A 56072-nucleotide genomic window follows, 5' to 3' on the forward strand; every position below is an offset into this window, starting at 1 on the left:
ACGTTCGTTGCGCACACTGCTTCCCCTGGGCACGATGGCGTCCATGACCTCAGCCGCGCCCTCCCCCGCCTCCGTACTGGATCTCGCACCCGTCCTCCCCGTCGTCGTGCTCGACGACGCCGCCGACGCCGTGCCGCTGGCGCGGGCGCTGGTCGCCGGGGGGCTGCCCGCGATCGAGGTCACGCTGCGTACGCCGGCCGCGCTGGACGGCATCCGGGCCATCGCCGAGGAGGTGCCGGAGGCGGTGGTGGGCGCCGGGACGGTGATCACGCCGGAGCAGGTGAGCCGGTGCGTGGGGGCGGGGGCGCGGTTCCTGGTCTCCCCCGGCTGGACCGAGTCGCTGCTCGCCGCGATGCGGGAGTCCGGGGTGCCGTTCCTGCCGGGGGTGTCGACCACCTCGGAGGTGGTGGCGCTGCTGGAGCGCGGGGTGCGCGAGATGAAGTTCTTCCCGGCCCAGGCGGCGGGCGGTACGGCCTATCTGAGGTCCCTCGCCGGGCCGTTGCCCGACGCCCGCTTCTGCCCCACGGGCGGGATCGCGGAGGCGAGCGCGCCGGAGTATCTGGCGCTTCCCAACGTGGGCTGCGTGGGCGGCAGTTGGATGGTCCCGGGGGACGCGGTGGCCGCCGGGGACTGGGCCCGGATCGAGGAGCTGGCGCGGGGTGCGGCCGGGCTCAGGGACGCAGGTGGGACGTGTCGTTGAACAGCCGTACGCTCGCGTTGCCGTCGGCGTAGTACGCCACCGCCGACAGCGAGGCGGCCGACAGCTCCATCCGGAACAGGGACTCCGGCGGGGCGCCCAGGGCGAGCCGCAGCAGGGTCTTGATCGGCGTGACGTGGGTGACCAGCAGGACCGTACGGCCCGCGTACTCGGCGACCAGTCGGGCGCGGGCCTCCTCGATGCGCTCGGCGGTCTCCGCGAAGCTCTCGCCGCCGCCGGTGGGACGCGCCTCCGGGTCGCCGAGCCAGGCGGTCAGGTCGTCGGGGTGGCGCTGGCGGGCCTCCCCGAAGGTCAGCCCCTCCCACGCGCCGAAGTCCGTCTCGCGCAGCCCGTCGTCCACGCGCACGTCGAGCCCGAGCCGGTCGGCGACGATCGCGGCGGTCTCCCGCGTACGGGCCAGCGGCGAGGCGACGACCGCCTGTACGGTTCCCCGCCGCGCCAGTGCCCCGGCCACCAGCCGTGCCTGCTCCCGCCCCACCTCGGACAGCGCGGGATCACTCCCCCCGCTCCCGGAGAACCGCTTCTGCGGAGTCAGCGGCGTCTCCCCGTGCCTGAGCAGCACGAAGGTCGCGGGCGCCCCGAGATCGGGGGCCGCGCTCCAGCCGGGCGCGGAGGTGGTGGCGGAGGCGACGGTACGGGCGGCGCGGGTGTCGGGCCGAGCCGCGTCGTCCGGCTCCGAAGCGGGCACGGCCCGCCCCTGAGCCAGTGCCGCCCGCGCGGCCGCCGCTCCGGCGCGGGCGTCCCCGGGGGGACCCTCGGGGTCAAGGGCCGGCGCCGGGGTCCGGGGTGTCCACGTCTCGCCCTTCGCGCCGGCGTCCATCGCCTCGTTGGCCAGGCGGTCGGCGTGCTTGTTCTGCTCGCGCGGAATCCACTGGTAGGTGACCCGGCCGGGCGGGAAGACGGCGCGGGCCTCGGTGGCCAGGGGCTTCATGTCGGGGTGCTTGATCTTCCAGCGGCCCGACATCTGCTCGACGACCAGCTTGGAGTCCATCCGGACGGCGACCCGCGCCTCGGGGTCGAGGGCGTGGGCGGCGCGCAGGCCGGCGAGGAGACCCCGGTACTCGGCGACGTTGTTGGTGGCGACGCCGATGAACTCGGCGGCCTCGGCCAGGGTCTCCCCCGTCGCCGCGTCGCTCACGGCGGCCCCGTACCCGGCCGGGCCGGGGTTGCCCCGCGACCCGCCGTCGGCCTCGACGACGAACTCCCGCACGACCAGCGCTCCTTACCGCCCGACCACCGACCCGACTACAGACCCGACTCCGACGTGCGCACCAGGATGCGGTGGCAGTTCTCGCAGCGGACCACGGCGTTCCGCGCGGCCGCGCGGATCTCGCTCAGCTCGGTGATCGCCAGCTCCTGGCGGCAGCCCTGGCAGGTACGGGCGTACAGCTTGGCCGCGCCGACCCCGCCGCCCTGGACGCGCAGACGGTCGTACAGCTTGAGCAGGTCGGCCGGGACCGAGGCGGAGACGACCTCGCGCTCCTTGGTCACCGCGGCGGCCTCGTCGTCCAGCTCGCGGAAGGCGGCGTCGCGGCGGCCGGTGGCGTCGTCGGACTTGGCCTGCACGGAGGCGACGCGCTCGGTCAGCTCGGCGACCCGCGCCTGGGCGGCCTCGCGGCGCTCCATGACCTCGAGGACGATGTCCTCCAGGTCGCCCTGGCGCTTGGCGAGGGAGGCGATCTCGTGCTGGAGACCGGTGAGGTCCTTGGGCGAGGTGACCGCGCCGGAGTCCAGGCGCTGCTGGTCACGGGTGGCGCGACGGCGCACCTGCTCCACGTCCTGCTCGGCCTTGGTCTGCTCGCGGGCGCAGTCGCTCTCCTCGGTCTGCGCTGCCACCAGCAGGTCGCGGAGCTGGACGAGGTCCTTGCCCAGCGCCTCGATCTCGGCGTGCTCGGGGAGCGACTTCCGCTTGTGCGCGAGCTGCTGGAGGCGGACGTCGAGGGCCTGGACGTCGAGGAGTCGGATCTGGTCGGCGGGCTCGGCGTTCAGTTGGGGGCTCCCATGGGGCTAGTGGTGACGGGGGACGCCGCGTGGGCGGTCCAGGGGTCGGTGACCGTCGTGGACACGTGGACCCGGAGGCCCCAGCCGTGACGGTCGGAGATCTGGTCGAGTTCGGCCGCGGCCAGCTCGCACCAGGGCCACTCGGTGGCCCAGTGGGCGGCGTCGATGAGCGCGAGGGGGCGCTCCCCGACGGACGCGGCGAATTCGGAGGCCGGGTGGTGGCGCAGGTCGGCGGTGAGGAAGGCGTCCACACCGGCCGCGCGGACCCGGTCGAAGAGGCTGTCGCCGGAGCCGCCGCTGACGGCGACCCGGCGGACGACGGCGTCGGGGTCGCCGGCCACCCGGATGCCCTGCGCGGTGGCGGGCAGCCGCTGGGCGGCGCGCTCGGCCAGCTCGCGCACGGTCAGCGGGTGGTCCAGCTCGCAGATCCGGCCCAGGCCCCGGCGCCCGGCCGGGTCGTCGGGGTCGGGTACGAGGGGGCCGGTGACGCGGAGGTCCAGCGCGCCGGCCAGGGCGTCGGAGACTCCGGGATCGGCCTTGTCGGCGTTGGTGTGCGCGACGTGCAGGGCGACGTCGTTCTTGATCAGGGTGTGCACGACGCGGCCCTTGGGGGTGCCGGCCGCCACCGTGGTCGTCCCGCGCAGATAGAGCGGGTGGTGGGTGACGAGGAGGTCCGCGCCGAGCCGTACGGCCTCGTCGACGACCTCTTGCACCGGGTCCACGGCGAACAGGACGCGGGTGACCTCCTGGCCGGGGTCGCCCGTGACCGTGCCGACCGCGTCCCAGGACTCGGCCCGCTCGGCGGGCCACAGGGTCTCCAGGGCGGCGATGACTTCAGACAGACGGGGCACGAGGAAAGGCTACCTGTCCGTCCAGGGGGGCCGTACCGCGTACGGCGGCCCCGGGCCGGTACGCCCACACCCGCCCTTTCCTCAGAGGAATCGCTTCTGCGCCACCCGTATGTGTGAAGTGGTCCGGACCCGGCCCCCGCCCGTGCGTGCGAAAACTAGCTTCGTCGCCGGAGGTGACCGAACCATGACGGCCTGTGCGATCGAATCCCCGTCGACCGGCGCGGAACACGAGGCGCCCACGACGCGGTACGCCATCACGGCGGACGGCGCGTACGCCGCCCGGCTCGCGCTGGACGGGGAGAGCTGGTTCCCGGAGCGCTGGACGCTGGACGGACCGGAGCCGTACGCGGTGCCGCTGCCCGGCGGGCAGCCGGAGGAGCCGGGCACCGAGGTGCACCCGATGGGCGACGGGCGGGTGCTGATCCACCGGCTGGTGGAGCGGCGGCACGTCTTCTCGCTGCTGTATCCGACCGGGCCCGGCACCGGTGAGCTGGCGGTGGGCGCGGTGGAGTGCGATGCCGACACCTACGTCACGCTGCTGCCGCCCGCGCCGGGGGGCGAGCGGGCGTACGCGCTGGCGGTGTGCGAGACGTCCACGGCGGTGTGGCGGGTGGCGGGGGGTGCCGCCGGGCCGGAGCGGGTGGCCGAGGTGCCGGGGCGGTGCTCGGGCGGGGTCTGGCTGGAGACGGGCGGGCGGATGCTGGCGCTCGACCGGGAGCTGGGGGGCCGGACCAAGACGGTCGTGGTGGACCTGGGGCGGGACGGGGAGGTGTCCCCGCTGCTGGAGATCACGCCCGACAGCGACGACCGGCTGCTGCTGGCCGACCCGGACAGCGGGCTGCTGGTGATCAGCTCGGACGCGGCCTCGCCGGGGCAGGAACGATTGGGCTGGGGCGTGCTGGGCAGCACCCTGCCGGTCCGCTTCCCCGGCGCGCTCCGGCTGCCGGACTGCACGGTGACGCCGTTCGCCATCCAGCCGGGGCAGGTCCTCACCCCGGAGAACTGCGCGGTCGCCCTCCGGGTGGACGGCCCCCTCGGCACCTGGGTCGGCACCTGGCACCCGACCGACCCCCGCGTCCGCCACCTCCCGGCCCCCCAGGGCTGGCTGGCCGGCTCCGGCCTCTGGACCCCGGAGGGCGTCCTCCGCCTCCCGTACTCGACCCCCCAGACCCCGTGCGGAGTAGCCGAACCGACCCCACCACCCCCCGCGGACCCCCCGAACCCGGAACCCCCGACCCCCCGCCCGATGCCCCTGGGCGAGGCTCCTCTCGCCAAGGCGGCCGCGGAGTAACGGACCCCGGCCCGGCCGCCTGGACCCCGGTGCCAGCGGGTTGGTTAGACTCTCCCGGCTGCAAGACGATCATGTTGACGGGGTGAATGCTTCCGATGACCGAAGCCAGCACGACGCAGCCGATGTCCGCGTCCGCGGATTCCGGGGTCCATGTGCCCGAATCCGTCTCCGCCGAGGCGGACGGGCACGGGCGGCACCGGGGACCGGTCGCCGACCGGGACGGGGACGGCGCCCCCAGCGGGCGCCATCGCCGTCCGGGCGACGGGACCGCCGGGACGGCTGTCTGACGGATACAGCGAGGGGCGGGGTACGGGCCATACGGCTCGTACCCCGCCCCTTCGTCATGTCCGGCCGTGACATTTGTACTGCCGGAGCCCGTACGTACGCCTCTGCCCCGGGCGGCGCCCCGCTTCTACCGTCGTAGGCATGACACAGACGCGGGGCGGCGAACCGGCCGGATGCGGACAGAGGCGTTCATTTCCTACGCTGTACCGTCGCCCCGTCCAGCGGGGGGACGGTACAGCGGTGACGAGCACGGGGAACGCGGGGAACACGCACATGTCATGGTGGGCACAGGCCCGGCGCCGGCTGCGCGCGGCGACCGCGGCGCGGCGCCAGTGGAAGACGGACATGGCCCGCGCCAAGGACCTCCAGCGGGCCTCGGGCAGGAAGTGCGGTGGGCGGGACGAGCACGCGGGTCCCCCGCCGACCGGGTTCGCCCTGCTGCCCTGGCTGCTGCTGGGCCTGGGCTCGTTCTCCAACCTGCTCCAGGGCAAGGCCGAGAGCCCGTGGATCGGCGGCCTGGGCCTGTTCGTCTTCAACTCCCTCTACGTCTACGTCACTTTCCGCGCCTTCGACCGCGAGAAGCGCGAGTCCCTCGCGACCCGGCTGGCCCTGCTGACCATGGGCCTGGTGACGACGGGGCTCGCGGTCGGCTACGGCGGCAACTGGCTGCTGTTCTTCCCGCTGCTCGGCCTCGCCACCGGCGCCACCGTGCGCGGCCGGCACCTGGGCCGGATCGGCCTGCTGCTCGCGGCGTACGGCGCGGTCCTCGCCGGTCTGCGCGAGGGCTGGCGGGAGGCGCCGAACATCGGGTACGCGACCTTCCTGTCCTGCATGGTCACGGCGGCGATCCTGGGCCTGTCGGAGGCGGTACGGGAACTGCGGGCCGCGCGGGAGGAACTGGCGCGGCGGGCGGTGGAGAAGGAACGGCTGCGCTTCTCCCGCGATCTGCACGACCTGCTGGGCCACACCCTGTCGGTGATCGTGGTGAAGTCGGAGGCCGCGCGGCGGCTGGCCGGCCGGGACCTGGACGCGGCGCTGGCGCAGATCGGGGACATCGAGTCGGTGGGACGGCAGGCGCTGACCGAGATCCGGGAGGCGGTGACCGGCTACCGCGAGGGCAGTCTGTCCACCGAGCTGACCCGCGCCCGCTCGGCGCTGGCGGCGGCGAGCGTGGAGCCGGTGGTCCGGCAGTCGGGGGCACCGCTGGCCCCGCAGACCGAGGCGCTGCTCGGCTGGGTGGTGCGCGAGGCGGTGACCAACGTGGTCCGGCACAGCCACGCCACCCGCTGCGAGATCATGGTGGAGAGCGCCGGGGAACGCGTCCGCCTCACCGTCACCGACAACGGCACCCCGACCGCGTCCCCCGCCCCCGACGGCACCGGCCTGAGGGGCCTCACCGAACGCCTCTCCACAGCCGGTGGCTCCCTGACCGCGGGCCCGTCCCCGGCAGGCGGCTTCACGGTGACGGCGGAACTCCCGACAACCCCACCGGACCCGGCCACGGAGGACCCGATCCCGGTCGTCCTGGAGTCCTGACGGACTTACGACGCCGAGGTCGCACCCCGGCCCGCAAGGCACCGGCAAGGCCGACGAAGCATCCGGCACCGCACCCGCACGCCGGGCAACCCGCCCCGACCCCCGCCCGCCTCTGCGCGCCACCCGGCCAAGCCGACAAGGCTCCCGCCGCTCCCGTCGGCCCGCGCACCGGGCAAGCCCCCTCGACCTCCGACGGCAGCTCTACGGACCGCCCGCCTCAACGTGCCCACCCGGCCAAGCCAACGAGGCCCCCCGGCCTCCCACGGCATCGCCCCAGACCCGCCCGCGCCGAGCAACGCCCCCACCCCCACCGGCTCCCGCCGGCCCAGCCCGCGCCAGCAGCGACAAGGCTTCCGCACCCCCGCCAAGCCCCCGGCCAGGGCGCCGCACCCCCCGCTAACCCACCCGCCAAGCCCCCGGCCAGGGCACCGCACCCTCCGCCGACCCACCCGCCAAGCCCCCGGCAGGGCACCGCACCCCCCTGACCGCCGGACGGCCCCCCGCTACCCTGGCGCCGTGAACAAGATCCGGCTTCTGCTGGCCGAGGACCAGGGCATGATGCGGGGCGCGCTGGCGCTGCTGCTGGGGATGGAGGAGGACATCGAGGTGGTCGCGCAGGTGGCCGCCGGGGACGCGATCGTGGCGGCAGCCGTGGAGCACCGGCCGGACGTCGCGCTGCTGGACATCGAGCTGCCGGGGATGAGCGGGCTGGACGCGGCCGCGCTGCTGCGGGAGCGGGTGCCCGGGTGCCGGGTGCTGATCCTGACGACGTTCGGGCGGCCCGGCTATCTGCGCCGGGCGATGGAGGCGGGAGCGGCCGGGTTCCTGGTCAAGGACGGCCCGGTGGAGGAGCTGGCCCAGGCGGTGCGCCGGGTGCTGGCCGGGGAGACGGTCGTCGACCCCGTACTGGCGGCGGCCGCGCTGAGCGCCGGGCCGAACCCGCTCACGACGAGGGAGTGCGAGGTGCTGACCGCCTCCGTGGACGGCGCGACGGTCGCCGACATCGCCGCCCGGCTGCACCTCTCGGAGTCCACCGTCCGCAACTACCTCTCCTCGGCGATCGGCAAGACCGGCACCCGCAACAGGGCGGAGGCCGTACGCGAGGCCCGGCAGCGCGGCTGGCTGTGACCCGGACCGAGGACAAGCACTGACACCCGCTCAGAAACCCATGTCTCGGTCAAGGATTCATTAGCGTCCCGAAGCAACGGAATAGTTTCCCGTGCATACGAGGTTCACCCTGCACGTATTCACGCGGGAGGACCCATTTCCATGACCCACACCACCCCCGACCACACCACCCGGAAAGCGGGCGGGGCCGTAGTCCCGGTGCTCGCCTTCGCGGGCATCGTGGTCGCGGTGATGCAGACCCTGCTCGTGCCGGTCATCAAGGACCTGCCGCAACTGCTCGGCACCGCGCCGAGCAACGCGACCTGGGTCCTCACCTCCACCCTGCTCTCGGGCGCCGTCGCCACCCCGATCATGGGCCGCCTCGGCGACCTGTACGGCAAGCGCCGGATGCTGATCCTCAGCCTGTCCGTGATGGTGATCGGCGCGCTGGTCAGCGCGGTCACCAGCCAGCTGCTCCTGATGATCGTGGGCCGCACCCTCCAGGGCTTCGCGATGGGCGCGATCCCGCTGGGCATCGGCCTGATGCGCGACATGCTCCCGCGTGAGCGGCTCGCCTCCGCGATGGCGCTGATGAGCTCCTCGATCGGCGTCGGCGGCGGTCTGGCACTGCCCGCCGCCGCCCTGGTCGCCCAGCACACCGACTGGCACGCCCTGTTCTACGGCGCCGCCGGCCTGGGCGTGCTCGCCATCGGCCTGACCCTGCTGGTCGTCCCCGAGTCCCCGGCCCGCGCCAAGGGCTCCTTCGACTACCCGGGCGCCGCCGGTCTCTCCGCCGGTCTGGTGCTGCTCCTGCTGCCCATCACCAAGGGCAGCGACTGGGGCTGGTCCTCCGGCACCACGCTGGGCCTCTTCGGCGCCGCGCTCGCCGTCCTGCTGCTGTGGGGCGTGTACGAGCTGCGCATACCGGCCCCGCTGGTCGACCTGCGCACCACCGCCCGCCGCGAGGTGCTGCTCACCAACCTCGCCTCGATCATGGTCGGCGTCAGCTTCTACGTCGTCTCGCTGGTCCTTCCCCAGCTGCTCCAGCTCCCCACCGCCACCGGCTACGGCCTCGGTCAGTCGATGGTGGTCGCCGGTCTGTGCGTGGCCCCGCTGGGCCTGACCATGATGTTCACCGCCCCGGTCTACGCCCGCCTCTCGGCCCGCTACGGCCCCCGGACGACCCTGATCATCGGCCTGATGGTCATCGCCGTCGGCTACGCGGGCGGGCTCGGCCTGATGCACGCCGCCTGGCAGACGATCATCACCTCGATGGTCCTCGGCGCCGGTATCGGCCTGGCGTACTCCTCGCTGCCCGCGCTGATCGTGGGCGCGGTCCCGGCCTCCGAGACGGGTGCCGCCAACGGTCTCAACACCCTGATGCGCTCCATCGGCACCTCGGTCTCCAGCGCCGTAATCGGCATGGTGCTGGCCAACACCGCGCACGACCTGGGCGGCGGGGTCGCGGTGCCGACGATGCACGGCTTCCGGGTGTCCTTCCTGATCGCCACGGCCGCCGTGCTGGTGGGCCTGGCGCTCGCGGTGTTCCTGCCGCGCACCCCGCGTCCTGCCGCCCAGCACACCCAGCTGCGGGCCAGCAGCGAGGAGGACGCGGTGCTGGAGCGTGCCGAGGAGGTGCTGCGCGGCTTCCGGGGCCGGGTGCTGGACGCCTCCGGCGCTCCGGTGGCCCGTGCCAAGGTGACGCTGATCGACCGCCGGGGCCGCCAGGCCGGCTCCACGCTCTCCGGTCATGACGGCGGCTACGCGCTCGCGGTGCCGTCCGAGGGCCCGTACGTGCTGGCCGCCCGCGCCGCCGGGCACGGCCCGCTGGCCTCGGCCGCCACGCACGCCGGGGACGAGCGCCCGGTCGAACTGGACCTGCCGCTGCCGGGCGAGACGGTCACCGCGTAACCCGTACAAGTCCCCCGCCACCGCACCCCCCGTCGTTCTCCGGCGGGGGGTGCGGCAGCATGAGGCGCCGAGAAGGACGTACGACGAGAGGAACCCCCCATGCCCGCCGCTCCCAAGCCGGAGATCCTGGCCGCGTTCGAGGCCGCGAAGGGGTTCATGCCCGTGGACGAGGGGCTGGCGCTGTACGCGGCGGCGGTGGAGGCCGGGCGGCTCGGGCTGCCGCTGCTGGAGGTCGGCACCTACTGCGGGCGCTCCACCGTGCTGCTCGCGGACGCGGCCCGCGAGGCCGGGGTCACCGCGCTCACCGTCGACCACCACCGGGGCAGCGAGGAGCAGCAGCCGGGCTGGGAGTACCACGACCCGGAGACCGTCGACCCCGAGGTCGGCCTGATGGACACGCTCCCCACCTTCCGCCGCACCCTGCACCGGGCGGGTCTGGAGGACCATGTGATCGCGCTGGTCGGCCGCTCCCCGCAGGTCGCGAAGATCTGGAACTCCCCGGTGGCGCTGGTGTTCGTCGACGGCGGCCACACCGACGAGCACGCGAGTGCCGACTACGAGGGCTGGGCCCCGCATCTCGCGCCCGGCGGCCTGCTGGTCATCCACGACGTCTTCCCGGAGCCGGAGGACGAGTTCACCGGCCAGGCGCCCTACCGGGTGTACCTGCGGGCGCTGGCCTCTGGCGCCTTCACCGAGGTCTCCGCGACGGGCTCGCTGCGGGTGCTGAGGCGCACCGGGGACGGTATCTGACGTACCGTCACGGATGCGGGAGCCGGGCGGGGGGTGCCGTTAGGGTGGCTGCGTGTCGTACGAAGGCCCGGAAGACGAAGCCCCCCAGCCGCGCTCCCGGCGCGCGCTGACCATCACGTTCGCCGCGCTGGTGCCGGTCGCCCTGCTCGGCTGGCTCGGCTGGTCGGCGCTCGGCGACGAGCCGGACCGCCCGGCGGCCGCCGTGAGTCCCCCGGCGTCGGCGGCGCCGGGCGGCACGAGCAGTCCGTCGGCGAGCGCGGGTTCCCTCGCCGGGAAGGTCGTCGTCATCGACCCCGGCCACAACACGGGCAACTTCCGGCACTCGGCCGAGATCAACAAGCAGGTCGACGTCGGCAACGGCAAGAAGGAGTGCGACACCACCGGTACCGCCACCGACGCCGGTTATCCGGAGGCCAAGTTCACCCTCGACCTCGCCCACCGGCTGCGGACGCTGCTGGAGAAGCGGGGCGCCAGCGTGAAGCTGACCCACGACGGCGACCGCGAGTGGGGGCCGTGCGTGGACGAGCGGGCCCGGATCGGCAACACCGCCCACGCGGACGCGGCGATCTCGCTGCACGCGGACGGCTCGGCCGAGGGCAACCACGGCTTCCACGTGATCATGCCGGGCGCGGTGCACGCGGGCGGCGCGGACACCCGGCCCATCGTCGCTCCGTCCAGGAAGCTGGGCGCGCGGGTCGCGGCCGGCTACCGCCGTGCCACCGGTGAGCCCTTCTCCAACTACCTGGGCGACGGCACCGGGATGGTCACGCGCACGGATCTCGGCGGTCTCAATCTGTCAACGGTTCCGAAGGTGTTCATCGAGTGCGGGAACATGCGGGACACGTCCGACGTGGCCCTGCTGACCAGCGGTCCCTGGCGGCAGAAGGCCGCGCAGGGGATCTCTGCGGGAATCGTGAGTTTCCTGCACGAGTCGTGACCGCCGGGCGAAACCGTCCGCACAGCGGATCACGCGGACGGTACTGTCTACCGACGACGAGACGACCTACGAAGGACCTGATGAAGTGAATATCCGATCCCTCACCCGAGGCGACGGCGTGGTGATCGGAGCGGCGCTGTTGCTGCTCATCGCGTCGTTCTTCGACAACCTTTCGTACGACGACCTTCCCGGCGACGTCGACATGCCGAACCTCTGGGAGAGCGGCCCGGTCCTGCTCAGCGTCGTCCTGGCAGGTCTGATCGCCGCCGGGCTCGTCGTCGCCGCCCGCGCGCTGCCCCAGCCCCGCAAGGTCGCCGGTCTCGAACTCGGCGCGTTCGGCGTGGCGTTCGCGGTGTTCGCGGCGTGGAGCGCGCTGGGCAATGTGATCGACCCGGTCGGCAGCCTGGACAACATCACCGACGGCTCCAAGTCGCCGAGCGCGGGCACCGGTCTGATCCTGGCGCTGGTCGCCACGCTGATCCTGGCGGGCGCGGCCGTCGCCACCCCGCTCGTCCCGGCGCTCCAGGCCCCGCTGATCCCGGCGCCCAAGCCGGCCGCCCCGCAGCCCTACGGCGCCCAGCCGCCCCAGGGTTACGGCTACCCCGGTGCCCCGGCCGCGTCCTTCGGCGGCGGCCAGCCGCAGCAGGCCCAGGCGTTCGGCCAGGGCACCCCGCAGGCCGCTCCGGCGCCGCAGCAGCAGGCGCCCGCCGCCGACTTCTCGCCGTTCTGGTTCGCCGTGCCGGTGACCCGTCCGCTGTTCGCGGAGGACGGCTCGCCCAGTCCGGTCGCCGAACTGGCGCCCGGTACCTGGTATCTGGCGGTCGAGCAGCGCGGCGGTGCGCTGGTCGCGCAGACCCAGGACGGCCGTCGCGGCGTCCTCCAGGACACCTCGGGCATCCAGCGCGGCTGAGCCCCGGCAACCGTCATCCGCGGCCCCCCGTCCCTTCCCGGGCGGGGGGCCGCAGGCGTGTCAGCCCTTGGAGAGGTCCGAGGAGGAGGGCACCTGGTCCTTGACCGGTGCGCCCGCGCTCGCCCCCGCGCTCTTCACCTGGTTGATGGTGTCCTCGAAGGCGCCCATCGCGTCCGTGTCGCCGCCTCGCAGCTTGGCCGGCAGGTTCTTCAGGCTCTCGATGCCCGCGGTGAGCGGGGCGAGCGCCTTGGTGAGGGTGGGGTCGCCCTGGGCGTTCTTCTGGGCGGCCTTGAGGCGGTTGTAGGCGAAGGCTCCGGCGAGACCGGCCTTGACGAGGGCCACCTTGCGGCCGTCGGCGCCCTTCTTGAAGGTGCCGGCCCGCCAGGGCTTCACGATCCACTGGTAGGTCGCCCCGGCCGCGAGGCCCGCGTTGGCGACGAACCTGCTCTTGGCGAACTTCTGGCGTTCGGCGGAGGTACTGGGGCTCGGGGAGGCCGCGGCGGGGGTCTTCTGGGTGCTGGTCCTGTCGTCCCTGCCACAGGCGGCGGTACCGGCCAGCAGGGCGCAGCACAGGATGAGCGCCACCCAGGTGCGGCGCAGCGGAACGGGCACGCGGTCCTCCGGACGTGATTCCCCGAGCGGGTGTCTCTGGTCCGAAGCCTTGCCCGGCCTCCGGGCCACCGCCAGCCGGGAGGACCGTACGGGTCGCGCCGGGCCCGGTATTACGGGCCTGTGGCCGGTTTCAGCGGGCGTCCGGCGGCAATTCGAACACCATGTCTCGATACCACTCAGGCACCAACCAGGCCGGCCGTGTCATCGCCGTCATAGCGGACGTGATGGCCTTCATCCTCGGCCTCTGGATCTTGATGTACCTGTTGGACGCGAACCGGGCCAACGCCCTGGTCGACTTCGTCCATGACGCCGCGGCGTTCCTGGCGGGCTGGTCGCACGACCTGTTCACCTTCGACGAGGCGTGGGCCCGGGTCGTCGCCGGCTACGGCCTGGCCGCCGTGGTCTACCTCTTCATCGGCCACTTCATCGCCGGCCGTCTGAGCCGCTGACCCGGCACCGGACGCTCGGCCCGAGGGGCCCCGCCTGCCGCTAGTCGCAGCAGTCGGGGTCCAGGCCGCGGGGCAGGAGTTCGCCGCCGAAGACGGCGCCGGTCGCGTCGTGGCCGCCGAGGGCGGCGACCGCGAGCAGCAGGGAGCCTGCGGTCCAGCTGGTCAGTTCCTGGGGCCAGACGGCGTCGTCGTCGAAGACGTAGCCGGTCCAGTAGAGGCCGGAGGCGTCGTCGCGCAGGTGCTGGATGGACTGGAGGATCTCCAGGGCGCGGTCGGACTCGCCCATCGCCCAGAGGGCCAGGGCGAGTTCGCAGGACTCGCCGCCGGTCACCCAGGGGTTGGGCACGACGCAGCGCACGCCCAGGCCGGGTACGACGAAGCGGTCCCAGTCGGCCTCGACACGCTCCTTGGCCTCGGCTCCGCTGACGGCTCCGCCGAGCACCGGGTAGTACCAGTCCATGGAGTACTGGTTCTTGTCGAGGAACCGCTCGGGGTGCCTGCGGATCGCGTGCCGCAGCGCGCCCACCGCCAACTCCCAGTCGGGCTGCGGTTCTTCACGCTGGTCGGCGATGGCGAGCGCACAGCGCAGGGCGTGGTGGACCGACGAGCTTCCGGTGAGCAGGGCGTCGGCGGTGGGAGTGCCGTCCTCCGCGCGCCGCCAGCCGATCTGGCCGCCGGGCTGCTGGAGCCGGAGCACCCATTCCACGGCCGCGTACACGGTGGGCCACATCCGGTCCAGGAACGTGTCGTCCCCGGTGGACAGGTAGTGGTGCCAGACGCCGACGGCTATGTAGGCGACGAAGTTGGACTCGCGGGCGCGGTCGGTGACGTCGTCGTGGGCACCGTCGGCGTAGGCGGCGTACCAGGAGCCGTCCTCGTTCTGGTGGTCGGCGAGCCAGCGGTAGGCGCGCTCGGCGGCCGCGTGCTCCCCGGCCGCGTCGAGGGCCATGGCGGCCTCGGTGTGGTCCCAGGGGTCGAGGTGGTGGCCGCGGAACCAGGGGATCGCGCCGTCGGCGCGCTGCACCGCGAGGATGCCCCGGACGGTGTCGGCGGCCTGCTCGGCGGTGAGGACCCCGGTCAGGACGAGGTGGTCGGTCCGGGGCGTGCTCACGGGGCGTCCGTCCCGGCCTCGTCGAGGCGGGGCAGGTGCGGCTTGGTGGCGTAGGCGACGAAGCTCTTGCCGATCAGGGGGTTGAGCGCCTGCTCGGCGACCCGCGTGGCCAGCGGCTTCTTCATGATGTCCCAGACCAGCAGCTTGTGGTACGCCCGCACCGGCAGCGCCTTGTCGTTGTCGACGCCGAAGGCGCACTTGAGCCACCAGTACGGCGAGTGCAGGGCGTGCGCGTGGTGGGTGCCGTACGGCTTGAGGCCGGCGCCGCGCATCTTGGCGAGGAGTTCCTCGGCGCGGTAGATGCGGATGTGGCCGCCCTCGACCTCGTGGTAGGCGTCGGAGAGCGTCCAGCAGACCTTCTCGGGCCCGTACCGGGGCACGGTGACGGCTATCCGGCCGCCGGGCTTGAGGACGCGGACCATCTCGGCGAGGACGCCCTTGTCGTCGGGGATGTGCTCCATCACCTCGGAGATGATGACGACGTCGAAGGACTCGTCGGGGAAGGGCAGCGCGAGCGCGTCGCCCTCCATCGCGGTGGCGGTGGCGCCCTCGGGGGCCTCGCCGGCCTCCTTCATCGCCGCGAACCACTTGGCGACCTCGCGGATCTCCTCCGCGTTCTGGTCCAGAGCCACCACCTGGGCGCCGCGCCGGTAGCACTCGAAGGCGTGCCGGCCGGCCCCGCAGCCGAGGTCCAGGACACGGTCGCCGGGGGCGAGCGGGAACCGGGAGAAGTCGACGGTCAGCACGTGGCCCTGCTTTCGGAGGAGCTTTCGGAAGGTGCGGCCGCGGCCGCCGCGGCGACGGGACGGCCGGGGACGGCTGCGGGAAGCGGGAGGCCGGCCCGCGCGCGGGCCCGGTCGATCTCCTCGCGGTAGCGGGCCACGGTGCCCTCGGCCGCGCGGGCCCAGGTGAAGCGGGCGAGCACCCGCTCGCGGCCGGCCGCGCCGAGCCGGGCGCGCAGTTCACGGTCGCCGAGCAGCCGGGTCAGGGCGGCGGCGAGCGCGCCCGCGTCACCGGGCGGTACGGCCAGACAGGTCTCGCCGTCGGTGCCGGCGACCTCGGGGATCGCGCCGCCGGTGGTGGCGACCAGCGGGGTGGCGGTGGCCATGGCCTCGGCGGCGGGCAGCGAGAACCCCTCGTACAGCGAGGGCACGCAGGCGACTTCGGCGGAGCGGATCAGATCGACCAGCTCGGCGTCGGAGATGCCCTTGACGAACTGGACGGCGTCCTCCAGGCCGTACCGCTCGACCGCCTGGGCGACCGGGCCCTCCTCGGGGCGCCTGCCGACGACGACGAGGTGGGCGTGCGGCTGTTCGGCGCGCACCTTGGCGAGCGCCTCGACCAGGAACACCAGGCCCTTGAGGGGCACGTCGGCGCTGGAGGTGGTGACGATCCGGCCCGGCACCTCGGGCACGGCCGGGTCCGGCGCGAACAGGGTGGTGTCGGCGCCGATGTGGACGACGTGCACCCGGTCCTGCCGTACGCCGAGGTGGTCGACGATCTCGGCGCGGGAGCTGCCGGAGACGGTGAGCACGGAGGGCAGCCGGCGGGCGACGCGCTTCTGCATGCGAGTGAAGGCGTACCAACGGCGCACCGACAGGCGGCGCTTGAGGTCTTCGGCGGCGTCGAGTTCGAGCTGCCGGTCGACGGTGATGGGGTGGTGGATGGTGGTGACCAGGGGGGCGCCGAGGTCGCCGAGCAGTCCGTAGCCGAGCGTCTGGTTGTCGTGGACGACGTCGAACTCGCCTCTGCGGGCGCGCAGTTGGCGTCCGGCGCGCAGGGAGAAGGTGAGCGGCTCGGGGAAGCCGCCGGTCCACATCGTCGCCACTTCCAGCGCGTCGACCCAGTCCCGGTACTCGCTCCGTCCCGGCGTGCGGAAGGGGTCGGGCTGGCGGTACAGGTCGAGGCTGGGCAGCTCGGTGAGGCTCAACCGGCCCGCGTAGGAACCGTGTTCATCGTGCTCGTCGAGCACGGGGTACGGCTGGGAGCCGATGACCTCCACCCGGTGGCCCAGGCGAGCGAGTTCACGGGAGAGGTGGCGGACGTAGACGCCCTGGCCGCCGCAGAACGGGTTGCCCTTGTAGGTGAGGAGCGCGATACGGAGCGGTCGCTCGCCGTCGGCGGCGATGCCCACAGGAGCCGCCGGACTGGCCTCAGCGGTCACTCTGGGCCCCCTTCTGCCTGCACGGTCCCGCGAGACTACGACGGGACGACAATCCGGAACAAGTTTCAGACTTGATCATCCAAGAGGCTCTGAATCTACCGGCAGGTAGGGGCGCTGTGAGCAGTGGATCAGGTGATTCACGCCACGACCGGCGGCTTTGCGGCCCCCGGTAAAGTGGCCGGGTCGTCATACACCCGTACGGGGGGAAGCCGGTGCGATTCCGGCGCTGACCCGCAACCGTCATCCGGCGCCCCTGGGCCCGGTGAGCCGGAACGCCCCGACGGGAGGTTGACCGGCCAACGTGCGGGGCGCTCGGCCCCGCACGGCACCGTCGAGGCATACGGGGCCGGGCCGCCGGGGTGGTCCCCGCGCGCGTCGGCCCTCGCAGGAGAGGCAGTCGCCGACCATGAACGTCCGCCGCAGTGCCGCGGCTCTCGCCGCCATAGGCGTGCTGGCAGCAGCCGCGCCCGCCACGGCCGCCCCGTCCCCGAAGGCGACGGTCCCGGCCGGGCTGTTCGGCAAGGGCGACCCCACCTACGACGGCGTCTGGCGCCAGTCCCTCGCCCTGCTCGCGCAGCACACCGCCGGTGAGAAGCCCGCGGACCAGGCGGTGACGTGGCTGACCGGCCAGCAGTGCGCCGACGGCGGCTTCGCCGCCTTCCGCGCCGACACCAGCAAGCCGTGCGGCGGCAAGGGCGCGCAGGCGGACACCAACAGCACGGCCGCCGCCGTCCAGTCGCTCGCCGCGCTCGGCGGGCACGACGACGTGACCGGCAAGGCCGTCACCTGGCTGAAGGCCCAGCAGAACAAGGACGGCGGCTGGGGCTACTCCCCCGGCGGCCCGAGCGACACCAACTCCACCTCCGTCGTGGTGGGCGCGCTGGCCGCCGCCGGTGAGAAGCCGGCCGAACTGCGGGGCAAGGGCAGGACCCCCGACGAGGCGCTGGCCTCGCTCGCGGTGCCCTGCGACCAGAAGGGCGGCGGCGCCCTCGCCTTCCAGCCGGACAAGAAGGGCAAGCTGGAGGCCAACGCGGACGCCACGGCCGCCGGTGTGCTCGGCGCCCTCGGCAAGGGCTTCGTGGTGGAGCCCGGCAAGGCCCGCGACAAGGCCCCCGCCTGCGCCTCCGACGGCAAGGCGACCCCGGCCCGCCTGGCCGACAACGCCTCCGCGTATCTCCTCGGCGCCGTCGCCGAGTCCGGCCACCTGATGTCCGCGATGCCCGGCGCCGAGAACCAGCCCGACTTCGGCAACACCGCCGACACCGTGGTGGCGCTGGCCGCCGACGGCTGGACCGAGCAGGCGAAGAAGCCGTACGCCTGGCTGGAGAAGAACGCCGCGAAGTGGGCTCAGCAGAGCGGCCCGGCCGCCTACGCCCAGCTGATCCTGAGCGCGCACGCGGTCGGCGCCGACCCGCACGACTTCGGCGGGACCGACCTGGTCAGCGCCCTGGACAAGCTGGGCCCGGCCCCGGCGAAGCAGGCCGCCGCACCGGAGAAGAAGACCACCGAGAAGTCCGGCAACAGCGTGTGGTGGATCATCGGCGTGGGTCTGGTCGCCGGTATCGGCATCGGCTTCCTGTTCAGCGGCCGGAAGAAGAACCGCCCGTGACCTCGGTCCGCCGTGCCGCGGCCCTGCTGGTCGCGTCCCTCCTCGTGCTGGCCGCCGGCGCGGAGGCGCACGCCGCCGGATACCGGTACTGGTCCTTCTGGGACCGCTCCGGCGACCGGTGGACGTACGCCACCCAGGGGCCGGCCTCCGAGCGTCCCGACGACGGCTCGGTGCGGGGCTTCCGGTTCGCGGTCAGCGCGGACTCCTCGGACGCGAACCGGCCGCGCGGCACGGCGGACTTCGGCTCGGTCTGCGCGAAGACACCCGCGAAGGCGGGCACCAAGCGGGTCGCGCTCGTCCTGGACTTCGGCACCGAGGCCGACGCACCCTCCGGGGAGACCCCGCCGCCCACGCGTACGGTCTGCGCCCGCGTCTCCCCCGACGCGAGCACCGCCGAGGCGCTGGCCGAGGCCGCGAAGCCGCTGCGCTACGACACCAACGCCCTGCTGTGCGCCATCGCCGGTTATCCGGCGCGGGGCTGCGGGGAGCAGGTGGCGGCCGACGAGAAGCCCGCCGGAAAGGCCGCCCCCAAGGACGACGGCCCCTCCCTCGGTCTCCCCCTCGGCATCGGTGTGGTCGCCGTGCTCGGCGGGGCGGCGTTCTGGCAGGCGCGGCGGCGCCGGAATGCCTGACACCGGCGTACGCGCCGCCCGTACCACCGTGCCCGTCCGCAGGCGGGCGCGCTTCGAACTGCACCCCGGCGCCTGGTGGTTGTGGTCGCTGGGGCTCGGCACGGCCGCCACCCGCACCACCAACCCGCTGCTGCTCGCCCTGCTGATGGCGGTGGCGGGCTATGTGGTGGCCGTCCACCGCTCCAGCGCGCCGTGGGCCCGCTCGTACACGGCGTTCGCCAAGCTGGCCGTCGCCGTGCTGCTGATCCGGCTGGCGTTCACGGCCGTCCTCGGCTCGCCGGTGCCGGGGACGCATGTGCTGTTCACGCTGCCCGAGATCCCGCTGCCCGCCTGGGCGCAGGGCATCCGGCTGGGCGGCCCGGTGTCGGCGGAGGCGCTGCTGTTCTCCGGCTACAACGGCCTGAAACTGGCGGCCCTGCTGGTCTGTGTCGGCGCCGCGAACGCCCTGGCCAGCCCGGCCAAGCTGCTCAAGTCGCTGCCGGGCGCGCTGTACGAGGCGGGGGTGGCGGTGGTGGTCGCGCTGACCTTCGCCCCGCATCTCATCGCCGACGTGCAGCGGCTGCGCGCCGCCCGCCGTCTCAGGGGGCGCCCGGACCGGGGGGTGCGGGGGCTGTTCCAGGTCGGACTGCCGGTGCTGGAGGGCGCGTTGGAGCGCTCGGTCGCGCTGGCCGCCGCGATGGACGCCCGCGGCTACGGCCGTACCGCCGAGGTGCCCGCGCCGGTGCGCCGGACGACCTCCGCGCTCACCCTGGGCGGGCTGCTCGGGGTGTGCGCGGGCACGTACGGGCTGCTCACCGCCGAGGGCGGGGTGTACGGCATGCCGGTGCTGGCCGCCGGGGCGCTGGCCGCGCTCGCCGGGCTGCGCCTGGGCGGCCGGCGTTCGGCGCGCACCCGGTACCGGCCGGCGCCCTGGGGGGTGCGGGCGTGGCTGGTGGCGGGGTCGGGCGGGGCCGTCGCCGCGCTGCTCGCGCTGGCCTCCGTGCGCGATTCGGGCGCGCTGCATCCCGGTGTCGTCCCGCTGGCCGCGCCCGCGCTGCCGCTGTGGCCGGCCGCCACCATCCTGCTGGGCCTGCTGCCCGTGCTCGTCGTACCCCAGGACCGCAAGGAGCCGTCGTGATCCGCTTCGAGGACGTCGCCGTCACCTACGACGGGGCGGCCGAACCGACCGTCCGGGGCGTGGACTTCGAGGTGCCCGAGGGTGAACTCGTGCTGCTCGTCGGCCCGTCGGGGGTGGGCAAGTCGACGATCCTGAACGCGGTCAGCGGACTGGTCCCGCACTTCACCGGGGGCACCCTGCGCGGCCGGGTCACGGTGGCGGGCCGGGACACCCGCACCCACAAGCCGCGCGAACTGGCCGACGTGGTCGGCACGGTGGGCCAGGACCCGCTCGCACACTTCGTGACGGACACCGTGGAGGACGAACTCGCCTACGGCATGGAGTCGTTGGGTCTTGCTCCGGAGGTGATGCGGCGCCGGGTGGAGGAGACGCTCGACCTGCTGGGCCTCGCCGATCTGCGGGACCGTTCCATCGGCACCCTGTCCGGCGGCCAGCGCCAGCGGGTCGCCATCGGCTCGGTGCTCACTCCGCACCCCCGCGTGCTGGTCCTGGACGAGCCGACCTCGGCGCTGGACCCGGCGGCGGCGGAGGAGGTCCTCGCGGTGCTGCAACGCCTGGTGCACGACCTGGGCACCACGGTCCTGATGGCGGAGCACCGGCTGGAGCGGGTCGTCCAGTACGCCGACCAGGTCGTGCTGCTGCCCGCGCCCGGCGCCGCGCCAGTGCTCGGTGCTCCTGCCGAGATGATGGCCGTCTCCCCGGTGATCCCGCCGGTGGTCGAGCTGGGCCGGCTGGCCGGCTGGAGCCCGCTGCCGCTGACCGTCCGGGACGCGCGACGGCAGGCGGGGGCGCTGCGGGAGAGCCTGGCCGGTCTCGAAAGAGAGGCCCATGATCTCCCCCGGACCACCGTCCCACCGCCCCGCCGCCGTTTCCGCCGCGCGCCCGCCCCCGCCGAGCCGCAGGTGGCCGAGGTCCGGGACCTCGCCGTACGCCGGGGCCGGGTCGACGCGCTGCGCGGTGTGGACCTCACCGTCGCCCCCGGCGAGACCGTCGCCCTCATGGGCCGCAACGGCGCCGGGAAGTCCACCCTGCTCGGCTCCCTGGTCGGGCTCGTCGCGCCCACCTCCGGCTCCGTCCAGGTCGGCGGCGCCGCCCCGCACCGTCTGAAGCCCGCCGAACTGGTCCGCCGGGTCGGCCTGGTGCCGCAGGAACCGCGCGATCTGCTGTACGCCGACACGGTGGGCGCCGAGTGCGTCGCCGCCGACCAGGACGCGGACGCCACCCCCGGCACGTGCCGGGCCCTGGTGTCGGAGCTGCTGCCGGGCATCACCGACGACACCCACCCCCGCGACCTCTCCGAGGGCCAGCGCCTCGCCCTCGCGCTCGCCGTCGTCCTGACCGCCCGCCCCCCGCTGCTCCTGCTGGACGAGCCGACTCGCGGCCTGGACTACGCGGCCAAGTCCCGCCTGGTCGCCGTGCTGCGCGGGCTGGCGGCCGAGGGGCATGCCCTGGTGCTGGCCACGCACGACGTGGAGCTGGCCGCCGAGATCGCGCACCGGGTGGTGCTGCTGGCGGACGGCGAGGTGATAGCCGACGGCGCCACGGCCGACATCGTGGTGTCCTCCCCCTCCTTCGCGCCCCAGGTCACCAAGATCCTGGCTCCGCAGCCCTGGCTGACGGTGTCCGAGGTACGGAGGGCGCTGGCATGAGCCGTACCGCTGTCCGGGCCGTCCGGCTCGGCCCCCGTTCCGTCGCCGCGCTCGTGCTGGTCGGCGCGGTGGGGGTGGCCGCGTTCGGGTGGCCGTTCCTCGCGCCGCCGGACTCGGGGGTCGGCGCGCACGCCGAGGACGCGCCCTGGCTGTTCGCGGGGCTGCTGGTGCTGCTGGTCGCGGTGGTGGCGGCGACCATCTCGGAGTCGGGGCTCGGCCCCAAGGCCGTCGCCATGCTGGGGGTGCTCGCGGCGACGGGCGCGGCCCTGCGGCCGATCGGCGCGGGGACGGCGGGCATCGAGCCGATGTTCTTCCTGCTGGTGCTCAGCGGGCGGGTGCTCGGGCCCGGCTTCGGCTTCGTGCTGGGCTCGGTGACGATGTTCGCGTCCGCGCTGCTGACCGGCGGGGTCGGGCCGTGGATGCCGTTCCAGATGCTGGCGATGGGCTGGTTCACCATGGGCGCGGGCCTGCTGCCGGGCGCCGCCCGCCTGCGCGGCAGGGGCGAGCTGGCGCTGCTCGCCTGCTACGGCTTCCTCGCGGCCTTCGCCTACGGCACGCTCATGAACCTGGCGGGGTGGCCGTTCATGGGCACCATGGCCTCGAACATCTCCTTCGACCCGCACGCCGCCGTCCCCGCCAACCTGGCCCGCTTCCTCGCCTACTGCCTGGCCACCTCCATGGGCTGGGACCTGGGCCGGGCCGTCTGCACGGTCGTCCTCACCCTGGCCCTCGGCCCGGCCGTGCTGCGCGCCCTGCGCCGGGCCACCCGCCGGGCCGCCTTCGAGACGCCGGTCACCTTCGACGCCCCCGGCGCGTGAGGCACCCCATATGACCGAGGTCACCTACGACCCCGGATAGTAGACCGTTACGTCCTTTATGCACCTTCTTGCAGCCCCTCTGACCTGCGCTTTGAGAGCCCGGTCACATGAGGGGGCATACCCGGCGGTCCGGCCACAACTAGTAAAAGGGGGGATTGCGGACGTTTCGGAAGCTTGCTTCTCTGGAGCCCGTCGCCTGGCGCCACGGTCCCCACGGATCGCGGCGCCGACGCAATGCGGCCATCACGCGGAGCGTGCTGGAACGCGAACGGCGACCCGTCGTCCCCAACGTAAGAGGTTCTCGTGTCGTTCTCCGCCATCCGCCGCATCGTCTCCCCCAAGAAGGCCGTCACCGTGGCCGCCCTGGCCGCCGGTGTCGCCGGTGTCGCCCTCGGCACCGCCCCCGCGCAGGCCGCGACCGCTCCGTCGCCGTCCTCGGCGCAGTCCGTCGCGCACAAGATGATCCCGAACTCCGCGCAGTACAACGCCTTCAGCAAGATCGTCGAGCACGAGAGCGGCTGGAACGTCTCCGCCCAGAACAGCTCCTCCGGCGCGTACGGCCTGGTGCAGGCCCTTCCGGCCTCCAAGATGTCCTCCGCCGGTTCCGACTGGAAGACCAACCCCGCCACCCAGATCAAGTGGGGTCTGGACTACATGAACTCCCGCTACGGCAGCCCCGTCCAGGCGTGGAACTTCTGGCAGGCCAACGGCTGGTACTGAGCCGGTCCCGCGCGGGCCGTCCGGCCCGCACCCCTTTCTTTCCCGCACCCTCGCCACCGCTCGGCGAGGGTGCGCGCGCATGTCCGCACCCCCGTGGTCCACTGGTCCGGCCCCGCCCGCCCGACCGGAGGACGCGATGCCGAGGACGATGCGGCTCCCGTGGGTCCTGCTCGTACTGACCGTGGTGAGCGGGCTGATCGACGCGGTCGGCTATCTGGGCCTCGGACGCGTCTTCACGGCCAACATGACGGGCAACGTGGTCGTGCTCGGCTTCGCCACCGTGGGCGCCCCCGGCTTCTCCGTACCCCTCACGGCCACCTCGCTCGGCTGCTTCCTCGTCGGCGCTGCGGCGGGCGGGCGGCTCACCTCCCGCGTCCGGCGCGCGACCCGGCCGACCCTCGTCGTGGAAGCCCTGCTGGTCGGCGCCTCGGCGGCCATCGCCCTCGCCTGGCCCGAGCGTCCCGGCACCCGCTACGCCCTGATCGCCCTCACCGCGCTGGCCATGGGCCTCCGCAACGCCACCGTCCGCGCCCTGGGCGTCCCCGACCTCACCACCACCGTCCTCACCATGACCCTGACCGGCCTGGCCGCCGAGTCCCGCCTCGGCAGCGGCACGGCGAACCGCTCCCCCCGCCGCACGGCCGCGGTCCTCTCCATGTTCGGAGGCGCCTGCCTGGGCGCCTGGCTGGTCCTCCACCACGGCCTCGGCATCCCCCTGCTGCTGGCCGCCGTGGCCTCAGCGGCGCTCGCGGTACTGACACCGGAGCGCGAGTGAACCGGGGGCCGGCTTTCTTACGTAGACCACCACCTGGGCGCCCCACACCCGCACCCGCCCGCACTCCTGGAAGTGCTCCCGCAGCGTGCGGCGCTTGACCGACTCCTCGGGGAACGGGTCGAGGGGCTGGCCGTCCGGGTCGGTCAGGGCGATCACGCGGGGCGTGGCCAGGAGGCGGGTGCGGATGGTGTCCGCCGGCAGTTCCGTGCCCTGGAGGGTGCGGGAGGCGGCCGGGGAGCGGGCCAGGGCCAGGTCGTTCAGTCGGGCGTACAGCGTGGGGTACGACATCAGCCACTCGCGGCGGCGGGCGGGGAGGAACAGCACGCCGTCGCCGGGGCGGGACAGCTTCCGTACGGTCTGGGCGACCGCCACCACGTCGTCCTTGCGGCTCTCCGGGGTGCGGACCGCCAGGGAGGCGGGGAGCAGGGCCAGGGCCAGCAGGCAGACCGCGGCCCTTCCCAGGTGAGCCGGTAAGCGGTCCAGGGCGAGTCCGGCAAGGAGGGCCAGGCCCGCGAGGGCGTACAGGACGTAGCGGTCGACGTAACAGGGCTTCAGCAGCGAGCCGGTGATCAGCAGGCCGGGCGGGACGATCAGCAGGGGCAGGGCGACGGCGGTCAGCGTGCGGTCGGACAAGGAAGGAACGCGGCTCAGCAGCAGGCCCAGGGCGGAGACGGCGAGGAACGCGAGCCACATGGCGAGGCTCGGGCGGCCCAGCCAGCCGAGCTGCCGGTCGGCCTGCCGGGCGCTGATCACCGCCAGCGGCGCCACCGCCACCAGCACCCCGGCAGCAGCCACCCCCCATCTGCGCCACGGCATCCTCAGCAGCCACAGCGTCATCGCGTGGGCGCACAGCACCAGCGCGGCGAACTCGTGCACCCAGCACGCGACCGCCAGCAGCACCCCGTACCCCGCCCACCAGCCGCGCCCGGCGGAGCCCAGCCCGCGCAGGAGGAGATAGGTCGCCCAGACGACACCGGCGGTGACGAGGGCGTACGAGCGTCCCTCCTGCGCGTACTGCTGGGTCGCCGGGAAGAGCGCGAACACCACGCCCGCGAGGACGCCGGTCCGGGGTCCGGCGAGCCGGGTGCCGAGCGCGCCGACCCCGGCGGCGGCGAGCGCGGTGGCCAGTACCGAGGGGAGGCGCAGGGCGACGAGTCCGCCGTCCCAGAGGGCGAAGACGCCGTGCAGGAGCAGGTAGTAGAGGCCGTGTACGGCGTCGATGTGGCCCAGCAGCGCGAGGAGTCGGCCGAGCGGGCGGTGGGCCGCCTGACAGGTGACGGACTCGTCGCGCCACATGCTGTCCTGGCGGGTCAGGCCCCAGAGCCCGAGGGCCGTGGCGAGCAGGGCGGGCACGAGCAGGGGTGCCGTGGTGCGCCGCTCCGGAGCGCGGGGCGGCGCGAGCGGGCGGTCGAGGTCGCGCGTCGGGGCGGTCACGCGCCTCAGCCGGAGCTGACCGACTGCGACTGTTCCTGCGGCTTGCGCGGCCCCGGCGGCCGTCCCACCCCGCCGGAGGCGACGGCGATCCCCCGGGGCCCGATCAGCACGTACGTGAGGGCGAAGCCACCGCCCACCACCAGCGCCCCGCCGACCGCGTCCAGCACCCAGTGGTTGGCGGTGGCCACGATCGCGGTGACGGTGCACAGCGGGTGCAGCAGCCCGAGCGCCTTCATCCACCAGCGCGGCGCGATGACCGCGATGACCACCCCGCACCACAGCGACCAGCCGAAGTGCAGCGAGGGCATCGCCGCGTACTGGTTGGTGATCGCGGTCATCGCGCCGTAGTCCGGGTTGGCGAGGTCCTGCGCGCCGTGCACGGTGTCGACGAAGCCGAGCCCCGGCATCAGGCGCGGCGGGGCCAGCGGGAACAGCCAGAAGCCGATCAGCGCGAGCAGCGTGGCGAAGCCGAGGGAGGTGCGGGCCCAGCGGTAGTCGACCGGGCGCCGCCAGTAGAGGACGGCGAGCACGGTCAGCGGGAGCACGAAGTGGAAGGACTCGTAGTAGAAGTCGAGGAACCCGCGCAGCCAGCCCACTTGGACGACCGCGTGGTTGACCGCGTGCTCGATGTCGATGTGCAGGAACCGCTCGGCGTCGAGCACCATGCGCCCGTGGTGCTCGGCGGTCTCCCGCCCGAGCGCGTTGCTGCCCCCGGTCGCCGCGAGCCGCACCTGCGCGTAGGCGGCGTAGGTGACGCGGATGAGGAGCAGCTCCAGCAGCAGGTTGGGCCGGGTCAGCGAGCGCCGCAGGAACGGCAGCAGCGGTACGCGGGCGAACCGGGCCGGGACCTGAGCGGCGTACGTGGTGGGCGCCGGGGCGTCGTGGTACGGGGAGCTGCGCGGGAGGAAGGGGACGGCGGTGGCGGCGGCCAGGGCGGCGAGGAGGGCGAGGTTGTCCCGCAGCGGGTACATCACCGGCGTGTTCGGCAGCATCATCGTCGCCGGGAGGGTGGTCACCAGGATCACCGCGACCGGCCAGACGGTACGGTCGGCGGCGCGCCTCCCGGCCCTGCCGACCACCGCGAACAGCACCCAGAGGAGCTGGTGCTGCCAGGTCGTCGGCGAGACGGCGACGGCCGCGCACCCGGTGACGGCGACGGCGAGCAGGAGCTGCCCGTCGCGGGCGTAGCCCACGGCCCGGCGCAGCGCGAGGACGGCGACGGCCGCGGCGAGCAGCAGGAAGAGGGCGATCTCCGGCGGGCCGCTGAGCCCGGCCCGGAGCAGGGCGCCGTGCAGCGACTGGTTGCCGAGCGCGTCGGCGCTGCCGCCGAGGCCGACGCCCGCCATGTGGTGCACCCAGTAGGTGAAGGAGTCGCCCGGCATCGCGGCCCAGGCGAGCAGGGTGCCCCCGGCGAAGGTGGCGGCGGTGCCGAGCGCGGCCCGGCGGCGGCCGGTGAACCAGAGCAGCGGGGCGAACAGCAGGACCGTCGGCTGGAGGGCGGCGGCCAGGCCGACCAGCACCCCCGAGGTGCGTTCGCCGCGCACGGTGAAGCAGCCCAGCAGGACGAGCAGGACCGGGATGACGCTGGTCTGGCCGAGCCAGAGGGTGTTGCGGACCGGCAGCGACACCATGAGCAGGCTGATGGCGACCGGGGCGGCCAGCAGGGCGGTACGGCGCCCGACGGGCCTCGGCAGCGCGCGGGCGACGACCAGGCCGAGGGCGACGACCAGCAGCAGGGTGCCGAAGGTCCAGCCCCAGCCGAGCGCCTGTTCGGCGGCGCGGGTGAGCGGCTTGAGGACCAGGCCGGCGAAGGGGGTGCCGGTGAATCTGGTGGAGTCGTAGAGGGAGCCGTTGACGTGCAGGACGCCCTCGGGGCCGACCCAGGTCTCCAGGTCGGTGAGGCGCCGGCCGCTCGGGGTGGTCAGGACGAGGGCCATCTGCCGGGCCGCGAGGATCGCGGCCACCGCCCACAGGGCGAGCCGGGCGGCGCGCAGCCGGGCTCTGGGGCCGGGTCCGGCCGTCGCCGAGGTGTCCGCCGACCGTCCGCCGTGCTCCACGTCCACCACGCCTCGTGGCCTCCCGCCCCATCGCGTCACCGGATGTCTGTCCCCCATTTGTCCGGATGACGATAGTCCGACGGGGGTGCGGTTTCCGCCCCGGAGCGCGATATGGATCACATTTCTGATGGGGATCATGCTCGGCGAACAGGGCAGATGTACCAGCGTAGACGCGGTTTCTTTGCAGAATGCAACGTTCCGCTCACAGGACGTAAGGGGCCGAAACTCTCCTATCGTCTTATTTCTGCCTGACGCACGTCATCGCCGTCGTCCGTCCGGCGTTGCCCGTGTCCCCGTCGAAAGGCAGGCGAGTTCCGTTTTGGCCGCCACCGCTGTCAGTCCGAGTCCGAAGTCTGTTCGGACCCCGAAGGCCCAGGCAGAGCCCACGGTCACCGACCCCGCGCTCGTCAAGCGTGCCGTCAAGGCGGCTGCGCTCGGCAACGCCATGGAGTGGTTCGACTTCGGCGTCTACAGCTACATCGCCGTGACGCTGGGCAAAGTCTTCTTCCCTTCCGGGAACGCGACTGCACAGCTCCTTTCGACGTTCGGCGCCTTCGCCGCGGCCTTCCTCGTCCGCCCCCTCGGCGGTATGGTCTTCGGCCCGCTGGGTGACCGGGTGGGACGCCAGAAGGTCCTCGCCGTCACGATGATCATGATGGCGGCGGGCACGTTCGCCATCGGCCTGATCCCGTCGTACGCCTCCATCGGCGTCGGCGCCCCGCTGCTGCTGCTGGCGGCCCGGCTGGTGCAGGGCTTCTCCACCGGCGGTGAGTACGCCGGTGCCTCGACCTTCATCGCCGAGTACGCGCCCGACAAGAAGCGCGGCTTCCTCGGCAGCTGGCTGGAGTTCGGCACGCTGGCCGGTTACATCGGCGGCGCGGGCCTGGTCACGCTGATGACGGCCCTGCTCTCCACTGACGACCTGCTCTCCTGGGGCTGGCGCATCCCGTTCCTGATCGCCGGTCCGATGGGCATCATCGGCCTGTACCTGCGGATGCGCCTGGAGGAGACCCCGGCGTTCGCCGCCGAGGTCGAGAAGGCCGAGAACAACCGGCCGAAGGTGCCGCTGCGCGAGATGCTCGCGGGCCAGTGGCAGTCGCTGCTGCTCTGTGTCGGCCTGGTGCTGGTCTTCAACGTCACCGACTACATGCTGCTGTCGTACATGCCGAGCTTCCTCACCAGTGAGCTGAAGTACGACGAGACGCACGGTCTGCTGGTCGTGCTCGCGGTGATGGCCCTGATGATGATCGTCCAGCCGTTCGCGGGCGCCCTGACCGACCGTGTCGGCCGCCGTCCGATGATCGCCGCGGGCTGCGCGGGCTTCCTGTTCCTGTCGATCCCGGCCGTGCTGCTGATCCGCCAGGGCAGCCTGGTCGCCGTCGCGCTCGGCATGGGCGCGCTGGGTCTGCTGCTGGTCTGCTTCACCGCCGCCATGCCGGCCGCGCTGCCGGCGCTGTTCCCGACCCGGGTGCGCTACGGCTCGCTGTCGATCGGCTTCAACGTCTCGGTGTCCCTGTTCGGCGGTACGACCCCGCTGGTGGTCACCGCGCTGATCGGGGCGACCGGCAACCTGATGATGCCCGCCTACTACATGATGGGTGCCGCCGTCATCGGTGGTTTCGCGGTGTGGCGGATGAGCGAGTCCGCCGGCCGTCCGCTGCCGGGCTCGCCGCCCGCGGTGGAGGCCAAGCAGTAGGGGGTGCCTTGTCGATCAGGCCGGCGTGATCGACAAGACACCCCCTAGGGGTCTTTCTCCGGGCGAGGTGGGCGCGGGAACCGTACGTACGGTTCCCGCGCCCACTTCTGTCTTTCCGGGATGCACCATGGACCCTGGCAGAGGCTTTGAACGGACACTCGGGAAAGGCAGCACACGCATGAGCGAGTCGCAGCGGTGGGACGACGTCGACCTCTACTTCACCAGCCGGCTCGCACCGGACGACGACGTCCTGCGGGCCGCGCTGCGCGACTCGGAGGCGGCCGGGCTGCCGTCCATCGCGGTGACCGCCCCACAGGGCAAGTTCCTCCAGCTCCTCGCGCAGATCCAGGGTGCCCGTACGGTGCTGGAGATCGGCACCCTCGGCGGGTACAGCACCATCTGGCTGGCCCGCGCGCTGCCCGAGGACGGCCGCGTGGTCACGCTGGAGCACAGCCCGGTCCACGCCGACGTGGCCGTCCGCAACATCGCCCGCGCGGGCCTCGACCGCGTCGTGGACGTACGGGTCGGCCCGGCGCTGGAGTCCCTCCCCCACCTCGCCGACGAGAACCCGGCCCCCTTCGACCTCGTCTTCATCGACGCCGACAAGGCGAACAACCCGCACTACGTCGAGTGGGCCCTGCGCCTCACCCGCACCGGCAGCCTGATCATCCTCGACAACGTCGTCCGCGACGGCCACGTCGCCGACCCCACCAGCACCGACCCCGCCATCACCGGCACCCGCACCGCCATCGACCTCATCGCCGACCACCCCCGCCTCACCGGCACCGCCCTCCAGACAGTAGGCGGCAAGGGCTACGACGGCTTCGCCCTGGCCCGCGTGGTGAGCTGACCCCAACTCCCGCGGCAGCCGGGGCCACCGGCCGGCCGACAGCACGCCGGGGTCGGGGCGCCGGGAAACACGGCCCGCACCCGACCCCGGCGGGGGTCCGCCCCGCCAGGGTGTCCGTGCATGCCCCCGCGAGCAGCCCGGCCCGCAGGGCCGACGGCGTGGCCGGGAACACCCCCCCTCATCGCTGAGCCGGCGGCAGCTACACCTCGTGGTAGAAGCCCACGTTCACGCTGCGCGGGGCCGTGCGGTCCTGGATGACGACCTCGCCGGAGGCTCCTCGGGGGAGGCGGACGGAGCCGCCGTAGGGGACGGTCTGGGCGTATTCGCCGACGGTGAGGCGGACCTCGGAGGAGGGGTCGGGCTGGGAGCCGTGGAGCCAGGAGAGCTGCCAGCCGCCGTCGGGGCCGCAGAGGAACTCCAGGTGGACGCGGGAGACGAAGAGCCAGTCCTCCGGGGTGACCAGCCGGCACACCGCGCCGTCCCGGCCCACCCGGAGCGCGGCGCCCGGTTCGCTGGGCGCCTCGGCCATCGTCATGCCGGCCGTGGCACCCGCTTCCTCGCTGGAGACGGCGGCCATGGTGAGTTCGAGCACGCGAGTTCCCCCTGAAGCCCCTGGGCACGGACCCCTGATCGCCGCACCGCCGCCGCATGATAGAACGCCCGGCTCACCCACGTCCGGCACAATGAGGGGCATGACTGAACGAAAGCCACCGGGTGTCCCGTTCGAGTCGTGGGTGGACCACCAGATCGACGCCGCCCAGCGCCGGGGCGAGTTCGACGCCCTGCCCGGCGCGGGCGAGCCCCTGCCCGCCGGTCTGGACAGCGCGTACGACGAACTCTGGTGGGTGAAGCGGAAGATGGCCCGTGAGGGCCTGGCCGTGCTGCCCCCGGCACTCGCCCTGCGCAAGGAGGCCGAGGACGCGCTCGCGGCGGCGTACGCGGCACCCTCGGAACGTGCCGTCCGGGAGATCGTCACCGCCGTCAACGTCAAGATCAAGGACATGATGTTCCGGCCCCCGCCGGGCCCCCCGCTGGGCAAGAAGCCGTACGACGTGGACGAGGTCGTGGCCGAGTGGCGGCGCCGCAGGGGCACCGGCGCCTGAAACCCGCTTGCCCGCGCCCCGCGCACCCCGCTGGGATGGCCCGCATGACGACGTGGACCTTCGCCCCGGAACCGTACGACTCCCCGGTGGCCGCGGCCCTGTGGCGGGCCTACTACACCGAGGTCAGCGACCGCTGGTACCTCCTGCACGAGGGACACCGCACCGACCCGGCCGAGCTGGAGCGCGAGATCACGGCCCGCACCGGCGCCGAACTCACCCCGCCGAAGGGCGAGTTGCTGGTGGCCCGGTACGCCGGTGAACCGGCTGGCTCGGCGGGCGTACGCCTCCTCACTCCGGACACCGCCGAACTCACCCGCGTCTTCCTCCACGAGCACAAGCGCGGCCGTGGCGGCGCCGCCCCGCTGGTCCGCGCCGCCGAGGAGGCCGCCCGCACGCTGGGCGCCCGCCGGATGATCCTGGACACCCGCACGGACCTGATCGAGGCCCGCACCCTTTACGCCAGGCTCGGCTACACCGAGACGGAACGGCACAACGAGGACCCGTACGCCGAGCACTGGTTCACCAAGGACCTCACCCCGGCTTCCGCAGCTGCGGCCGCTCCCGCTCGGAGCCGCACAGCTCGGCGGTGAGCTCCCGCACCAACTGCACCAGATCCGTGGGCCGTCCGGGCCCCCACCAGTCCCCCAGCAGGTCGGACAGCGAGTCCTCACGAGCCTTCGCCAGCCCCTCGGCGACCTCAGCCCCGGCCGGGGTGAGCGACAGCTCCAGCCCGTCGCGCGCGGCGAGCCGCCGTTCCTCCACCTGCCGGGCGGCGGCCAGCACCGTGCTGAGCGGCACGGGAGCGCGCTCGGCGAGCATGTACGGCTCCACGGTCCCGTACTTGCGCATCCGCAGCAGCATCCAGCTCGCGGCGGGCAGCAGGTCGTACCCGGCGCGGGCGGTGATCTCCTGGTAGATCTCCCGCCGCCCCTCGCGGGTGCCGAGCGTGGACAGCGCGCGGCACACCTCCTCGTAGGAGGAGCGGTGGACCGGGTTGGGCGGGATGGTCTCGGAGGCGTCCGGCGCGGTGACCGAGCCGCGCAGCCGGTCCTCCTTGAGGAACCAGGACAGCACGAAGCCGAGGAACGCGACCGGGGCGGCGTAGAGGAAGACATCGGTGATGGACGAGGAGAAGGCGTGCAGCGCGGCCGGCCGCAGAGGGGGCGGCAGCGCGCCGATGCCGCGCGGGTCGGCCTCCAGCGCGTCGGGCGAGACCCCGGCCGGCAGCCGGACGCCCCGGAAGGCTTCGGCGAGCTTGTCGCCGAGGCGGCTGGAGAAGACGGTGCCGAAGATGGCGACGCCGAAGGAGGCGCCGATGGAGCGGAAGAAGGTCGCGCCGGAGGTGGCGACGCCGAGGTCCTCGTAGGAGACCGCGTTCTGCACGATGAGGACGAGCACCTGGAGGACGAGACCGAGTCCGAGCCCGAAGACGAAGAAGTACAGGCTCATCTCCAGCGTGGAGCTGTGTTCGTCGAGCTGGTGCAGCAGGAGCAGGCCGAGCGCGGTGACGGCGGTGCCCGCGACCGGGAACACCTTCCAGCGGCCGGTACGGCTGACGATCTGACCGGAGACGGTCGAGGTCAGCAGCAGTCCGACCACCATCGGCAGCATGTGGACGCCGGACATGGTGGGCGATATGCCGTGCACGATCTGGAGGAAGGTCGGCAGGTAGGTCATCGCGCCGAACATCGCGAAGCCGACGATGAAGCTGATCACGGCGGCGAGGGAGAAGGTGCGGATGCCGAACAGCTTCAGCGGCAGCACCGGCTCGGCGGCCCGCCGCTCCACCGCGACGAACGCGACCGCGAGCAGCACGCCCAGCACGGCGAGCCCGATGATCCGGCCCGACGCCCACGGCCAGGTCGTCCCGCCGAGCGAGGCGACCAGCACCAGGCAGGTGGCGACGGAGGCGATCAGCAGGGTGCCGAGGTAGTCGATGGTGTGCCGGGAGGTGCGGCGCGGGATGTGCAGGGCGGCGGCGATGACGAGGAGCGCGACGATGCCGATGGGCAGGTTGACGTAGAACACCCAGCGCCAGCTCAGGTGCTCGGTGAACAGCCCGCCGAGCAGCGGCCCGAGCACGCTGGTGGCCCCGAACACGGCCCCGAAGAGGCCCTGGTACCGGCCGCGTTCGCGGGGCGGGACGATGTCGCCGACGATCGCCATCGACAGCACCATGAGCCCGCCGCCGCCGAGCCCCTGGAGCGCCCGGAACCCGATGAGCTGGGGCATGTTCTGCGCCATGCCGCACAGCGCGGACCCGATCAGGAAGATCACGATGGCGAGCTGGAACAGCCGCTTCCGCCCGTACTGGTCCCCGAGCTTCCCCCACAGCGGGGTCGCGGCCGTCGACGCCAGCAGATACGCCGTGACGACCCAGGACAGATGATCGAGCCCGCCCAGATCGCTCACGATGGTCGGCAGCGCCGTCGACACGATCGTCTGGTCCAGCGCGGCCAGCAGCAGCCCGAGCAACAGAGCCCCGATGGACACGAGCACGCTCTTGTCGACCCGCTCCCCCCGACGCACCCCTTCGGCGGCACCATGCGTATCCAGGGCCATGAAGACCTCCCGAGGCTCGAATGCCCGGCTTCCATGGTCGAGGGTGAGGACGATTACGGCCTGTCGGGGACGGTGACGGAGGGGGTGCCGGGGGCGCGGGACCGGGCTCGGGCGGGGCAGGCGGGCAGGGCTCGGATACGGCCGTACGGGGGACGGGAGCCGCGACGGGCTTCCCGGTGGGTTCAGTGCGTCCTGATCGACGTGCGGATGCCGGACGCGCGGACCGTGCCCTCGGAAGGAGAGCCTTCCGGCTCAGCCCACCGTGAGGCGCACACGCCCGTCGGCCAGCACCGCGACGGCTACCTCGGTCAGGTCTCGTACCGTCACGTCCGGCCCGTGCTGGGCGGCGCGGGGGCCGACGCCCACTACGCGCATACCGGCCGCGCGGCCCGCCGTGATGCCCGCGCCGGAGTCCTCGAAGACGACGCAGTCGGCGGGGTCGATGCCGAGTTCCGCCGCGCCCTTGAGGAAGCCCTCGGGGTCGGGCTTGCTGGCGCCGACCGACTCGGCTGTGACGCGGACCTCGGGCAGGGGGAGGCCGGCGGCGGCCATGCGGGCGGTGGAGAGGGCGACGTCGGCGGAGGTGACCAGGGCGTGCGGGGTGCCGGTGAGGGCGGCGAGGAAGGCGGTGGCGCCGGGGACCTCGATCACGCCGTCCATGTCGGCGGTCTCCGCGGCGAGCATGCGGGCGTTGTCCGCGAGGTTCTCCTCGACGGGGCGCTCCGGCAGCAGCAGCGCCATGGAGGCGTGTCCCTGCCTGCCGTGCACGACGCTCATCACCTCGTCGCCGTCGAGCCCCTGGGCGGCGGCCCAGCGCCGCCAGATGCGCTCGACCACGGCGTCGGAGTTGACGAGGGTGCCGTCCATGTCGAGCAGGAGGGCGCGGGCGGTGAGAACGGTGGCCATCGGCAGCTCCAGAGACGCGAGGGGCCCAACGGGCTTCCCAGTCGGGAACAAGGCGGCCCCGCCCGCCGGTCAGGGGAAACGAGCGGGAGCCACTTTGTTCCCCTACGGTACAAAACGCGGAGGGCTTCCCGCCACCACGCCTGGAGGGGGAGGGGGGCCGACCCCGACCGGCACCCCCGCTCCCCCGCTCCCCCCGCCGGCCAGGCGCTAGCCCGCGATCGCCTCGTACAGGCTCCACACGCCCAGGCCGATCATCAGCAGGGCCGCGATCTGGGTGATCAGCCGCAGCGGGACCCGCTTCATCAGGGCCTTGCCGCCGACGATGCCGAGGCCGGCGACCGCCCAGAGGCCGAGCACCGCGCCGAGGCCGACCGAGATCGGGTCGTCGTAGCGGGCGGCGAGGTTGGCGGTCATGATCTGGGTGAGGTCACCGAACTCGGCGACCAGGATGAGCATGAAGCCCGTACCGGCGACCCTCCAGAAGGACTGGTTGGCGGGCTTCTTGATCTCCTCCTCGCCCTCGTCCTTCTTCAGCAGCAGCACGGCCGCGCCGCCGAGGAAGAGCACACCGGTGATGGCGTGGACGATCTGCTGCGGAAGAAGGGTCAGGACGCTGCCCGCCGCGACGGCGAGCACCACATGCACCAGGAAGGCCGCGGCGACGCCGACGAAGACGTACGACGCGCGGTAACGGGCGCCGAGCACGAGACCGGCGAGCGCGGTCTTGTCCGGGAGTTCGGCGAGGAAGATGACGCCGAAGACGAGCGCCGTCACGGTAATGCTGATCAAGGTTCCTCAATCGGTCGGGGCCGCCCCGCCGAGAGTGCGCGTTCCACGCGTGAGACACCTCGGCACGGCAGCACACTGGGCACCCGCGCCGTGAGGCGCGGGCGTGCACTGCTTGCCGAAGGTCTCGCTGGCGGGTCCCACGGGATTCCGCCTCCGGGCGCCGGCTCAGGCTCGCTGAGCAGTATGTCGACGGTCCGGCGAAGAGCTACTCCCCTTCTGCACCGTCCATGGTACGGGACGTGAAAGTTCCGTCGTGAACCTTGTCGTGTCATGAACGCGTCACTAGCTTCTTACCGGGCGCTCACCCCACCGCAACGCCACCTGGCGAGCATTCCCCTGCCCGCGCGCCAACACTCCTACCCCACAAGGGAGTTCATATGTTCCGCATGTCCCGCTCGTCCCGGTTCTACGCGCGTCGACGCCTCGGTGTCGTCGCCGCGGCCACCGGTCTGCTCGCCTCCGCCGCCCTGTTCAACTCCCCCGCCGCCTCGGCCGCCCTGCCCACCCCGGTCAGCGGCGCCACCGCCCGGAGCTACCTCTCCCAGCTCACCGTGGCCACCGAGAACCGCACCGGCTACCAGCGGGACCTGTTCCCGACCTGGATCACGATCAGCGGCACCTGCAACACCCGCGAGTACATACTCAAGCGGGACGGTACGAACGTCACGACCGACTCCGCCTGCGTCGCGACCGGCGGCAGCTGGTACTCCCCGTACGACGGCGCGACCTGGGGCGCCGCCTCCGACGTGGACATCGACCACCTCGTACCGCTGGCCGAGGCGTGGGACTCGGGCGCGAGCAAGTGGACGACGGCGCAGCGGCAGGGCTTCGCCAACGACGTCACCCGGCCGCAGCTCCTCGCGGTCACGGACAACGTGAACCAGTCCAAGGGCGACCAGGACCCGGCCACCTGGATGCCGAGCCTGACGTCGTACCGGTGCACATACGTCCGGGCGTGGGTGCAGGTGAAGTACTACTACAACCTCTCGGTGGACTCGGCGGAGAAGAGCGCGCTGACGAACTACCTGTCGGGCTGCTGACGGTCCGACCCCTGCTTTCACGGCTCGCTTCGGCCTCCCGGCCGGGGCGGGCCGTCGTCATTTGCCGATCATGGCTGAATGTTGAACTTGCAAGTATGAGTGAGGCTTACCTAACCTGGGCCCTCGTTCGGTACCCGCCGCCCCACCTCCGGCCCCGAAAGAGGAGTCCTCCCCCCATGTCCGCACCCCTGTCCGCACGTCTCGACACCGCCCAGCCGTACGTGCTCGGGCTGTTCCGCATCGTCATCGGCCTGCTGTTCGCCGTGCACGGCGCCGCCTCGCTCTTCGGCGTCCTCGGCGGCGCCGCGGGTACCCACGGCGGCACGATCGCCACGGGCGCCTGGCCCGGCTGGTACGCGGCGGTCATCCAGCTCGTCGCCGGCGCCCTGGTCCTGCTCGGCCTCGGTACGCGCGGCGCCGCGCTGATCGCCTCCGGCTCCATGGCCTTCGCCTACTTCGACGTCCACCAGCAGGCCGCGTTCTGGCCCATCCAGAACGGCGGCGAACTGTCCGTCCTCTTCTGCTGGGCCTTCTTCCTGCTGATCTTCACGGGGTCGGGGGCGTTCGGACTCGACCGGCGGGTGGCTTCGGCGGAGTCGGGCGAGCGGGCGCGGGAGCCGATAGCGGCCTGAGGGCCGGGCACGGGAGGGGCGGGACGGAGTTCGTCCCGCCCCCTCTGCGTTCCCGCTGCTCGTGGTCCCGCGCCCCATCAGGCGGTGACCCAGCCGAAGGGAACCGTGAAGCAGGCGACGCGGGTGGCGTCGTCGCCGGGGCGGTCCTGGATCACCACGGAGGCGGCCTCGCCGCGCCGGAGTCCCCAGCTGTGCCGGTCGGTCGCGGCACCCGTGCCCCGGGCGTCGGTGGTGAAGTCGAGCCGGACCTCGTCGCCGTCGGCTCCGCCGGGCTGATCCTGGTACCGGGGGCCGGCGTCGGCGGGGAGCGCGCCGCACGGGTACCGGTGTACGGAGGCCCCGAAGGAGTGATCGGGGCGTGTGCCGGTGATGCGCAGGTCGATCGTGGTGGCACCACCCGTATCAGTGTGCTGGCGTACCCGGATGGACGCGGCGGCCGGGACATAGGACTGGTCGTACGTCACCGCCGCCGAGGGGATGAAGGCGGCGGGCGGCGCGAACCGGCCCTCGGCGTCGACGGTGTAGCCACCGGTGGTGCCGCCCAGCAGTACCGCCGCCGTCACCGCGCTCAGGGTCGCCAGCATGGAGCACACCTTCTTTCCCGTGATCGCATGAGCCCCCCACACGTTGGTACGGGACAAGTGATCCGGCCGCCCCATGGGCGCGCCGCACGGGTGAAAGGCGACGTACGAGGGCATTGCGACCCGACTGACGTGAGCATGTTGTGATGATCACTTGATCCCCCCATGAACCTCCTGTCACCGGTCAGGCGTACGCTGTATGGCTGTAATCGGGGGAGCGACGGGGAGTAATCGTGCTGGAGAGCGTCGGGGCGCTGGCGACCGGCCCATGGATCTACGCCGTGGTGGCCGTCTCGGTGCTGCTCGATGTCTTCCTGCCGGTACTGCCCAGCGGCGTCCTGGTCGTCGCGGCGGCCACCGCGGCGGCGGCGGGTACGGGTGCGGCGGCCGGGCAGGTCCCGCATGACGTGCCGGACGTCCTGGTACTGATCCTGCTGGCGGCGACGGCCTCCGTACTGGGCGACCTCGTCGCCTACCGGCTCGCCTGGCGCGGCGGTGAGCGGCTGGACCGGGCCATAGCCCGCTCCCGGCGGCTGACCAATGCGCAGGAACGTCTCGGCGAGGCGCTCTCGCGCGGCGGCGGCGCCCTGGTCGTCCTCGCCCGCTTCGCCCCCGCCGGCCGCTCCGTCGTCTCCTTCTGCGCCGGAGCCGCCCACCGCCGCGCCCGCGACTTCGTCCCCTGGTCCGCCCTCGCCGGCCTCTCCTGGGCCGCCTACAGCGCCGCCCTCGGCTACTACGGCACCCGCTGGCTCGGCACCGCCTGGCTCGCCACAGCCGTCTCCCTCGCGGCCCTCACCGGCGCGGGCGCCGCAGCGGCGTACCTGATGCGCCGCCGGCCTGCGGAGTCCTGAGCCACGGGCGACCCACCCGCGCCGAGCCGCACCCCGGCTGAGTCACTGCTCCTCGTGGGCGTGCTTGAGGTGTGCGCGGGCCTGGGGGCGGTCCGGGGGTGCTAGCTCGGTCCAGTAGCGGTGGCCGGTGATGAAGACGGCCAGTTCGTGTTCGCGGCGGCGGAGTTTCTCGACCTCGGCCTGTTCGTCGGCGGTCCAGCCGGGGGACGCGGGGCGTTCGATCCTGCGCCAGCCGGTGTCGTCGGTGAAGCCGTCCAGCGGCTCGACCGACCAGGGCAGCCGCTTGAGCAGGGCCGACAGCTCGGCCCTGATCTGATGCAGCTCCTCCTGCCCGGCGAGCAGGTCACTGGGGAATCCATGGGACGCAGACACACGGCAATAGTACGCCTGTTCGATTTTCAGTGGCGAGCTTCGCCGGGCAGTTCATTCGAACGAGTGGCCTCAGGCGCCGGCGCCGCCCAGTTCCTTCACCAACCGCGCCGCCACCGGCACCGCCACCGCGTGCCGCTCCGCCGCCCGCAGCAACGCCCCGCCGATCGCGTCGAGTTCGAGAGCCCGGCCCGCCTCCGCGTCCCGCTGCATCGAGGACTTGGCCGCCGCCGGGAACAGGTCGTAGCGGGCGAGGGACCCGGCCGGGTCCGCCGGGGCACCGCAGGCGCGGGCGACCTCCGCCGTCTCGGCCACCAGGGCCTCCAGCTCGGCGCGGCAGCGCGTACGGACCTCGCCGATCGGCACCCCGTACCGCGTCGTGAGCAGGGCGAACGGGGCGAGGAAGGCCATCTTGGCCCACAGGGCCGCCGTCTCGTCGTCCACCACGCGGGCCGTCACACCGGCCCCCGTGAGAGCCGAGGCCAGGGCGTCGAGGCGGGGCCGTACCGTCGCCGCACCCGCGAGGTCGACCTCGGTGAAGGGGCTGCCGTGTTCGATCACCACGCCCTCGCCGTCCCCGCCCTGGACGCGGGTGGACTCCACCCGGATCGTCGCGGGGGCGACCAGCTCGGGCACGTACCGCGTACGCAGCGAAGCCGGGTGTTCGACACCGTTCAGCAGCGGCACGACCAGGGCGTCACCGAGCACGGCGGGCGGTACGCGGGTCAGGGCCGCGTCCAGCGTGGTGTGCTTGACGGTGATCAGGCAGACGTCGACCGGCTCACGCAGCTCGGTGTCCGCCTCCACCGCCGCACCGAAGTCCCCGAACTGCCCGCTGCGCACCTGGATCCCGTCCCGGCGCAGCACCTCCGCCGTGCCTTCCCGCGCCAGGCAGACGACCCGGTGCCCGGCACGGGACAGCAGGGCGGCGAGAAGTCCGCCGATGCCGCCGGGGCCGAGTATCGCCACCGTGGGCTTGCTCGTCATGAACGTGTCCTCTCCTACGGTCGGCCCCGACATCCGGTGGCCGCCTCGCGCCGATCATCCTTCACGCGCGGCCCCGTTGGAGCAGACTTGAGGCATGTGCCGGAGTATCAAGACGTTGCGGCCGCCCGTGTTGCCCGGTGAGGCCACCGAGGACGACATCCGCGCCGCCGCGCTGCAGTACGTACGCAAGGTCTCGGGCTTCCGGGCCCCCGCCGCCCACAACCGCGAGGCGTTCGACCGCGCGGTGGACGCCGTCACCCAGGCCACGGCGGAGCTGCTGGGCAGTCTGGAGGTGCGGGGTCGGCCGGTACGGGCGGAGTAGCCCCGGCGGCGTTGTGGACTCCAAGTGGACTCCGGCCACGAAAAACGGCCCCCCGGACATCCGGAAGGCCGCCGCAAGCCCCTGGCCTGCCACTTCACACGGTGGGCGCGGACGGTTTCGAACCGCCGACATCCTGCTTGTAAGGCAGGCGCTCTACCCCTGAGCTACGCACCCCGGACCCGGCGCGTGGCCAGGACGAGTCGACAGCCTACCTTGCCCCGGGCGGTGTCCCGCAAACCCCGGGACCGGTCGCGGCGGGGGTGAACTGACCGGGCCGTGTGTTCGTCTTGAACGGGTGGGAGAATGACACCACCCAGGGCCAACCGCAGCACGGGAGAGGGATGTGACGGCGACACCGGGCACGTCAGCACCGCAGACCCACCCGCACCCGCCGTCCCCCGTGCGCGACGCCCTCACCCTGATGAGTCTCCCCGTGCTGGCCGCGCTCACCGTGGCCGGCGCGTTCGCGGGCGGCGGCACCCGGCGCTGGTTCGGCGGGCGCGCCGAGAGCCAGCGGGCCGAGGCGCAGGCGGCGAAGGACGCGGCGGCGGCCGCGTTCTACGAGCTGGACACCGCCCAGCGCGACCTGCGCATCTCCATCGAGACCATCTCCGCCGTCGACGACTCCCCCGCCGCCCGCCGCGCCATCGCCGACTTCGAGGCGCTGGGCCGGCGCATAGACGAGGCGAGCCAGACGTACATCCAGGCCGTCGACGCCCAGGACCTCGACCGGGACGACCTCGACGCGGCCACCGCGAACCGCGCCCGCACCGAGCTGACCGCCGCCAAGGACGAACTGGTGCGGGTCAAGGGCGAGCTGGACCGCTTCACCACCTCCCTCGGCCCGCTCCTCGGCAGCGCCGAGACCCAGCTCGCCCGGCTGGCGCCCGCCGTGGAGCGCGCCCGGCAGGCCCTGCTCGGCGCGAGCAACGCGCTGGACGCCGTACGCGAGAAGCGGCTGAGCGCCGACGACCTGGCCGCCCGCCTCGCCGCCCTGGCCCCCGAGCTGACGAAGCTGAACCAGGGCGCGGGACAGCACGGTGTCGCGGCCACGCTGGAGCGGGCCGAGCGGGTGCAGCGGGAGGCCGGGGCGATCCGGGCCGAGGCCGAGCGGCTGCCGGAGCGCGCCGCCGAGATCGACCGCCGACTGTCCAGCCTGAGCACCCGCGCCCAGGCCCTGACCACCCGCAGCGGGCAGATAGAGCCGGTGCTGAGTGAGCTGCGGCGCCGGTTCTCGGCCGCCTGCTGGCAGGACCTCCAGCAGGTGCCCCAGCAGGCCGCCGAGAACGTCCGCCAGGCCGAGCGCAAGCTGACCGAGGCCCGCGCCGCGCGGGAGGCCCAGCGCTGGCCGGACGCCACGTCGCTGCTGTCGACCGTACGGGCCCTGCTGAACACCACCGACGAGGCGGTCTCGGCCGCCGGTGACCGGCTGACCAGGCTGAACGCCGTTCAGAAGGACCCCCGGCAGGAGATCGAGCGGACCCGGTTCGCGCTCCGGGACGCCCAGCGGCTGGCGATGACCGGCCGCAGCGCGCCGGACCCCCGGCACGCCCGCCCGCTGGACGAGGCGGTGGCCCGGCTGGACCGCGCGGTCGCCGCACTGGACAGCGGCCGGCACCCCGACTACTGGCACTTCCTCACCGAGACCGAGGCGGTACGGAACACGGTCGCGCGGACTGTGGCGCAGATCCGCGAGGAGCGCGGCGGCCCCACCCAGTGAGCCCCCGCCCGGCGGCGCCCCTGTTGCCGGTGTGCGCGCCCCTGGTGAGTATTGAGGGGTACGGGACGGCCTCCGCACGCGCCCCCGAGGAGGCGACATGGCCGCACACGCAGTGCACTCGCGCGACAAGCAGTCCACCCGGCGCCGCACCGTGCTCGACGAGCACCTGCCGGTCGACCACAAACTGAACCTCGTCTACCGCATCGGTGCCGGTCTGATCGGGCTCTTCCTGCTCATCTTCGGCATCCTCGGCCTGGTCGGCCACATCGGTGCCTTCAACGTCGGCAGCGACACGATCGCGGGCCTGAACACCAACGGCGCGCTGAGCGTGCTCTCCATCTGCGTCGGCGTGATCCTGCTGGCCGGCATGGTGATCGGCGGCAACTTCGCCTCCACCCTGAACATGGTCTTCGGCGTGCTGTTCATCCTGAGCGGCTTCCTGAACCTGGGTCTGCTGGGCACCACGAACAACTTCCTGGCGTTCCGCATCCAGAACGTGTTCTTCACCTTCATCGTCGGCCTGCTGCTGATGACCTTCGGCATGTACGGCCGGGTCGGCTCGTCCCTCCCGCACGACAACCCCTACTGGCGCTCCCGGCACCCCGAGGCCGAGAAGGCCGCTCACGAGGACCCGGCCCTCACCACTCCGGACAAGCGCGCCGTCACCGGGCCGGACACGAAGCCCGAGTGACACCCCTGCGGACGGCGTCCGGCGGCTAACCTGTGCGCATGCCTCGCTACGAGTACCGCTGCCGGACCTGCGGCGACACCTTCGAACTCAGCCGCCCCATGGCGGAGTCCGCCGCGCCCGCCGCCTGCCCCGAGGGCCACGACGACACTGTGAAGCTGCTGTCGGCGGTGGCCGTCGGCGGCTCCTCCGCCGCTCCGGCCCCCTCGGGCGGAGGCGGCGGTGGCTGCTGCGGGGGCGGCTGCTGCGGCTGAGCGGGACATGAGAACGGCACCGGACATCCGGTGCCGTTCCGCCGCCCGCCGTACTCCTACGCGGGCAGCCGCGCCGGGACCACCGCGCCCCGCGCCGCCCGCAGGAACTCGCGGGTGATCCGCTCCCCCGCCAGCACCCCGCGCTCGGCCACCGCGCCGACCGTGGGCGCCCCCCAGCCGCTGTCGGCCAGCTCGCCGTGGCCGGGGCGCCAGCCCCGGTCGGCGGCCAGCAGCAGGTCGGCGTCCAGATGCGAGTCCCCGGCCGCGAGCGTCAGCTCCGCGCCGGTCCGCCGGGCCACCTCACGCACCGCCGCGCCCTTGGTGAGCGGCTGCGGAACGGCGTAGATCTTGCGGCCCTGGAGCGACACCGTCCAGCCCCGCTCCCCGGCCCACCCGGCCAGCTCCCCCACCCACTCCTCGGGCAGCAGCTCCCGCTCGACCACCAGGTAGGCGAACAGGTCCTCCGCCACCCGCTGCTTGCGCAGCCAGACCGGGTCGGAGGCCCGGCGCAGATGGTCGGTGATCTCGGCGAGCGGCGCGCACTCGTCGGCCAGCCGGGCCTGCACCGAGGCGTGCCAGTCCCGGTCGGTGACGCCGTCGACCAGGAGATGGCCGCCGTTGGCGCAGATCGCGTACCGGGCGGGCGGGCCGGGCAGGTTGATCCGGTTGTACTGGGTACGGGTCCGGGTGGTCGTCGGGACGAACACCGCCGCGTCCGCCAGCTCGGTCAGCAGCGCGGCCGCCGTCTCCGTCATGAAGGACAGCGGGCGGGCCTCGTGCACCTCCACGCAGAGCAGCCGGGGCGCCCGTGCGTCGGGCATGGTGAGGGCGAGGGCACCCGCCGAGTAGATCAGCGTGCGGTCGAGGTCGCTGGCCACCAGTACCGTCATCGGGCGCTCACCGCCCGGCCGTCGGCGCCGGTTGCACCGCGGGTGTACCGGGGGTGGATCAGGCCGACACAGGTGTACGGCAGGCCGTCGACCTCCTCCACCGGCACCCCGCGCTGTTCGGCGAGCAGCCGGACGTGGTCGAGGTCGGCGCCCGCGCCCGCCTTGGCGAGGATCTTCCAGGGCACCCGGCGCAGCAGCACCCGGGTGGTCTCGCCGACGCCGGGCTTGACCAGGTTCACGTCGTGGATGCCGTACTGCTCGCTGATCCGCTCCACCGCGCGCCAGCCCTCCCAGGTCGGGGTGCGGTCCTCGGCGAGCAGTTCCTTGACGGCCGCGTCCACCTCGTCGCGGACCTCGGGGAAGCGAGCCGAGATGGCGTCCAGGAAGGCCACCGACACGTCGGCGTCGGCCAGTTCGCGGTAGAACTTCGCACCGTGGAAGTCGTCCGGGCCGACCAGGTCGGCGCGGAGCACGGTGCGCGATATCAGGCCGGAGACCGTGGAGTTGAGGCAGGCGGAGGGTATGAGGAAGTCGTCGCGGGTGCCGTAGGTGCGCACGCAGGAGCCAGGGTCGGCGAGGACGGCGATCTCCGGGTCGAAGCCGGTGACACCCTCGGCGCGCTCGAACTCCTCGACTGCCGCGCTGAGTTCGCGGGTGATGGCACCCTTGCCGGTCCAGCCGTCCACGAAGACGACGTCACGCGGGTCGTGGTGCTCGGCCAGCCAGCGCAGGGCGTTGGCGTCGATGCCCCGGCCCCGGACGATCGAGACGGCGTAGTGCGGGAGTTCGGTGCCGTACCGCTGCTCGGCCCAGCGGCGCATGAGGACGCCGACCGGTGTTCCGGCGCGGGCGAGGGAGACCAGGACCGGGGTGCCGCCGCGCTCGGTGAGCACGGTCTCGGTGACCACGCCGACCGCGCGGGCGATCCGGTCGGCGGAGGTGTCCAGGGCGGCGTGGAAGAGGGCCTGGTAGCGCTCGCTGGGCTGGTACTCGACCGGCAGCGACTCCGCGTAGTGCGCGCCGCCGTTCTGCACGGCCTCCTCGCGCTCCTCGGTGGGCGCCTCCAGGCCGACCGAGGAGAGGTCCTGGAGCAGCCAGCCGACCTCGTCGGGGGCGTACGAGGAGAAGGCGGGGCCGCGGAGGGGCTCGGGCAGCATGGCCGGCCTTTCGGGAAGCTGGGGCTGGTGGGCGGGCACGACCGCCAGCAGGACGTGCGGGGCGTGCTCCGCGAGCCGGGCGAGCAGGCCGTCCGGGGCGTGCAGGGCGGGAGTGTCGGCGGCGGAGTCGACGACGGCCACCACGGTGTCGAAGCCCGCGCCGGCGACGTTGTACGCGTACCGCTCGCCGGGGCCGTCCGCCGGGTCGTCGTGGGCGGGGAAGGCGAGCCGGGTGCGTATCGCGTAGCCGGGGTCGTCCACGGCGAGGACGGGTGAGCGGGTGGTGGTGGAGTACCGCACCTCGGCCGGGACGGTCCGCTCCAGCTCGGCCGCGAGCCGCAGCGGGGCGTACATCAGCTCCTCGAAGCCCAGCACCAGCACCCGGCGGGAGCCGTCGGGCAGTGCCTCGGCGATCCGGGCGGCCATGCCGGGCAGCGCGGCCTCCAGCCGGGCGCGGTGGGCCGGGGTGAAGCCGTGCCGGCCGCCGTCGGGCAGCCCGGCCGGCCAGTCCAGGTCGACCCGGCGCACCTCGCCGCCCGGCACCGGTCCGGACGCGGCGTCGGCCCGCTCGTGCTCGGCGACCAGCGCCTGCCCCTTCTCCAGCACGCCCTCGGGCAGCCGTACGGTCCCGGAGGCGGCCGCGACCAGATCGACGCGGGCGCCGATCCCGGCGGCGAACCGGTCCAGCCGGGCGGTGTCCTCCGCGGAGCGCATGTCGACCAGGGCGACCACCACGTAGTGCTGCCGGGGGTGGCGGGCGTGCAGGTCGCGGATGGTGTTCAGGACGGTGTTGCCGGTGGAGAACTCGTCGTCCACCAGCACCAGCGGGCCGTCTCCGGCCAGCAGCGCCGGGTCCTCGGGGAGCAGCAGGTGGGAGGTGGCGTGCGAGTGGGACTCCTCGAAGCCGCCGGCCGGGGTGACCCCGGCGACCGGGCGGCGGGTGGAGTGCAGGTACGGGGCGAGGGCGAGGCCGTCCGCGACCGAGTGGCCGAGGCCGGTGGCGGTCTCCGCGTACCCGAGGACGACCGCGCGGGCCGCCTGAGCGTCCCCGAGCAGGGCGCGGACCCGGTGGCCGAGGCGGACCCCGTGGCCGTGGACCACGGCGGGCGACTGCGGGACGTGCTTGCCGAGCACCTGGGAGACCAGCAGATGGGCCCGCTTGGGGTTGCGGCGCAGCGCCATCCCCAGCAGGTCGGTCAGGTGCTCGTCGCCCTCCAGTTCGACACCGAGTCGCCGGGCGACCCAGGTGCCGGACCAGACGCCGTCGTTCACTGCGTTTCTCATGCGTTCCTTGCGGCTCGGGGGGTGGGAGAAGAGGCCCTCCGAAGAGGGAGGCTGCGGTACGGGGGAGGGGCGGCGCTCAGCCGGTCACGCCGGCGGTGAGCAGGTCCACGAAGCCGACGTCCTCGTTGGCCACCCCGAAGACCTCCGCGCGCAGCAGGGTCCGCTCGGCCCAGGCGCGGTGCGGCTTCACCTCGTTCATCTTGTTCGTGTACGCGGACCTGAGGACTCCGCCGCCGTCGCTGTCCGGCCGGAGGATGTCCGCCGCGTCGCTGAACTCCTCGTGGCTGACCACGGAGAGCGCGTGCACGGGGAGCACGTGGGAGGGGTGGATGCAGGTCTTGCCGAGCAGACCGTTGGCCTGGTCCAGGGAGATCTCCCGCAGCAGGCCGTCCATGGCGTGTTCGATCAGCTTCTCGCGCAGTCCGACGGCGCGCACCTCCAGGAAGGGGCTGCTGCGCAGCTGCGGCTTGAAGACGCGCTCGGGGACCCGGAAGTACTCCCACACCGGCCCGGTCACGGTGAACCCGCTGCCGTCGGCCCGGCCCAGCATGTTGACCACGTCGCCGATGACGGAGGCGACGATCTGGACGTCGTACGCGGTCATGTCGGGGGCGCGGCGCAGGCCGTAGGAGGAGCAGAAGTCGGTGACGCCCAGGCGCAGCGCCAGGACCCGGTCGCGGTACTTGCCGACCGCGCGGGCGATGCCCTCCAGGGTCTCCACCCGGGACTCGCGGTACAGCAGCTCGGGCGACTCCAGCACCGGCATGGCGAAAAGCCGCCGTCCGCACGCGGTCTCGGCCGCGCTCAGCGCCTCCAGGAAGGGGACGCCGCGCTCCTCGGTGAACTTGGGCAGCACGAATCCGGACAGCAGCCGGACGCTCGCGCCGAGGCGCCGGACGAGGTCGGGAATCTGGTCCGGCGTGCGCACCCGGACGAACAGCAGGGGCGGCTCGGCGCCGGTCCGGGCGCTGACCGCGTCCAGCTCGGCGAACTGCCGGACGAGGTTCTCCTCACCCGCGGGCACGTCCTCGTCCGCGATGGAGTCCTCCAGGCACAGCACCATCGAGACGACACCGCTGCCGGTCTGCTTGACGATGTCGGCGGCGAGCCGGGGACGGGTGGCCGGGCTGTACAGGGTGGCCCCGAGGCCCGCCGAGAGCAGCCTGGCCGGGGAGTCGGCGGTGAACGCGCACGGCTCCTGATGGAAGAGACGCTCCCGCGTTTCGGGGGCGATGTGCCCGAAATGACGCATAGGACTCCCTCAAGGTGCCGAGACTGGGATGGCGGGGTCGGTGATTTCCGCACGGGGTGGCCGGTAATAGTACGTAGAGACGCATGTCCGGGGTTCCCGGCCGGCATGAATTTCCGGTTACCCGCCCGTGTCGGGCGGAACACCCCCCGCATTGTCGTGACCAGGACGGAGAAGGCAGGATGACCGCATGACGCACGCGATGCTGAAGGGGTCGAACGTCCCGCTGGACGCCACCGCGGTCCGGGCGGTGCTGCGCTGGACGCCGGGGCAGGACGTGCCCGAGGTCGACGCCTCCGCGCTCCTGCTGGGCCCCGACGGCCGGGTGCGTTCGGACGAGGACTTCGTCTTCTACAACCAGCCCCGCCACCCCTCCGGCGCGGTGTGGGGGCTCGGCCGGAAACCGGTCTCCGGGGGCCTGACCGACACCATCCAGGTGGACCTGGCCGGGGTCGAGTCCGGGGTGAGCCGCATCCTGCTGGTGGCCTCCGCCGACGACGTCCCCTTCGACCGGGTCCCGGCGCTGTGCGTGCTGGTCCACGACGCCTCGGCCGCCGACGCCGAGCCGCTGGCCCGGTTCGAGGTGAAGCCGGAGACCGGCGCGGAGACGGCGCTGATCTGCGGCGAGCTGTACCGGCGCGGGGACGCCTGGAAGTTCCGCGCGCTGGGCGAGGGCTACTCCAACGGTCTGGAGGGCCTCGCCACCGACTTCGGTATCTCGGTGGACGAGTCGGAGGCGGCGGCCGAGGAGCCGCGCCCGCACGAGTCCCGTTCGGTGCCGCTGCCCCCGGAGCAGCCCGTACCGCTGCCGCCGCTGCCCGCGCAGCCGCCGGCCTACGGCTATCCGCAGCCCGTCTCCGCCCCGCAGCCCGCGTACGGCTACCCGCAGCCCGCCTCGGCGAGTCAGGCCACCTACGGCTACCCCCAGTCCGTCCAGACGCAGGCACCGCCCGCCTACGGCTACCCCCAGCCCCAGCCGGTCCCCGCGGCGCCCCCGCTGGACCCGGACTTCCGGCTGCCCCCGCAGGGGCCGCAGTTCCTCGGACGCTAGCGCACGCTCAGCGGTCCGCCTTGGTCTTGTAGCCGCGGCCCCAGGTCAGTCCCCAGCCGTAGAGCCGGTCCAGCTCGCCCTGGAAGCCGTAGACGAACTTGACCTCGCGGCGCACGACCAGTTCGCCCTTCACGTTCTCGATCAGCACCACCGCGCACGAGCGGGCCTGCGGATGGCGTTCGTCCAGGCCGATCTCGATGCGCGGGCCGTTGCTCGGGTAGAGCGTGACCACGGCGTGGGTGCGGTCGAAGGCCGGGGTCTGGTCGTAGATGTACACGAAGACCAGCAGGCGTTTGATGGCGTCCCGGTGGTCCAGGTTGACGTACATCGTCTCGCCCGAGGCGGAGCCGAACCGGTCGTCGCCGCTGAGCTTGACGTACGGCGGGGCGTTGACGTCGCCCAGGTACCCGCCGAGGGGCTGTACGACGCCCTTGGTGCCGTCGGCGAGTTCGTAGAGGCAGCCGAGGTCCAGGTCGACGTTGACCATGCTCTGGCCGTGGCCCATCACTTCCGGGGGTTTCAGTGCCTTGAAGGGGTGCCGGAAGAGGCTGTCGCGCTGGGGGCCGCCGAAGTCGGAGGTGCGCATCCGCCAGGTCAGGTTGACCCGGAGGTTTCCGGTGGCGGCGCCCTGTTTGGTGAGGGACACCTGCTGGTGCCGCTTGGTCAGTTCGATCGCGTTGGACCCGGAGTTGCCCGAGTCGAAGTCGGCGGTGCGCCCGCCCAGCAGCCCGTCGAGAAATCCCATGCCCGCCCCCCTGGAGAAAGTCGTAGGGGCCGGCCGACCCGAGTCGGCCGCCCCCTACGAAGCGTTCCTCACCGAGCGGGATGCCACACCCCGCCCCGTCCCTGATCTTGGCCCCTAGGGGGCGTCTACACCCCGGAGGAGATCTCCGTCTTCTCGCTCGACCCGGCGTCGCCCCCGGCGGCCGCGAGGGCGCGGTTGCGGCGGACCGAGGACCAGAAGGACCAGGCGATCAGGACGACGCCGACCAGGCCGGTGATGACCTCGTTGATCTGGTACTGGATGGTGACCATGAGGATCACGGCCAGGGCGCCGATCGCGTAGTGGGCGCCGTGCTCCAGGTAGACGTAGTCGTCCAGGGTGCCCTGGCGGACCAGGTAGACGGTCAGCGAACGGACGTACATCGCGCCGATGCCGAGGCCCAGCGCCATCAGGACGATGTCGTTGGTGATGGCGAAGGCGCCGATCACACCGTCGAAGGAGAAGGACGCGTCCAGGACTTCCAGGTACAGGAACATGAAGAACGCGGCCTGGCCGGCCAGCTTGACCGCCGAGCGTGGCTTGCCGGAGCGGGCGGCCTCCTCCTCGGCCTCGTTCTCGGCCTCCTCCTCGGCCTCCAGCTTGTCCTCGAAGTACCCGGAGAGACCGCCGACGACCATGTACGTGATCAGACCCGCGATGCCCGCGATCAGCACCGTCTGGGCCTTGTCGGCATGGGCGCCGCCGTGCTGGTGGGCGTGGGTGGCGAAGGTGAAGGAGGTGATCAGCAGGACGATCATCGCGATGCAGACCGACAGCATGTCGACCTTGCCGAGCTTGGCCAGCGGCCGCTCGATCCAGCGCAGCCACTGGATGTCCCGCTCCTCGAAGATGAAGTCGAGGAAGATCATCAGCAGGAACATGCCACCGAACGCGGCGATGGCCGGGTGGGCGTCGGTGACGAGTTCCTGATAGCGGTCCTTGTTGTTCAGCGCGAGATTGACGGCCTCGATCGGGCCCATCTTGGCGCTGATGGCGACAATGACGACGGGGAAGACCAGCCGCATGCCGAAGACCGCGATGAGCACGCCGACGGTGAGGAAGATCTTCTGCCAGAAGGCATTCATCTTCTTCAGGATTCCGGCGTTGACCACCGCGTTGTCGAAGGACAGCGAGATCTCGAGGACGGAAAGGATCGCCACGATGCCGAAGCCCTGCCACCCCCCGTAGAGGACCGCAGCGACCAGGCCGATCGCGGTGATCGCGAAAGACCAGCCGAAGGTTTTCAGAAGCACTGGCTACCCCATCATCTTCTGGGGGCCCCACCCGGACCCTGTCTGGGTGAGGTCTCCCCCGCCGCCGTACCCGGCTTTACGAAACGTTGACTCCGAAGTCTAGAGCGATGCCCCGAAGTCCGGACGCGTACCCCTGTCCGACCGCACGGAACTTCCATTCGCCCTGATACCGGTAGAGCTCGCCGAAGATCATGGCCGTTTCGGTCGAGGCGTCCTCGCTGAGGTCGTAGCGCGCGAGTTCCTGGTCGTCGGACCGGTTGACCACCCGGATGAAAGCGTTGGCGACCTGGCCGAAGGACTGGTTGCGCTCGTCCGCCATATGGATCGAGACCGGGAAAATGATCTTCTCGCACTGCGGCGGCACCTGGGAAAGGTCCACCAGAATCGATTCGTCGTCGCCCTCGCCCTCACCGGTGAGGTTGTCGCCGGTGTGCTCGACCGAGCCCTCGGGGCTGGTGAGCTGGTTGTAGAAGACGAAGTACTCGTCCCCGAGCACCCGGTTCCCGGCGCCGCACAGCAGGGCGCTGGCGTCCAGGTCGAAGGCGGCGCCGGTGGTGGAGCGGGCGTCCCAGCCGAGCCCGATCATGACGTTCGTGAGATTCGGCGCGGCCTTGGAGAGGGAGACATTGCCTCCCTTGGCGAGCGTGACACCCATGCTGATCCTCCCCTGTGGTGTTCTTGGTTCTCCTGCGCCTCCGGCGCCGCCCGCAAACGCGGAACGGCGCCGGAGGCGGTGCGAGCCGTACGGCGTCAGACGTTGACGCCGAAGTCCTGGGCGATGCCGCGCAGGCCCGAGGCGTAGCCCTGGCCGATGGCGCGGAACTTCCACTCCGGGCCGTTGCGGTACAGCTCACCGAAGACCATGGCGGTCTCGGTGGAGGCGTCCTCGCTGAGGTCGTAGCGCGCGAGTTCCTGGCCGCCCGCCTGGTTCACCACGCGGATGAACGCGTTGCGGACCTGGCCGAAGGACTGCTGGCGGTTCTCGGCCTCGTAGATCGAGACCGGGAAGACGATCTTCTCCACGTCGGCCGGGACGCCGGCGAGGTCGATCTTGATCTGCTCGTCGTCGCCCTCGCCCTCACCGGTGAGGTTGTCGCCGGTGTGCTCGACCGAGCCGTCGGGGCTCTTGAGGTTGTTGAAGAAGACGAAGTTCTGGTCGCTGGCGACCTTGCCGGCGTTGTTCAGCAGCAGTGCGCTGGCGTCGAGGTCGAAGTCGGTGCCGGTCGTGGTGCGCACGTCCCAGCCCAGACCGACGATGACGGCGGTCAGGCCGGGAGCCTCCTTGGTCAGCGAGACGTTGCCACCCTTGCTGAGGCTGACTCCCACGGGTCCTCCATGTGGTGTCCAGGGGCCGACAGCCCCGTAGTGCATCGGATATGGGATCAACGTGCCGATCCTAGTGACGGGTTCCCGCGCGGAGCGGGGCCCTCACAGGGTGTCGAGCGCCTTCACGTACTCGGTCAGGTCACGGGCGTCGGGAAGGCCGTTGACGACCGTCCAGCGCACGGTGCCCGTCTTGTCCAGGATGAAGGTGCCGCGCACGGCGCACCCCTTGTCCTCGTCGAAGACGCCGTAGGCGCGGCTCACGTTGCCGTGCGGCCAGAAGTCGCTGAGCAGCGGGTATTCCAGGCCCTCCTGCTCGCCGAAGACGCGCAGGGTGTGCATGGAGTCGTTGGAGACGGCGAGCAGCTGGGTGTCGCGGTCGGTGAACTGCGGAAGGTTGTCACGCAGCTCGCACAGTTCACCGGTGCAGACGCCGGTGAAGGCGAAGGGGTAGAAGAGCAGCACCACGTTCTTCTCGCCCCGGAAGTCGGAGAGCCGTACGGTGCGGCCGTGGTTGTCCTTCAGTTCGAAGTCGGGTGCCTCGTCGCCGACCTGGAGCGCCATCGTCCTGCATCCCTTCGCTGTGCCGTACGGGTGAGCGCGGGTCACTCGCCCGGTCCCACCCTACGCAGCGATCACGCCGGGACCGCCGGGCGGACCGGGGAGTCCCGGCCCGCTCGGCGTGGCGATGACGCGTTCTTTCTAACGCTTGCCGGACTTGGCGGCCTTCGGCGTCGCCAGACGCGAGCCACTCCAGTCCTTGCCGACGCTGACGCTCTTCGAAGCGGTCAGCCCTGCGGTGGTTGCGGCCTCCGAGATGTCGCTCGGCTCCACGTACCCCGTACGGCCGGTCTTCGGCGTCAGAAGCAGGATGGCGCCGCCCTCTTCGATGTACGTGGTGGCATCCACGAGTACATCGGTGAGGTCTCCGTCGTCATCACGGAACCACAGCACAACGGCGTCGGCCACGTCGTCGTATTCCTCGTCCATCAGGTCGCCTTCGACGGCTTCCTCGATGGCCTCGCGGAGCTCCTGATCGACGTCCTCGTCGTAGCCGATCTCCTGGACCACCTGTCCGGGCTGGAACCCCAGCCTGGCGGCAGGGTTCGTCCGCTCCTCCGCGTGGTCCGCGGTCGCGCTCACGGGTTGCCTCCTGATCATGTCTTGGTGAATAACTGAGCCACGCGCGTGCGCGAAGCATTGGCCGTAGTCCACACGGGCGGGACGGATCGCGCAAGTACCCGGCCCTCCTGACCGCCGAAACGGTGACGTTCCGGGCCGCTTCGTCGCCACTCCTGGCACCGTATCCCGTTTCCCCGAGAACCACATCACACCGATGTGCCCCTTATGCGCACTTCGGAATCATCCGTCGATACGCCCATCGAACAACTTTGCCATGCCCGTCACACCCCGGGCGTATCGTTGCGTTTTGACCGGGTGGCGATCCGGGTGGCCGATCCGGGGCGCGGGGAACCAGTGGGTGACGTACCACGTTCCCCAGGTACACGATGGGGAACGTGTAGGCAGGTCCCTCCGACAGGTAAGGAACAGCGTGGCTTCCGGTTCCGATCGCAATCCGATCATCATTGGCGGCCTTCCGAGTCAGGTTCCTGACTTCGATCCCGAGGAAACGCAGGAGTGGCTCGACTCCCTCGACGCCGCCGTGGACGAACGTGGCCGGGAGCGGGCCAGGTATCTCATGCTGCGGCTGATCGAACGGGCCCGCGAGAAGCGCGTGGCCGTGCCCGAGATGCGCAGCACGGACTACGTCAACACGATCCCCACCAAGAGCGAGCCCTTCTTCCCCGGCAACGAGGAGATCGAGCGCCGCATCCTCAACGCCACCCGCTGGAACGCGGCCGTGATGGTCTCGCGGGCCCAGCGTCCCGGCATCGGCGTGGGCGGCCACATCGCCACCTTCGCCTCCTCCGCGTCCCTCTACGACGTGGGCTTCAACCACTTCTTCCGGGGCAAGGACGGCGGTGACGGCGGGGACCAGGTCTTCTTCCAGGGCCACGCCTCGCCGGGCATCTACGCCCGCGCGTATCTGCTGGACCGGCTCTCGGAGAACCAGCTCGACGGATTCCGGCAGGAGCACTCCAAGTTCCCGGACGGGCTCTCCAGCTACCCCCACCCGCGCTCGATGCCGGACTTCTGGGAGTTCCCGACCGTCTCGATGGGCCTCGGCCCGCTCGGCGCGATCTACCAGGCCCGGATGAACCGCTACATGGAGGCACGCGGCATCGCCGACACCTCCGGCTCGCACGTGTGGGCGTTCCTCGGCGACGGCGAGATGGACGAGCCGGAGTCGCTGGGCCAGCTCTCCATCGCCGCCCGCGAGGGGCTGGACAACCTGACCTTCGTGGTCAACTGCAACCTCCAGCGGCTCGACGGCCCGGTGCGCGGCAACGGCAAGATCATCCAGGAGCTGGAGTCCCAGTTCCGGGGCGCCGGCTGGAACGTGATCAAGCTGGTGTGGGACCGGAGCTGGGACCCGCTGCTGGCCCAGGACCGGGACGGTGTGCTGGTCAACCGGATGAACACCACCCCGGACGGCCAGTTCCAGACGTACGCCACCGAGTCCGGCGCCTACATCCGGGACCACTTCTTCGGTGACGACCACCGGCTGCGCGCCATGGTCGAGAACATGACCGACGACCAGATCCTGCACCTGGGCCGCGGCGGCCACGACCACCGCAAGATCTACGCGGCGTTCAAGGCGGCCAAGGAGCACAAGGGCCAGCCGACGGTGATCCTGGCCAAGACGGTCAAGGGCTGGACGCTGGGCCCCAACTTCGAGGGCCGCAACGCCACCCACCAGATGAAGAAGCTGACGGTCGACGACCTCAAGGGCTTCCGCGACCGGCTGCACCTGCCGATCACCGACAAGGAGCTGGAGTCCGGCGCCCCGCCGTACTACCACCCCGGCCGGAACTCGGAGGAGATGCAGTACATGCACGACCGGCGCACCTCGCTCGGGGGCTACGTCCCCACGCGTGTCGTGCGCTCCAAGCCGCTCGCGCTGCCCGACGAGAAGGCGTACGCGAGTGTGAAGAAGGGGTCGGGTCAGCAGTCCATCGCCACCACCATGGCGTTCGTGCGGCTGCTGAAGGACCTCATGCGGGACAAGGAGATCGGCAAGCGGTTCGTGCTGATCGCGCCGGACGAGTACCGCACCTTCGGCATGGACTCGTTCTTCCCGAGCGCGAAGATCTACAACCCGCTGGGCCAGCAGTACGAGTCGGTGGACCGCGAGCTGCTGCTCGCCTACAAGGAGTCCCCCACCGGCCAGATGCTGCACGACGGCATCTCCGAGGCGGGCTGCACGGCCTCCCTGATCGCGGCCGGCTCGGCCTACGCCACCCACGGCGAACCGCTGATCCCGGTCTACGTCTTCTACTCGATGTTCGGTTTCCAGCGCACCGGCGACCAGTTCTGGCAGATGGCCGACCAGCTCTCGCGCGGCTTCGTACTGGGCGCGACCGCCGGCCGCACCACGCTGACCGGCGAGGGCCTCCAGCACGCGGACGGCCACTCCCAGCTCCTCGCCTCCACCAACCCGGCCTGCGTGGCCTACGACCCGGCGTACGGGTACGAGATCGCGCACATCGTCGAGGACGGCCTGCGGCGGATGTACGGCGGGGACGAGGAACACCCGCACGGTGAGGACGTCTTCTACTACCTCACCGTCTACAACGAGCCGATCCAGCACCCGGCCGAGCCGGACGGCGTGGACGTCGAGGGCATCCTCAAGGGCATCCACCGGCTGAGCGAGGGCTCCGGCGGCTCGGTCCCGGCGCAGATCATGGCGTCCGGTGTCGCGGTGCCGTGGGCGCTGGAGGCGCAGCGCATCCTCGCCGACGAGTGGGACGTCCGGGCGGACGTCTGGTCGGCGACCTCCTGGAGCGAGCTGCGCCGGGAGGCGGTGGCCTGCGAGGAGCACAACATGCTGCACCCCGAGGAGGAGCAGCGGGTGCCGTTCGTGACCCGCAAACTCGGCGGGGCGGAGGGGCCGTTCGTGGCGGTGTCCGACTGGATGCGGTCGGTGCCGGACCAGATCGCGCGGTGGGTGCCGGGTCCCTACCAGTCCCTCGGGGCGGACGGGTTCGGGTTCGCGGACACGCGCGGCGCGGCTCGGCGCTTCTTCCACATCGACGCGCAGTCGATCGTGGTGGGGGTGCTGACGGAGCTGGCCAAGGAGGGGAAGGTCGACCGGTCGGTGCTGAAGCAGGCCATCGACCGGTACCAGTTGCTGGACGTGAAGGCGGCGGCGCCGGGAGCGGCCGGCGGTGACGCGTAACGCTGCGC

55 protein-coding genes and 1 tRNA gene are annotated in these 56072 nt (G+C 72.5%); 30 read left to right on the forward strand and 26 right to left on the reverse strand.

Features of this window, described 5'->3' with window-relative positions:
• The first annotated feature begins 43 nt into the window (after nt 1–43).
• The gene (locus D0Z67_RS08195) at nt 44–700 is read left to right on the forward strand and encodes a bifunctional 4-hydroxy-2-oxoglutarate aldolase/2-dehydro-3-deoxy-phosphogluconate aldolase (RefSeq protein ID WP_031179777.1); all 657 of its coding nucleotides are present in this window, start codon (nt 44–46) and stop codon (nt 698–700) included.
• Here the strand turns inward: D0Z67_RS08195 and D0Z67_RS08200 are convergent.
• Genes D0Z67_RS08200 through D0Z67_RS08210 form a run of 3 tightly spaced genes read right to left on the reverse strand, consistent with a single transcriptional unit; the run spans nt 672 to nt 3570 of the window.
• Entirely contained in the window at nt 672–1928 is a 1257-nt protein-coding gene (locus D0Z67_RS08200; protein WP_031179776.1) for a bifunctional RNase H/acid phosphatase, read from the reverse strand. The two genes, D0Z67_RS08195 and D0Z67_RS08200, sit on opposite strands and share 29 nt — an antisense overlap.
• 35 nt (nt 1929–1963) lie before the next feature.
• A complete protein-coding gene (locus tag D0Z67_RS08205) occupies nt 1964–2707 on the reverse strand; it encodes a zinc ribbon domain-containing protein (RefSeq protein WP_078873076.1) in 744 nt (247 codons plus the stop codon).
• Nucleotides 2704–3570, reverse strand: a complete 867-nt coding sequence (locus tag D0Z67_RS08210) for a Nif3-like dinuclear metal center hexameric protein (RefSeq protein WP_031179774.1) — start codon at nt 3568–3570, stop codon at nt 2704–2706. The genes D0Z67_RS08205 and D0Z67_RS08210 overlap by 4 nt, the downstream gene beginning before the upstream one ends.
• Nucleotides 3571–3754: 184 nt before the next feature.
• Here D0Z67_RS08210 and D0Z67_RS08215 point away from each other — a divergent pair, with 184 nt between their 5' ends.
• From D0Z67_RS08215 to D0Z67_RS08250, 8 genes are all read left to right on the forward strand, one after another.
• Nucleotides 3755–4861, forward strand: a complete 1107-nt coding sequence (locus D0Z67_RS08215; protein WP_037774451.1) for a hypothetical protein — start codon at nt 3755–3757, stop codon at nt 4859–4861.
• Nucleotides 4862–4956: 95 nt separating this feature from the next.
• A complete protein-coding gene (locus D0Z67_RS08220) occupies nt 4957–5148 on the forward strand; it encodes a hypothetical protein (RefSeq protein ID WP_031179772.1) in 192 nt (63 codons plus the stop codon).
• Nucleotides 5149–5419: 271 nt separating this feature from the next.
• Nucleotides 5420–6682 carry a sensor histidine kinase gene (locus D0Z67_RS08225; protein WP_051887504.1) on the forward strand — a complete coding sequence of 421 codons (1263 nt, stop codon included), beginning with the start codon at nt 5420–5422 and terminating at the stop codon, nt 6680–6682.
• A 516-nt stretch (nt 6683–7198) separates the two neighbouring features.
• A complete protein-coding gene (locus D0Z67_RS08230) occupies nt 7199–7810 on the forward strand; it encodes a response regulator transcription factor (RefSeq protein ID WP_031179770.1) in 612 nt (203 codons plus the stop codon).
• A gap of 141 nt (nt 7811–7951) precedes the next feature.
• A complete protein-coding gene (locus D0Z67_RS08235) occupies nt 7952–9700 on the forward strand; it encodes an MFS transporter (protein ID WP_031179769.1) in 1749 nt (582 codons plus the stop codon).
• A 99-nt stretch (nt 9701–9799) separates the two neighbouring features.
• Nucleotides 9800–10450 (forward strand): class I SAM-dependent methyltransferase, encoded by a 651-nt coding sequence (locus D0Z67_RS08240; protein WP_031179768.1) that lies wholly within the window; start codon nt 9800–9802, stop codon nt 10448–10450.
• A 52-nt stretch (nt 10451–10502) separates the two neighbouring features.
• Nucleotides 10503–11387: an N-acetylmuramoyl-L-alanine amidase gene (locus tag D0Z67_RS08245; protein ID WP_031179767.1), complete on the forward strand. Its 885-nt coding sequence runs from the start codon at nt 10503–10505 to the stop codon at nt 11385–11387.
• An 85-nt stretch (nt 11388–11472) separates the two neighbouring features.
• The gene (locus tag D0Z67_RS08250) at nt 11473–12297 is read left to right on the forward strand and encodes a DUF5336 domain-containing protein (RefSeq protein WP_031179766.1); all 825 of its coding nucleotides are present in this window, start codon (nt 11473–11475) and stop codon (nt 12295–12297) included.
• Between the two features lie 60 nt (nt 12298–12357).
• Here the strand turns inward: D0Z67_RS08250 and D0Z67_RS08255 are convergent, their stop codons facing one another.
• Entirely contained in the window at nt 12358–12909 is a 552-nt protein-coding gene (locus tag D0Z67_RS08255; protein ID WP_031179765.1) for a hypothetical protein, read from the reverse strand.
• Between the two features lie 161 nt (nt 12910–13070).
• Between D0Z67_RS08255 and D0Z67_RS08260 the strand changes: the two genes are divergently transcribed.
• On the forward strand, nt 13071–13358 hold the full coding sequence (locus D0Z67_RS08260; protein ID WP_031179764.1) for a hypothetical protein: 288 nt from the start codon (nt 13071–13073) through the stop codon (nt 13356–13358).
• A gap of 40 nt (nt 13359–13398) precedes the next feature.
• Here D0Z67_RS08260 and D0Z67_RS08265 read toward each other — a convergent pair whose 3' ends face one another.
• From D0Z67_RS08265 to D0Z67_RS08275, 3 genes are read right to left on the reverse strand one after another with little or no spacing between them, the layout of a single operon-like run.
• Entirely contained in the window at nt 13399–14469 is a 1071-nt protein-coding gene (locus tag D0Z67_RS08265) for a prenyltransferase/squalene oxidase repeat-containing protein (protein WP_031179763.1), read from the reverse strand.
• Nucleotides 14466–15215, reverse strand: a complete 750-nt coding sequence (locus D0Z67_RS08270; RefSeq protein WP_031179762.1) for a class I SAM-dependent methyltransferase — start codon at nt 15213–15215, stop codon at nt 14466–14468. The genes D0Z67_RS08265 and D0Z67_RS08270 overlap by 4 nt, the downstream gene beginning before the upstream one ends.
• Nucleotides 15209–16633 (reverse strand): glycosyltransferase family 4 protein, encoded by a 1425-nt coding sequence (locus D0Z67_RS08275; protein ID WP_031179761.1) that lies wholly within the window; start codon nt 16631–16633, stop codon nt 15209–15211. The genes D0Z67_RS08270 and D0Z67_RS08275 overlap by 7 nt, the downstream gene beginning before the upstream one ends.
• A 406-nt stretch (nt 16634–17039) precedes the next feature.
• Here D0Z67_RS08275 and D0Z67_RS08280 point away from each other — a divergent pair, with 406 nt between their 5' ends.
• From D0Z67_RS08280 to D0Z67_RS08310, 7 genes are all read left to right on the forward strand, one after another.
• Nucleotides 17040–18242, forward strand: a complete 1203-nt coding sequence (locus tag D0Z67_RS08280) for a prenyltransferase/squalene oxidase repeat-containing protein (RefSeq protein WP_031179760.1) — start codon at nt 17040–17042, stop codon at nt 18240–18242.
• The gene (locus tag D0Z67_RS08285) at nt 18239–18874 is read left to right on the forward strand and encodes an SCO2322 family protein (RefSeq protein WP_031179759.1); all 636 of its coding nucleotides are present in this window, start codon (nt 18239–18241) and stop codon (nt 18872–18874) included. The genes D0Z67_RS08280 and D0Z67_RS08285 overlap by 4 nt, the downstream gene beginning before the upstream one ends.
• Nucleotides 18867–19991, forward strand: a complete 1125-nt coding sequence (locus tag D0Z67_RS08290) for an energy-coupling factor transporter transmembrane component T (RefSeq protein ID WP_107059516.1) — start codon at nt 18867–18869, stop codon at nt 19989–19991. The genes D0Z67_RS08285 and D0Z67_RS08290 overlap by 8 nt, the downstream gene beginning before the upstream one ends.
• Complete coding sequence (locus tag D0Z67_RS08295) at nt 19988–21640, forward strand: ABC transporter ATP-binding protein (RefSeq protein WP_031179757.1); 1653 nt, start codon at nt 19988–19990, stop codon at nt 21638–21640. The genes D0Z67_RS08290 and D0Z67_RS08295 overlap by 4 nt, the downstream gene beginning before the upstream one ends.
• Nucleotides 21637–22458: an ECF transporter S component gene (locus D0Z67_RS08300; RefSeq protein ID WP_031179756.1), complete on the forward strand. Its 822-nt coding sequence runs from the start codon at nt 21637–21639 to the stop codon at nt 22456–22458. Before D0Z67_RS08295 ends, D0Z67_RS08300 begins: the two co-directional genes overlap by 4 nt.
• Before the next feature lie 303 nt (nt 22459–22761).
• Nucleotides 22762–23178, forward strand: coding sequence for an aggregation-promoting factor C-terminal-like domain-containing protein (locus tag D0Z67_RS08305; RefSeq protein ID WP_031179755.1), 417 nt, complete (start codon nt 22762–22764; stop codon nt 23176–23178).
• A gap of 79 nt (nt 23179–23257) precedes the next feature.
• On the forward strand, nt 23258–23953 hold the full coding sequence (locus D0Z67_RS08310) for a YoaK family protein (RefSeq protein ID WP_031179754.1): 696 nt from the start codon (nt 23258–23260) through the stop codon (nt 23951–23953).
• On the opposite strand, the gene D0Z67_RS08315 is transcribed toward D0Z67_RS08310, so the two are convergent.
• Together D0Z67_RS08315 and D0Z67_RS08320 are read right to left on the reverse strand one after the other, a co-directional pair.
• A complete protein-coding gene (locus D0Z67_RS08315; RefSeq protein WP_234312635.1) occupies nt 23915–25387 on the reverse strand; it encodes a glycosyltransferase family 39 protein in 1473 nt (490 codons plus the stop codon). The two genes, D0Z67_RS08310 and D0Z67_RS08315, sit on opposite strands and share 39 nt — an antisense overlap.
• A gap of 5 nt (nt 25388–25392) precedes the next feature.
• Nucleotides 25393–27453, reverse strand: coding sequence for a bifunctional glycosyltransferase 87/phosphatase PAP2 family protein (locus D0Z67_RS08320; RefSeq protein WP_037774446.1), 2061 nt, complete (start codon nt 27451–27453; stop codon nt 25393–25395).
• Between the two features lie 235 nt (nt 27454–27688).
• On the opposite strand from D0Z67_RS08320, the gene proP reads away from it, so the two are divergent.
• Both proP and D0Z67_RS08330 read left to right on the forward strand, forming a co-directional pair.
• Nucleotides 27689–29140, forward strand: a complete 1452-nt coding sequence (proP, locus tag D0Z67_RS08325) for a glycine betaine/L-proline transporter ProP (RefSeq protein ID WP_420824443.1) — start codon at nt 27689–27691, stop codon at nt 29138–29140.
• A 178-nt stretch (nt 29141–29318) separates the two neighbouring features.
• Nucleotides 29319–29990 (forward strand): O-methyltransferase, encoded by a 672-nt coding sequence (locus D0Z67_RS08330; protein ID WP_031179750.1) that lies wholly within the window; start codon nt 29319–29321, stop codon nt 29988–29990.
• Nucleotides 29991–30189: 199 nt separating this feature from the next.
• Here the strand turns inward: D0Z67_RS08330 and D0Z67_RS08335 are convergent, their stop codons facing one another.
• On the reverse strand, nt 30190–30582 hold the full coding sequence (locus D0Z67_RS08335) for a hypothetical protein (protein WP_030808015.1): 393 nt from the start codon (nt 30580–30582) through the stop codon (nt 30190–30192).
• A 100-nt stretch (nt 30583–30682) separates the two neighbouring features.
• Here D0Z67_RS08335 and D0Z67_RS08340 point away from each other — a divergent pair, with 100 nt between their 5' ends.
• The gene (locus D0Z67_RS08340) at nt 30683–31093 is read left to right on the forward strand and encodes a DnaJ family domain-containing protein (protein WP_031179749.1); all 411 of its coding nucleotides are present in this window, start codon (nt 30683–30685) and stop codon (nt 31091–31093) included.
• Nucleotides 31094–31137: 44 nt separating this feature from the next.
• Nucleotides 31138–31683 (forward strand): GNAT family N-acetyltransferase, encoded by a 546-nt coding sequence (locus tag D0Z67_RS08345; RefSeq protein WP_031179748.1) that lies wholly within the window; start codon nt 31138–31140, stop codon nt 31681–31683.
• On the opposite strand, the gene D0Z67_RS08350 is transcribed toward D0Z67_RS08345, so the two are convergent.
• From D0Z67_RS08350 to D0Z67_RS08360, 3 genes are all read right to left on the reverse strand, one after another.
• Nucleotides 31625–33655, reverse strand: coding sequence for an MDR family MFS transporter (locus tag D0Z67_RS08350; protein WP_031179747.1), 2031 nt, complete (start codon nt 33653–33655; stop codon nt 31625–31627). The two genes, D0Z67_RS08345 and D0Z67_RS08350, sit on opposite strands and share 59 nt — an antisense overlap.
• A 252-nt stretch (nt 33656–33907) precedes the next feature.
• Nucleotides 33908–34561, reverse strand: a complete 654-nt coding sequence (locus D0Z67_RS08355; RefSeq protein WP_031179746.1) for an HAD-IA family hydrolase — start codon at nt 34559–34561, stop codon at nt 33908–33910.
• A gap of 207 nt (nt 34562–34768) precedes the next feature.
• Complete coding sequence (locus tag D0Z67_RS08360; protein WP_031179745.1) at nt 34769–35350, reverse strand: TMEM165/GDT1 family protein; 582 nt, start codon at nt 35348–35350, stop codon at nt 34769–34771.
• A 386-nt stretch (nt 35351–35736) separates the two neighbouring features.
• Between D0Z67_RS08360 and D0Z67_RS08365 the strand changes: the two genes are divergently transcribed.
• Nucleotides 35737–36390 (forward strand): HNH endonuclease family protein, encoded by a 654-nt coding sequence (locus D0Z67_RS08365; protein WP_031179744.1) that lies wholly within the window; start codon nt 35737–35739, stop codon nt 36388–36390.
• A 188-nt stretch (nt 36391–36578) separates the two neighbouring features.
• The gene (locus tag D0Z67_RS08370; protein ID WP_031179743.1) at nt 36579–37022 is read left to right on the forward strand and encodes a DoxX family protein; all 444 of its coding nucleotides are present in this window, start codon (nt 36579–36581) and stop codon (nt 37020–37022) included.
• A 77-nt stretch (nt 37023–37099) separates the two neighbouring features.
• Here the strand turns inward: D0Z67_RS08370 and D0Z67_RS08375 are convergent, their stop codons facing one another.
• On the reverse strand, nt 37100–37606 hold the full coding sequence (locus tag D0Z67_RS08375; RefSeq protein WP_031179742.1) for a hypothetical protein: 507 nt from the start codon (nt 37604–37606) through the stop codon (nt 37100–37102).
• A gap of 230 nt (nt 37607–37836) precedes the next feature.
• On the opposite strand from D0Z67_RS08375, the gene D0Z67_RS08380 reads away from it, so the two are divergent.
• Nucleotides 37837–38454 carry a DedA family protein gene (locus D0Z67_RS08380; protein WP_031179741.1) on the forward strand — a complete coding sequence of 206 codons (618 nt, stop codon included), beginning with the start codon at nt 37837–37839 and terminating at the stop codon, nt 38452–38454.
• 42 nt (nt 38455–38496) lie between these two features.
• On the opposite strand, the gene D0Z67_RS08385 is transcribed toward D0Z67_RS08380, so the two are convergent.
• Both D0Z67_RS08385 and D0Z67_RS08390 read right to left on the reverse strand, forming a co-directional pair.
• Entirely contained in the window at nt 38497–38826 is a 330-nt protein-coding gene (locus tag D0Z67_RS08385; RefSeq protein WP_031179740.1) for a hypothetical protein, read from the reverse strand.
• Between the two features lie 69 nt (nt 38827–38895).
• The gene (locus D0Z67_RS08390) at nt 38896–39810 is read right to left on the reverse strand and encodes a ketopantoate reductase family protein (RefSeq protein ID WP_031179739.1); all 915 of its coding nucleotides are present in this window, start codon (nt 39808–39810) and stop codon (nt 38896–38898) included.
• Between the two features lie 94 nt (nt 39811–39904).
• Between D0Z67_RS08390 and D0Z67_RS08395 the strand changes: the two genes are divergently transcribed.
• The gene (locus D0Z67_RS08395; protein WP_031179738.1) at nt 39905–40132 is read left to right on the forward strand and encodes a DUF2277 domain-containing protein; all 228 of its coding nucleotides are present in this window, start codon (nt 39905–39907) and stop codon (nt 40130–40132) included.
• Between the two features lie 102 nt (nt 40133–40234).
• On the opposite strand, the gene D0Z67_RS08400 is transcribed toward D0Z67_RS08395, so the two are convergent.
• A tRNA-Val gene (locus tag D0Z67_RS08400) sits at nt 40235–40306 on the reverse strand.
• 169 nt (nt 40307–40475) lie between these two features.
• Here D0Z67_RS08400 and D0Z67_RS08405 point away from each other — a divergent pair.
• The 3 genes from D0Z67_RS08405 (at nt 40476) to D0Z67_RS08415 (ending at nt 42794) form a co-directional block, all read left to right on the forward strand.
• Nucleotides 40476–41852, forward strand: a complete 1377-nt coding sequence (locus D0Z67_RS08405; RefSeq protein ID WP_031179737.1) for a hypothetical protein — start codon at nt 40476–40478, stop codon at nt 41850–41852.
• A gap of 97 nt (nt 41853–41949) precedes the next feature.
• Nucleotides 41950–42543: a DUF4383 domain-containing protein gene (locus D0Z67_RS08410; protein WP_051887502.1), complete on the forward strand. Its 594-nt coding sequence runs from the start codon at nt 41950–41952 to the stop codon at nt 42541–42543.
• Nucleotides 42544–42581: 38 nt separating this feature from the next.
• Nucleotides 42582–42794 carry an FmdB family zinc ribbon protein gene (locus D0Z67_RS08415; RefSeq protein ID WP_030808063.1) on the forward strand — a complete coding sequence of 71 codons (213 nt, stop codon included), beginning with the start codon at nt 42582–42584 and terminating at the stop codon, nt 42792–42794.
• Nucleotides 42795–42850: 56 nt separating this feature from the next.
• On the opposite strand, the gene D0Z67_RS08420 is transcribed toward D0Z67_RS08415, so the two are convergent.
• The 3 genes from D0Z67_RS08420 to D0Z67_RS08430 form a co-directional block, all read right to left on the reverse strand.
• Entirely contained in the window at nt 42851–43684 is an 834-nt protein-coding gene (locus D0Z67_RS08420; protein ID WP_031179735.1) for an HAD family hydrolase, read from the reverse strand.
• Entirely contained in the window at nt 43681–46125 is a 2445-nt protein-coding gene (locus tag D0Z67_RS08425) for a phosphoribosyltransferase (RefSeq protein WP_031179734.1), read from the reverse strand. Before D0Z67_RS08425 ends, D0Z67_RS08420 begins: the two co-directional genes overlap by 4 nt.
• Nucleotides 46126–46201: 76 nt before the next feature.
• Entirely contained in the window at nt 46202–47377 is a 1176-nt protein-coding gene (locus D0Z67_RS08430; protein WP_031179733.1) for an HpcH/HpaI aldolase/citrate lyase family protein, read from the reverse strand.
• A 187-nt stretch (nt 47378–47564) separates the two neighbouring features.
• Between D0Z67_RS08430 and D0Z67_RS08435 the strand changes: the two genes are divergently transcribed.
• A complete protein-coding gene (locus tag D0Z67_RS08435; RefSeq protein ID WP_031179732.1) occupies nt 47565–48425 on the forward strand; it encodes a TerD family protein in 861 nt (286 codons plus the stop codon).
• Nucleotides 48426–48432: 7 nt separating this feature from the next.
• Here the strand turns inward: D0Z67_RS08435 and D0Z67_RS08440 are convergent, their stop codons facing one another.
• The 6 genes from D0Z67_RS08440 to D0Z67_RS08465 all read right to left on the reverse strand — a co-directional run bounded on the left by D0Z67_RS08440 (nt 48433) and on the right by D0Z67_RS08465 (nt 52907).
• Nucleotides 48433–49170 carry a TerD family protein gene (locus D0Z67_RS08440; RefSeq protein WP_031179731.1) on the reverse strand — a complete coding sequence of 246 codons (738 nt, stop codon included), beginning with the start codon at nt 49168–49170 and terminating at the stop codon, nt 48433–48435.
• Between the two features lie 125 nt (nt 49171–49295).
• A complete protein-coding gene (locus D0Z67_RS08445; RefSeq protein WP_031179730.1) occupies nt 49296–50441 on the reverse strand; it encodes a DUF475 domain-containing protein in 1146 nt (381 codons plus the stop codon).
• A 76-nt stretch (nt 50442–50517) separates the two neighbouring features.
• On the reverse strand, nt 50518–51096 hold the full coding sequence (locus D0Z67_RS08450; protein WP_031179729.1) for a TerD family protein: 579 nt from the start codon (nt 51094–51096) through the stop codon (nt 50518–50520).
• A gap of 95 nt (nt 51097–51191) precedes the next feature.
• Nucleotides 51192–51767, reverse strand: coding sequence for a TerD family protein (locus D0Z67_RS08455; RefSeq protein ID WP_031179728.1), 576 nt, complete (start codon nt 51765–51767; stop codon nt 51192–51194).
• A 102-nt stretch (nt 51768–51869) separates the two neighbouring features.
• The gene (locus D0Z67_RS08460; RefSeq protein WP_031179727.1) at nt 51870–52328 is read right to left on the reverse strand and encodes a peroxiredoxin; all 459 of its coding nucleotides are present in this window, start codon (nt 52326–52328) and stop codon (nt 51870–51872) included.
• Between the two features lie 138 nt (nt 52329–52466).
• Complete coding sequence (locus D0Z67_RS08465) at nt 52467–52907, reverse strand: DUF3052 domain-containing protein (RefSeq protein WP_018545328.1); 441 nt, start codon at nt 52905–52907, stop codon at nt 52467–52469.
• A gap of 409 nt (nt 52908–53316) precedes the next feature.
• Between D0Z67_RS08465 and aceE the strand changes: the two genes are divergently transcribed.
• A complete protein-coding gene (aceE, locus tag D0Z67_RS08470) occupies nt 53317–56064 on the forward strand; it encodes a pyruvate dehydrogenase (acetyl-transferring), homodimeric type (RefSeq protein WP_031179726.1) in 2748 nt (915 codons plus the stop codon).
• The last annotated feature ends 8 nt before the right edge of the window (nt 56065–56072 follow it).

The sequence above is a fragment of the Streptomyces seoulensis genome, from assembly GCF_004328625.1.
GTDB lineage: Bacteria > Actinomycetota > Actinomycetes > Streptomycetales > Streptomycetaceae > Streptomyces > Streptomyces seoulensis.

Excerpts from the sequence above, each read along its gene's own strand:
- D0Z67_RS08195 (WP_031179777.1), top strand. The coding sequence starts at position 44 with ATGACCTCAGCCGCGCCCTCCCCCGCCTCCGTACTGGATCTCGCACCC.
- D0Z67_RS08215 (WP_037774451.1), top strand. The coding sequence starts at position 3,755 with ATGACGGCCTGTGCGATCGAATCCCCGTCGACCGGCGCGGAACACGAG.
- D0Z67_RS08220 (WP_031179772.1), top strand. The coding sequence starts at position 4,957 with ATGACCGAAGCCAGCACGACGCAGCCGATGTCCGCGTCCGCGGATTCC.
- D0Z67_RS08225 (WP_051887504.1), top strand. The coding sequence starts at position 5,420 with ATGTCATGGTGGGCACAGGCCCGGCGCCGGCTGCGCGCGGCGACCGCG.
- D0Z67_RS08235 (WP_031179769.1), top strand. The coding sequence starts at position 7,952 with ATGACCCACACCACCCCCGACCACACCACCCGGAAAGCGGGCGGGGCC.
- D0Z67_RS08240 (WP_031179768.1), top strand. The coding sequence starts at position 9,800 with ATGCCCGCCGCTCCCAAGCCGGAGATCCTGGCCGCGTTCGAGGCCGCG.
- D0Z67_RS08260 (WP_031179764.1), top strand. The coding sequence starts at position 13,071 with ATGTCTCGATACCACTCAGGCACCAACCAGGCCGGCCGTGTCATCGCC.
- D0Z67_RS08280 (WP_031179760.1), top strand. The coding sequence starts at position 17,040 with ATGAACGTCCGCCGCAGTGCCGCGGCTCTCGCCGCCATAGGCGTGCTG.
- D0Z67_RS08290 (WP_107059516.1), top strand. The coding sequence starts at position 18,867 with ATGCCTGACACCGGCGTACGCGCCGCCCGTACCACCGTGCCCGTCCGC.
- D0Z67_RS08300 (WP_031179756.1), top strand. The coding sequence starts at position 21,637 with ATGAGCCGTACCGCTGTCCGGGCCGTCCGGCTCGGCCCCCGTTCCGTC.
- D0Z67_RS08310 (WP_031179754.1), top strand. The coding sequence starts at position 23,258 with ATGTCCGCACCCCCGTGGTCCACTGGTCCGGCCCCGCCCGCCCGACCG.
- D0Z67_RS08330 (WP_031179750.1), top strand. The coding sequence starts at position 29,319 with ATGAGCGAGTCGCAGCGGTGGGACGACGTCGACCTCTACTTCACCAGC.
- D0Z67_RS08340 (WP_031179749.1), top strand. The coding sequence starts at position 30,683 with ATGACTGAACGAAAGCCACCGGGTGTCCCGTTCGAGTCGTGGGTGGAC.
- D0Z67_RS08345 (WP_031179748.1), top strand. The coding sequence starts at position 31,138 with ATGACGACGTGGACCTTCGCCCCGGAACCGTACGACTCCCCGGTGGCC.
- D0Z67_RS08350 (WP_031179747.1), bottom strand. The coding sequence starts at position 33,655 with ATGGCCCTGGATACGCATGGTGCCGCCGAAGGGGTGCGTCGGGGGGAG.
- D0Z67_RS08355 (WP_031179746.1), bottom strand. The coding sequence starts at position 34,561 with ATGGCCACCGTTCTCACCGCCCGCGCCCTCCTGCTCGACATGGACGGC.
- D0Z67_RS08365 (WP_031179744.1), top strand. The coding sequence starts at position 35,737 with ATGTCCCGCTCGTCCCGGTTCTACGCGCGTCGACGCCTCGGTGTCGTC.
- D0Z67_RS08375 (WP_031179742.1), bottom strand. The coding sequence starts at position 37,606 with ATGCTGGCGACCCTGAGCGCGGTGACGGCGGCGGTACTGCTGGGCGGC.
- D0Z67_RS08390 (WP_031179739.1), bottom strand. The coding sequence starts at position 39,810 with ATGACGAGCAAGCCCACGGTGGCGATACTCGGCCCCGGCGGCATCGGC.
- D0Z67_RS08395 (WP_031179738.1), top strand. The coding sequence starts at position 39,905 with ATGTGCCGGAGTATCAAGACGTTGCGGCCGCCCGTGTTGCCCGGTGAG.
- D0Z67_RS08410 (WP_051887502.1), top strand. The coding sequence starts at position 41,950 with ATGGCCGCACACGCAGTGCACTCGCGCGACAAGCAGTCCACCCGGCGC.
- D0Z67_RS08415 (WP_030808063.1), top strand. The coding sequence starts at position 42,582 with ATGCCTCGCTACGAGTACCGCTGCCGGACCTGCGGCGACACCTTCGAA.
- D0Z67_RS08420 (WP_031179735.1), bottom strand. The coding sequence starts at position 43,684 with ATGACGGTACTGGTGGCCAGCGACCTCGACCGCACGCTGATCTACTCG.
- D0Z67_RS08425 (WP_031179734.1), bottom strand. The coding sequence starts at position 46,125 with ATGAGAAACGCAGTGAACGACGGCGTCTGGTCCGGCACCTGGGTCGCC.
- D0Z67_RS08430 (WP_031179733.1), bottom strand. The coding sequence starts at position 47,377 with ATGCGTCATTTCGGGCACATCGCCCCCGAAACGCGGGAGCGTCTCTTC.
- D0Z67_RS08435 (WP_031179732.1), top strand. The coding sequence starts at position 47,565 with ATGACGCACGCGATGCTGAAGGGGTCGAACGTCCCGCTGGACGCCACC.
- D0Z67_RS08440 (WP_031179731.1), bottom strand. The coding sequence starts at position 49,170 with ATGGGATTTCTCGACGGGCTGCTGGGCGGGCGCACCGCCGACTTCGAC.
- D0Z67_RS08450 (WP_031179729.1), bottom strand. The coding sequence starts at position 51,096 with ATGGGTGTCACGCTCGCCAAGGGAGGCAATGTCTCCCTCTCCAAGGCC.
- D0Z67_RS08460 (WP_031179727.1), bottom strand. The coding sequence starts at position 52,328 with ATGGCGCTCCAGGTCGGCGACGAGGCACCCGACTTCGAACTGAAGGAC.